We start from the raw sequence: 54,216 nt of genomic DNA, 5'->3' as shown, positions 1-54,216 counted from the left end.
GACACCCGCAACTATGAAGTGGACAACAAGGTCAACAAGTGCCTGGCCTGTCACAGCTTCAAGAATGCCAGCAAGATGAAGGCCCCCAAGATCAGCCCGACTCACTTCGAGACCCGTGACGGCATGACCTTGGGGGAGGTCTCGCCCCGTCGCTACTTCTGCCTGCAGTGCCACGTGCCGCAAACGGATGCCAAGCCGCTGGTGGAAAATACGTTTAAACCGGTTGAAGCGCTGAACTGAGGAACCCATAGATGAAATTACCTGGTTTTGTGCAACGACTGTGGACCACCTTCAAGTCTCCCTCCAAGGCCGCCCTCTGGGTGTTGCTGATGATGGGCTTCTTTGGCGGGGTCATCTTCTGGGGCGGTTTCAACACCGCCATGGAAGCCTCCAACACCGAGAAGTTTTGTACCGGTTGTCACGAGATGAAGGACAACGTGTTCGTGGAGTACCGCGACACCATCCACTACGCCAACCGTTCCGGCGTGCGCGCTAGCTGCCCGGATTGCCACGTGCCCCACGAATGGACCTACAAGATCATTCGCAAGGTGCAGGCGTCCAAGGAGCTGTGGGGCATGCTGACCGGCAAGGTGGATACCCGCGAGAAGTTCGAGAGCCACCGCCGCGAGATGGCCGAGCGGGAGTGGAAGCGCATGAAGGACACGGATTCGAGGGAGTGTCGCAACTGCCACAACTTCGAGTACATGGACTTCTCCCTGCAAGGCAAGCGTGGGGCCCAGATGCACTCCACCAGTCTGGCCAGTGGCGAGAGCACCTGCATCGACTGCCACAAGGGCATAGCTCACCAGCTGCCTGACATGACAGGGGTGAAGGGCTTCTAAGACAGCCAGATCCAGGCCGGGCTTGCCCGGCCTGTTCATATTGCAGCCAACCGCGCCAAAACGGCATTTGTGTGTCCTTTAAATCCCCCCTCTGGCACGAGTTTTGGTAGAATCGGGCCGCCGTGAGTCGCAGCGAGTGACCATGTGGTAAGGGTCATGCCTGCGCAGGTATGGATCCTCCCCGGATCAAGCGCTGCACACCAGGATCCTGGCTACTCTCTTCTTCTCTTTGCTCACGGTCCTTTGTTATCAGGAGCTGCCCATGGGACAGAACATGACCGCATTCATTCCCCTCAAGATCGCCGTGTTGACGGTCTCCGACAGTCGTACCAGCGCCAATGACAGCTCGGGCGACTATCTGGTCTCGGCCGTGACCGACGCCGGTCACCAGCTGGCCGATCGGGCCCTGCTCGCCGACAACCTCTATCAAGTTCGCTCCCGGGTCAGCCAGTGGATCGCCGATGAGGGCATCCAGGTGGTGCTGATCAATGGCGGCACGGGTTTCACTGATCAGAACTGGGTGCCGGAGGCGGTCGGCGTCTTGTTTGACCGCACCGTCAAGGGCTTTGGCGAGCTGTTCCGTCAGCTCTCGTTTGCCGAGATCGAAGGCTCTGCCATGCAGAGCCGTGCCCTGGCCGGGCTCGCCAACCGCACCCTGGTCTGCTGTCTGCCTGGTTCTCCCGGCGCCTGCCAGCTGGGCTGGGAGCAGCTCATCCGGGATCAGCTTGATGCCCGTACCCAGCCCTGCAACTTCGTGACCCATCTCTGAGCCACGAGCCATGGATCCCAGCACTCTTTCAGCCTTCAAGGGGAACCTGATGAACCTGACCCATCTCAACCAAAGCGGCGAAGCCCACATGGTGGACGTGACCGACAAGCAGGTCACCGAACGTGAGGCCCGCGCCGAGGCTTTCGTCGCCATGGCACCGGAAACCCTGGCGCTGATCCTGAGCGGTCAGCACCACAAGGGGGACGTGTTCGCCACCGCCCGCATCGCCGGCATCATGGCGGCCAAGAAAACGGCGGATCTCATCCCCCTCTGCCACCCCCTGGCCCTTACCCGGGTGGAGGTAGAGATCGAACCTCTGCCGGCGGACAATAGGGTCCATATTCGCACCCTCTGCAAGCTCTCCGGCAAGACAGGGGTGGAGATGGAGGCGCTGACCGCGGCCTCGGTGGCGGCGCTGACCATCTACGACATGTGCAAGGCGGTGCAAAAGGACATGGTGATCGAACAGGTGCGACTGGTGGAGAAAAAGGGCGGCAAGTCCGGCCACTTTCAGCTGGGCGCGAATGCAGGGGAGCAGGCATGATCAAGGTACTGTTTTTTGCGCAAGTAAGAGAGCTGGTGGCCTGTGACGAACTGAGCCTGCCCTGCGACTACGCTACCGCCGAGCAACTGCGGGCGGCCCTGTGTGAGCGCGGTGACAAGTGGGCACTGGCGCTGGAGGCGGGCAAGCTGCTGGTGGCGGTCAACCAGACCCTGGTGCCCCTCGATACCCCCATCAATGATGGCGATGAAGTGGCCTTCTTCCCCCCCGTGACCGGAGGCTGAGGATGAGCGAGATAACGACCGTGGATCGCACCACTGAGCTGTGGGACGGGGATGAGGCCGCCTTCTTCCCTCTCCTTCCAGTCACGACCGGAGGCTGAGCCATGTCTCAAGCAACCACGACGCCCATAGATCGCATCCTGGTGCAGCGGGAAGACTTCTCACTGGCCGATGAGTATGCCCGTCTCGCCACCCGCGCCGACAGTGGCGCCATCGTCACCTTCGTCGGCAAGGTGCGCGACTTCAATCAGGGGGAGGAGGTGAAGGGGCTGGCCCTCGAGCACTATCCCGGCATGACCGAGAAGGCGCTGGCCGACATAGTGCAGGAGGCACGCCGCCGCTGGCCGCTGCAGGAGTGCATCCTCATTCACCGCATCGGCGAGTTGCTGCTCGGCGATCAGATAGTGCTGGTGGCGGTGAGCAGTGCCCACCGCGATGCCGCGTTTGATGCCTGTCACTTCATCATGGATTTTCTGAAAACCCGGGCACCGTTCTGGAAAAAAGAGCTGACCGCCGAGGGGATTCAACGCTGGGTCGAGGCCAAGGAGAGCGACAGCGCTGCCGCCGCCCGCTGGAAAATTTGACCTGTTCATCGTAGGGGCTCAGGTTCAACGGGAACCTTGCCCCTGTTTTCGGGCCTGGTGAGACCAGGCCCACATCAGGAGGAAGGGAATGAAACCGTTGTTATCTGTTGTCATTGCAGGCGTCTGTGCTGCGGCGCTTAACCCCATTGCCGTACAAGCCGACGAGGTGAAGGTGGCCGTGGCCGCCAACTTCAAGGGCACCATAGAGCGCATCGGCAAGGAGTTCACCGCCAAGACCGGCCACAGCGTCATCATCAGCTCTGCCGCCACCGGCGTGCTCTATACCCAGATCAGTCACGGCGCGCCGTTCGACCTCTTCCTCTCCGCCGATGTGGCCACCCCCGAGAAGCTGGAGAAAGAGGGCAAGGGCAGCGATCGTTTCACCTATGCCATCGGCCAGCTGGGCTTGTGGAAGAAGGGCGGCCCGGCCCCCGACGAGGCGAGCCTGCGCAGCTGGAAAGGCAACCTGGCCATCGCCAATGCCCGTACCGCCCCCTATGGCGCCGCTGCCATGGCGACCCTGGAGAGCCTCAAGATCGATCCCAAACAGTACCGTCTGCTGACCGGCGCCAACATAGGTCAGACCTGGCAGTTCGTCGATACCGGCAACGCCGAGCTGGGCTTCGTCGCCTGGGCCAACCTGGTGGAGGCGGGCAAAACAGGCGAAGCCTGGGCTGTGCCGAACACGCTGTATCCGGCCATCGAACAGCAGGGGCTGGTGCTGAAGAAGGGCGCCGCCGTCGAGGCGCTGGTCGCCTGGCTCAAGGGACCGGGTCAGGCGCAGATCAAGGCCGCGGGCTATGCCCTGCCCCAATAAGGACATGAGCCTGATGCGCAACCATGAGTGGTCGGCCTTGGGGTCGACCACGCTTTGTCAGGAGGATGCACACCATGCCGTTGGCTGATCCCAACCGGGAGCTTGGCGATGAATAAAAGGGATCTGCTGGCGATGGCCTGCCTGACTCAGGATCAGGTCTATCGGGAGATCTACTCATTCGCGGTGTCTGGTGCTGAACTTGGCGTTGGGAGTGAGTCCTATGAGTGAAGGGGATCTGCAGGCCATCTGGCTCACCCTGAAGCTGGCGGCCAGCACCACCGGCATTCTATTGCTGCTGTCGCCGCCGCTGGCCTGGTGGCTGTCCCGCAGCCAGAACAAGTTGCGGCCCTTGGTGGAGGCGCTGGTGGCCCTGCCTCTGGTGCTGCCCCCCACGGTACTCGGCTTCTATCTGCTGCTCGCCTTCTCACCCTCATACGGCCTAGGTGCCTGGTGGCGTGACACCTTCGGCGCACCGCTTGCCTTCAGCTTTCTCGGTCTGCTGCTGGCCTCCATCCTCTACTCACTCCCCTTCGTGGTGCAGCCGCTCACCTCCGCCTTCGTCAACATGGGCAACAAGGAGCTGGAAGCCGCCGCCACCCTGGGGCTCGGGCCGCTGGAGCGTTTCTTTCACATCATTTTGCCGATGACGCTGCCCAGCTTCGTGATGGCGGCGGCGCTCGGCTTTGCCCACACCCTGGGGGAGTTTGGCGTTGTGCTGATGATCGGCGGCAACATCCCGGGGGAGACCCAGGTGCTCTCCATCGCCCTGTTTGATCATGTGGAGGCGATGGATTACCAAAACGCCCATATTCTGGCGGGCGGCCTGATGGGTTTCTCGCTGGTGATGCTGGTGCTGGTCTATGGCGTATTGCAGCGCCGGCAACGGAGGCTGTTCGGATGAAGCCGTCAGCCAATATTCCGCAGGGCCACGCCCTGCACCGCCAGTCCTTGCAACTTAATGCCAGGCGCGAGTTTGGCGCCTTCACCCTCGACTGCGAACTGGCCCTCGAGCCGGGGGGGATTCTCGGCCTGTTCGGCCCCTCCGGCTGCGGCAAGAGCACACTGCTGCGCATCATGGCCGGGCTGGATCGCCAGAGCGGCGATCGCCTGTGGTGGCGAGGGCGTGAACTGGCCGATCTGCTGCCCGAAGCGCGTCGCATCGGACTGGTGTTTCAGGATTCGCGGCTCTTCCCCCATCTGAGCGTGCTGGGTAATCTGCAGCTGGCGGCCCGCAAGGGGCGAGGGCGCTGGCAGCCCGAAGCGCTGGCGGCGCGACTCGGCTTTGCCGAGTTGCTGGCGCAGCCGGCCCATGGCCTCTCCGGCGGCCAGCGCCAGCGGGTGGCACTGGCTCGGGCCCTGCTGGCGGAGCCCGATCTGCTGCTGCTGGATGAGCCTTTTTCTGCGCTGGACAGGCACAGCCGCATCCATCAGGCCCACGTGCTCAAGGGGTTGCAGCAGGAGAGCGGCATCCCCATGATCTTCGTCAGCCACGCCATGGAGGAGGTGAGCCTCTTGTGTGATCAGCTGGTGTTGCTGGAGGGGGGCAGGGTGGAGGCGCAGGGGCGGCCGAGCGAGATCTTCGCCCGCACCGATCTCTCGCTCGCCAGTCGCGACGATGCCGGTGTGATGCTGGATGCCACCCTGGCCCACTACGATGAGGACGAGCAGATGGCGACCCTGCAGCTCGGCGAGCAGACATTGCGGGTCACCATGAACCATGTACCGGACGAGCGCGGCCCCTTGCAGATCAAGGTGGCGGGGCGGGACGTGGTGATCGCCACCGCCCCCATAGAGCACTCCAGCCTCTCCAACTGCCTTGTCACTCGCTTGCTGGCGGTGCGCGAGGTGCGCCCCGGCCAGACCCTGTTGCAGTTGGCGCTGGGTGAGCAGATACTGCTGGCCCGGATCACCAGCCGCTCCGCCACCCGGCTGGCGCTGGCGCCGGAGCAGCAGATCTACGCTTATATCAAGGCGGTGAGTCTGGTCAGCGAAGGCTGAGTCGGCGTCGTTCTGGTACATTATGGAGCGGCATCCCTGGCGGGTGCTGGGGTATGGCCGCACGCTGGCGGATGACTATCGGGATAAACAAGGCATGGTTCAGGCGATGAGTCGAGAGGCAATGAGCTGATGCGTCGCAATCAGGTGATGAAATCCAACGGTCTGGCCCTGCGCAGTGCGGGGGAGGGCCCCTTGCTGTTGCTGCTGCACGGGCTGGGTTCCTCCAGTCTCGACTGGCAGGCGCAGATAGAGCGCTTCTCCGAACACTATCGGGTGGTGGCCCTCGATCTGCGCGGCCATGGTCAGAGCATGCAGGAGGGGCCGTTCGACGTGGCCACCCTGGCTGCCGACGTGGTGCGCTGGCTCGACGAGCAACCTGAGCCCGCCTGGGTGGTGGGTCTCTCTCTGGGGGCCATGGTGGCACTGGAGCTGGTCTTGCAACTTCCTCACAAGGTACGAGGTCTGGTGCTGGTCAACGGTGTTAGCGAGTTTCTGCTGGAAACCCCCAAAGAGCAGGAGCGCTACGCCCAGCGCCTCAAGTGGCTGCGCTGGTTTGGCATGCGTCCGCTTGCCTGGTGGCTCGGGCGCGAGCTCTTCCCCGGCCCGGATCTCGCCCAGGTGCGCCACACCTTCCGGCTGCGCTTCGTGCGTAGCAACAAAAAGAAGACCTATCGGGCGCTGCTCGACGCCTTGCCCGGCTGGTCGGTGCGCGCCCGGCTCGGCGCCATCTGGCAGCCGGTGGCCATCATCTCCACCAGCCACGACTATTTGCCGCTCGCCAAGCGGGTGGAGCAGTTCGCCTCCCTGCCCAACGCCACCATCCACACCCCCAATGGCCACCACGCCTGGCCGGCAGAAGATCCCTCGGGGTTCAACCACCTGCTGCAGCGGATCCTCTCCACCCACTGAACGCGGGTCCGGGATACGAAAAAGCCGACCCCGTGGGGTCGGCTTTTTTGTGGGTATCGCTCGGGTTCAAGGATGGGAGCAAACCGGGCAATCGGGGCGTTTGGGCAGCTTCATCTCGCGGAAGGTGCCGGTGAGGCCATCGATCATCAAGAGGCGGCCGCTGTAGCTGCGCCCCGTGCCCGCCAGCAATTTTATCGCCTCCAGCGCCTGCAGGCTGCCCACCAGTCCTACCACGGGGGCGAGCACACCCGCCTCGACGCAGGTAAGGGCCTGCTCGCCAAACAGGGCGCTGAGGCAGGCGTAGCAGGGCTCACCCTCCTGCCAGGTGAAGCTGCATAGCTGCCCCTCCAGCCGGATGGCGGCGCCGCTGACCAGCGGTACCCTGTGCTTGCGCGCGTATTGGTTGAGCAGATTGCGGATGGTCAGGTTGTCGGTACAGTCGAGCACCAGCTGATGGCTGGGTAGCAGGGCATCGAGCAGCGCCTCGTCGGCAACAGAGGCGTGAGTCTCCACCTTGAGCCAGGGGTTGAGCGCGCGCAGGGACTGGGCGGCGGAGTCCACCTTGTAGTGGCCGATGCGCTCATCGGTGTGCAGTACCTGGCGTTGCAGATTGGATAGCTCCACCTTGTCAAAATCCACCAGGGTGAGCTGGCCGACCCCGGCCACCGCCAGATACTGGCTGGCGGCGCAGCCCAGGCCCCCCGCACCTATCACCAGCACGCTGGCCTGCTTGAGCGCCTCCTGCCCCTCGAAGTCGAAGGATTTGAGGATGATCTGGCGGTTGTAGCGCAAGAGCTCGGCGTCCGAGAGAATGTCGCTCACAGCAGCAAGCCCCCGAACGGTTCGACGGTGACGGTTTCACCCGCCGCCACCTTGCCCCGCTCACGCTCAAGCACTATGTAGCAGTTGGCCCGCGACAGTGAGCTGAACACGGCGGAATCCTGGGAGCCTGTGCTGCGCACCTCCAGGCCGTCTGGCCCCTGGCTCAGAATGCCGCGCTGGAAGTCGAGTCGGCCCGGCGCTTTTTTCAGAGGCTCGCTGGCGATGGCCTGCAGTTGCAGCGGACGCTCGAACTGCTGCCCGGCCAGCTTGGCCAGCGCAGGCTGCACCAGCTGATCGAAGGTGACCATGGCGGAAACCGGATTGCCCGGCAGACCGAAGAACCAGGCGTTGGGCAGGCGGCCGAAGGCGAATGGCTTGCCCGGCTTGATGGCCAGCTTCCAGAAGCCGATCTCGCCGAGCTCCTCGAGCAACTGCTTGGTGAAGTCTGCCTCACCGACCGAGACGCCTCCCGTGGTGATCAGGGCATCGGCCTCGCGGTCGGCCTGCAGGAAGGCGGCGCGCAGCTGCGCGGGATCGTCCGGTATGATGCCAAGGTCGAGGCACTCACAGCCCATGCGCGCCAGCATGGCCTTGACCCCGTAGCGGTTGGAGTCATAGATGTCGCCATGGGCGAGCGGGGTGCCGACCGGCTTGAGTTCGTCGCCTGTGCTGAAGATGGCCACTCGCAGCGGGCGGCGCACGCTGATGGTGGCTATGCCGAGGGAGGCCAGCAGCGGCAGCTCGCGGGGGGTGAGCCGGGTACCGGCGCAGAGCACGCTGGCTCCCTCGCGGATATCTTCGCCGCGGCGGCGGATATTCTGGCCCGGGGCGGGCGGCACCAGAAAAGCGATCTTGTCACCGTCAGCCTGGGTTTCTTCCTGCATCACCACCGCATCCGTCCCCTCTGGCACGGGCGCGCCCGTCATGATCCGCACGCAGTGACCCGCGGGCCATTCCCCCTGATAGGGCTGACCGGCGAAGGCCTTGCCCGCCATGATGAGCGGGGTGCCGGCAGCGAGATCGGCCAGCCGCACGGCGTAACCGTCCATGGCGGCGTTGTCGAACGGAGGCACTGACAAGGGGGAGGCGATATCTGCCGCGAGCACCCGGCCGAGGGCCTGGGGCAGGGGCACTTGCTCGGTGTCGCAGCAGCAGGCGAGTTGGTCCAGCATCCCTTGCAGGGCATAGCTCAGGGGGAGTAGTCCGCTGGTATCAAATCCCATCGTCATTACCTCTTTGGTGTGGTTGAGGGCGGATTATCCCAAAAATCAGGGTGGATGGGCAGGCTTATCAGGAGCCGACACCAGGCTGTCTGGCACAGGGGGGGCGGAAGAGGGATTGTTTGTTGCAACCCTCCCCGTATGGGGGGGCCATCAAGGGGTAAAAGTCGACGGATTGGCATAAAGTCAGGAGACGGACTTGAGTTAGCTTGAATTATGGCAATAATCGCCGTTTACTATTGCGCCATAACAAAGTGCCGTCACAGACAAGGCGGCCATCACAGTCCCTGAGCGTGGGAGAGGAACAAGATGACGAGCTTAAGCCAGGAAGCCCTGTTGGTCAGGGCAGCCCTCGAGGCCGAGGGCCTCGAGACACCTCTGGTGGCCAATGCACTGGATGGTCAGCAGAAGAGGGAGAAGATCGAAGGCCATATGCGCGCCATCATGGAGACGCTGGGGCTGGATCTGACCGATGACAGCCTGGCGGAGACGCCGCACCGCATCGCCAAGATGTACGTGAACGAGATCTTCTCCGGCCTCGATTACAGCACCTTCCCCAAGGTGACAGTGATCGAGAACAAGATGAAGGTGGACGAGATGATCATGGTGCGGGACATCAGTCTCACCAGCACCTGTGAACACCACTTCGTCACTATCGACGGGCTGGCCCACGTGGCCTACATCCCCCGTGGCAAGGTGATCGGGCTGTCGAAAATCAACCGCATAGTGCAGTTCTTCGCCCGTCGTCCCCAGGTGCAGGAGCGGCTCACCCAGCAGATCCTGCTGGCGTTGCAGACCCTGCTCGGCACCAAGGATGTGGCCATCAGCATCAAGGCGACCCACTTCTGCGTGAAGGCGCGCGGCGTGATGGACTCCACCTCCCATACCACCACCACCTCTCTTGGTGGTGTGTTCAAGACCCAGCCCGACACCCGTGCCGAGTTTCTGGGCGGCCTGAAAGGCTAGCAGACAGGGGCATGTCGCATCGACATGCCCCTGTTGTCTTCTATCCCCTTTTGCTGTGCCCGACACTTTCGTCAGAAAAGTGCTAAAGCCATGCGCGAATGGGCCGATACAGCTCACCATGCCGGTCTAACGCTGCCCTGGCCATTGCCCTTTCAGGGCAAGGGCGCTTCAGGGGACAGGCCACGGCTACCCCTGGAACTTGCCTCATCCCTGTCATCAGGATGTAGGCGGCTCGATGAACTGCTATGGATGGCAGGTATCCTGATCCGTGCCGGGAAGGCACAGTACAGACGAATACCACTCGCTCACCCATTGCAGGACATGCCATGAACACCATGACCATAGGTAAGAAACTCACCGCAGGCTTTGCGGTGCTCGGCCTGATGATGGCCTTTATCGGCGGCTTCTCGCTGCTGCAGTTTGGCAACATGAACCGGGCCGCTACCGGCTTCACCGACAGCATCCTGCCTGCCGTCGTTCGCACCAGCACCCTGGGTGAGACCATCAATGCCCTGCGCCGCTATGAGCTGGATGTGTTCCTGGTGGCGGACGACCCCCAGCAGAAAGCCCATTACCGCGATGCCAGCGAGCAGAGCCTGCGCGAAGCAGATCGCCAGGTAGCGGCCCACGATGCCACCATCTGGGCGGAGGATCTGGAAGAGCGACGGGCCTTCGACATCGTCAAGGCGGACTGGAGCAAGTACGTCGCCCTGCACCAGCGCATCAAACAGATGCAGGACAACGGCCAGATGGCGGAGGCCCAGCGCATCTTCATGGCGGAGGGGGTCACGCTGTACACCACCCTGTCCAAGTCGGTGGCCGAGCTCATTCGCATCAATCACGGCTATGCCGCCAACTCCCGCGCCCAGGTAGTGGGGGCGTTTGACAGCGCCAAGCTGAGCATCATCATTTCCCTGCTGCTGGGACTGGGGTTGGCGGCCGTGCTCTCCACCGTGCTGACCCGCCAGATCCGGGATCCCCTGGTGATGCTGGCCCGTCAGGCGCAGCGCATCGCGAGCGGTGATCTTGGCAAGGGTGAACTGCAGGAGTGGATCCGCGGCAGTCGCTTCAAGCGTGACGAGCTCGGTCAGCTCGGCGCCGCCATCGATCGCATGCAGGGCGCGCTCGCGGATCTGGTGAGCGAAATTGCCGGCTCGGTGAGCCAGCTCAGCAGCGCCGTGGAGGAGGTGAGTGCCATCTCCGAACAGTCCGCCACCGGCATGGCCCGCCAGCAGAGCGAGGTCTCCCAGGTGGCCACCGCCATGAACGAGATGCAGTCCACGGTCAATGAAGTGGCCCGCAATACCACGGATGCCATGAGTGCCGCCAAGGATGCCTCCCGCACCTCGTCCCAGGGCAACCAGGTGGTGCGCAGCGCCATCAGCAGCATCGAAGATGTGTCGGTCAAGATTGAACAGGCTGGCGCCGTGGTGCAGCAGCTGGAGACCGACAGCGCCAACATCAGCATGGTGCTGGATGTGATCCGTGACATCGCCGGTCAGACCAACCTGCTGGCGCTCAACGCCGCCATCGAGGCCGCCCGTGCCGGCGAACAGGGACGCGGTTTCGCCGTGGTGGCGGACGAGGTGCGCTCCCTGGCCCAGCGGACTCAGGACTCCACCGCCGAGATCAGCAAGATGATAGAGCTGCTGCAGAGCCGCGCCGCCGAGGCGGGCAGCGCCATGCAGCTGAGCCGTCAGCAGATGCAGGAGAGCGTCGGGCTGGCGCGGGATGCCGGCAGCAGCATAGATACCATCAATGGGGCCGTCACCCAGATCACCGACATGAACACCCTGATCGCCACCGCGACCGAGGAGCAGAATGCGGTGACCGAGGAGCTCAACCGCAGCATAGTCAACATCCACAATGCCGCCGACGAGAACGCCCAGGGGGCGCAGCAGACAGCCCAGGCCTGCGTCGAGCTGAGCAAGCTGGCGACCTCGCTGCACCATATGACCCAGCGCTTCACCCTCTAGGGGCAGGCTGGCGAGTTGTATGGCTACTAACAACAAGGCCCCGCCAATTGGCGGGGCCTTGTTGTTTCCGACGATCTTGAGCGTGGAGGCTGTCGGCTTAGCCTGCAGCTGCCACTCACCATCAGCTCAGTCCGACGATCTCGCCGTCATCATCGATGTCGATATGGCGATAGGCCGGCAGGCTGCCGAGCCCAGGCATTGTCATGATGGGGCCCGCCAGCGCATAGACGAAGCCGGCACCGGCGCACAGCTTCACCTCGTCGATGGGCACCTCGAAGTCCGTCGGCACTCCCTTGAGGGCGGGGTCATGGCTGATGGAGAGCGGCGTCTTGGCCACGCAGATGGGCAGGTGATCCCAGCCTGCGGCCGAGAGCGCCGCCAGCTGGCGGCGTGCCTTGTCAGAGAGCAGGACACCACGCCCGCCATAGCCGCACTCCACCAGGGTGGCGAGCTTGGCACACAGGCTCATCTCATCGGGATAGAGCAGCTGGATTTGGCTTGGCATCTCGCAGGCGGCGACCACGGCACGGGCCAGCTCGCTGGCACCCGCGCCTCCTTGAGTGAAGGCGCTGGAGATGGCCGTGCCGCAGGCGCCGGCTTGGCGCGCCTCGCGCATCAGCAGATCCAGCTCGGCCTGGCTGTCGGTGGGGAAGCGGTTGACCGCCACCACCACGGGCACGCCATAACGGCGGGCATTGTTGATATGCCAGGCGAGGTTGGCACAGCCTTTCTCAAGGGTGGGCAAGTCTTCCCCCAGCAGGCTCTCGGGCAGCGGCTGACCGGGACGGATATCGAGCAGGCCGCTGTTGGCCTTGAGGCCGCGCACCGTGGCCACCAGCACCACGCAGGCCGGCGCTATGCCGGACTGGCGGTGCTTGATGTTGAAGAACTTCTCCAGCCCCATGTCGGAGCCAAAACCCGCCTCTGTCACCACATAGTCGGTCAGTTGCAGCGCCATGCGATCGGCGATCACCGAGGAGTTGCCATGGGCTATGTTGGCGAAGGGGCCGGCGTGCACCAGTACCGGGGTTTGCTCCGTGGTCTGCATCAGGGTCGGCTGCAGCGCGTCTTTGAGCAGCACCGTCATGGCGCCCGCGACTTCCAGCTGCTCGGCTGTGATGGGGTTGCCCTGGCTATCGAGGGCCAGCTGGATGCGGCCGATGCGCTCGCGCAAGTCTTTCAGATCGCTGGCCAGCGCCAGAATGGCCATCAGCTCGGAGGCGGCTGTGATGACGAAGCGATCCTGGCGTTCAACGCCATCGGCGGCACCCCCCTGTCCAATTGTGAGGTGGCGCAGGGCGCGGTCATTCATGTCGAGGGTGCGCGGCCAGAGGATGTTGGCGGGATCGATATCGAGCCGTGCCAGCCCCGTCCTGGCGGTGAACTCGGCGCCGAGGCGGGTCTCGTGGAACAGGCGGGCATCCAGCGCGGCGGCCGCCAGGTTGTGGGCGGCGGTGAGGGCGTGAAAGTCACCGGTCAGGTGCAGGTTCATCTCCTCCATCGGCACCACCTGGGCGTGGCCGCCACCGGCGGCGCCCCCCTTGACCCCGAACACCGGGCCCAGGCTCGGCTGGCGAATGGTGGCCATGCTGGGCTGGCCTATGTGGTTGAGCCCCATGGAGAGACCCAGGGTGGTGACCGTCTTGCCCTCGCCGAGGGGCGTCGGCGTGATGGCGCTCACCAGCACCAGCTTGCCCGCCTTGCCAGCGGGTTGCCTGAGCAGATCCAGGCTGAGTTTGCCCTTGTAGTGACCGTGAGGGCTGAGCAGTTGAGCCGGTATGCACAAACGCTCGGCCAGCGCATGGATGGGAAGGCGGGGGGACTGGCGGGAGATCTCGATATCGCTTAGCATCAGCACCTCGTTGGCATGTCAGGTCAAATATGCGGCGCAGTCTAGTGGAATCAACAGGGTTATCCAATGAGTAATAACATTTTATCCGGCAGTCGTGAGCTGCATCTAACGCCCATACTGCTGGATCTCAACGCCCTCTACCACCCGCCCAAGCGGCCGCTCACCGCCCTTGGCATCGTCAGCGCCTTCATGCCGCTGTTCGGTTATGGCTGGCAGGCGATGACCCAGGATCCCGAGACCCACTTTCGCCAGGAGCTGGGCAAGCGCATCAACAAGCACAAGACGGATGAGGCCAATCTCATCCTGATGTTGCAGCTGGCCGGCATGCTCGATTGCCACTGCCTGCACATCACACTGCCCTATGCCTTGAGCGAGGAGCAGCTCACCACCTTGCGGCGCCGCCTGCCGCGCTGGCAACTGATGCAGACCGATCAACTGCTGGTGGCCGAGCTGCCGCTGCCCGCCGATCATACAGCGCCCCCCGAGACCCACTCCTGAACATCAGCCTCGCTTCCCGCCATGGGAGGCGAGGCCGCTTCCATCATCGAACCAATGCCACCGGTTAGACCTCCCGATCCCAGTAGTGGGGGGCGAGATAGCGCTCCTGCACGAATTCGATGAAACAGCGCACCTTGGCCGACACGAAACGGCGGTGCGGATAGAGGGCATAGAGCCCCACCTGCCCCTTCTCCCACTCCGGCAGCAGTGACACCAGCTCCCCCGAGCGCAGCGCATCGCCGACGATGAAGGTGGGCTGCAATATGATGCCCTGATGATCGCAGGCGGCCCGGGTCAGGGCCACGCCGTTGTTGGCGCGCAGCGGCCCCTGCGGGCGCACGCTCAGCTGCTCCCCATCCCGCTTGAAGACCCAGTCCGGCTGGGTCAGGGTGTAGATGAGGCAGTCGTGCTGCTTGAGATCCTCCGGGGTCTTGGGAGCGCCCTTGCGGGCCAGGTAGGCAGGGCTGGCACACACCTCCAGCCTCATCATGGCCAGCGGCTTGGCCACCAGGGAGGAGTCCGGCAGGTTGCCGATGCGCAGCGCCAGATCGAACCCCTCTTCCACCAGGGCCACCCGTCGGTCGCTGTACTCTATCTCCAGCTTCAGGTCCGGGAAGCGTTCACGAAACAGCGGCAGGGCGGGGGAGAGGTGCAGGTAGCCAAAGTCCATCGGCACCGACAGCTTGAGGGTGCCCTGGGGCTGCTGGTTGTTGCGGGTGAGCTGGCTGTGGGTCTCTTCGAGCTCCGCCAGCAGGGCCTGGGAGCGCTGGTAGTAGAACTGGCCGGCCTCTGTGGGGTTGACCTGACGGGTGGTGCGCGACAGCAAGCGGGTGGAGAGGGACTCCTCCAGCTGCTGCATCAGCTTGGAGGTCATGGCGACCGAGATGCCGAGCTGGTTGGCGGCCTTGGTAAAACTCTGACACTCCACCACCTTGATGAAGGTGCGCATGGCGGCTATCTGGTCCATCTTTTACTCTCAGTTGATAATTATTTTAATAAATCGCTGATTATCTATTCCGATATGGAGGTTAGCATCTTGGTTGTTGTTGTGAACCCCCAATATGAAGGAACGAACGGATGAAAATGACCAAGGCCCTGCTGGCCTCCTGCCTGTTTATGGCGGCCCCCCTGATGGCGGCCGATTACGATGTCGATGCGGCTCACACCACTGTCCAGTTCAAGGTGGGGCACCTCGGCTTCTCCGAGCTGGTCGGTCGTTTCAACACCTTCAGCGGCACCTTCAGCATGGACGATGCCAACCCGGCAGCGGCCAAGGCGAGCTTCGAAATCGACGCCGCCAGCGTGGACTCCAACCACGAGCCGCGCGACAAACATCTGCGCAGCCCCGATTTTCTGGATGTGAAACAGTACCCCAAGATGACCTTCGTCAGCACCGGCTATGAAGGGACCAAGGAGAAGGGCGTGTTGAAAGGCACCCTGACCCTGCACGGCATCAGCAAGCCGGTGGCATTCGAGCTGGTTCACATCGGTGAAGGCAAGGATCCCTGGGGCGGCTATCGCAGCGGCTTCAACGCCTCCACCACCATCAAGCGCAGTGACTTTGGCGTGAGCTACATGTTGCCCGGCATTCCGGACGAGATGAGCATCAACCTGTTCGTCGAAGGCGTGCGCAAGTAATGGGCGCCGCACTCCTGCTACAAACCCTGGCGGCTCCTTTGGGGGCCGCTTTGCTGTCATGGCGCTGGCCACGACTGGGGTATCTGTGGGGCGCCCTGGCGCTCTGGCTGGTGGGCTGCCTGCTGGGTGGCGCCTATGGGCTGCCGGTCAAGGCGTGGCAGTGGCTGCCGCTGACCCTGCTGGTGCCGGCGATGGCGGCGCAACTGGCGGACAAGCGGGCCGCGCTCTTGCTGTTCGCGGCGCTCGGTGCCCTGGTGTGGTGGCAGGGGCTCGCCTCTGTGCTGAGCAGTGAGCCGCGCATCTGGCTGGCGCTGCTGCCCGCCATTGCCTGGTTGGGGTGGAGTGAGCTGCGCGGTGACAGCCGCGAGGGGCTGGGCTTTGCGCTTGGCTTCATCTGGCTGGCGCTGGTGATCGGCATAGACGGCAGTTTGCTGATTGCCCAGCTGGCGGGGGCCCTGGCTGCCTTTGCCGGTTTCCGTGCCCTGCTTGGCGCTTTTGCCGGCGTCAAGGCGGCGCCTGCCGCGCTCGGGTTGGCACTGGCCTTCATGCAGATGCTCGCCTGGCAATACGTGGAAGTGCCGCTTGCGGTCTTGCTGCCGGTCTGGCTGCTGCCGCTGCTGGAGTGGGCCTTGCGCAACAAGCCCTGGATCCAGCGTTGGGCCCTGCTGATCCTGCTGGCGGGAGTCGGCACCGGATTGAGTCTGTGGAAGGTATGGCCCGAGGCCTCTTTGTACTGATTTTTAGCATAAAAAACAGGCAATTAACCCTAAAGTTGACGACTTCGTCATAGTCTGCACAGATAAAGATTGAGCCCCCTTGTGGATTCAGATAAAAAGGATTTTCAATTATCTGGACACACACAGAACCCGGTCATGCCGGGTTCTGTTTGCCTGCTTGTTTGCGGCGCGCTAAGGAGGCCACAGTTGCGCAGTCAAGGATCTGAGCATCTGTTTTTTCGCCATTTCACCGAGCAGGGACGCCTCGACGGCCTCTGCATCCTGCTGGTTACCCATCTGCTTCCCGATCGCCCCCAGTTTATCCAGGCTCTCGATCAAATCGGGCGGATCGGCGCCATCCTGCCCAAACCCAAGTCAGTGCACGGACCGACCCTGACCTGGGCCCAGCAGCACTACCCGGTGCTGCCGCTCAACCGCCAGTGGACCAACACGCCGCAGGGGGTGATAGAGCACATACCCCCCTTGGTGGCCCCCCATGAACGGTTGATCATTCTGGACATAGGCGGCTACTTTGCCAAGACCCAGGCGACCCTGAGTGAGTATTTCGGCCCCCGCTTCCTCGGGGTGGTGGAGATGACCGAAAACGGCCATCAGCGCTACGAGCAGGAGGTGCTGGCCACCCCTGTCATCTCGGTGGCGCGCAGCCCCCTCAAGCAGGCCGAGGATATCCAGATTGGCCTGAGCGTGGTCTACTCTGCCGAGTCCCTGGCCCGCACCCTCAACCGTACCTTCAACGTCTGTCAGGCCGCCCTGTTCGGCTATGGCAAGGTGGGGCGCAGCATCGCCCGCGAGCTCAGGTGCCGCAACCTGCACCTGGAGCTGGTGGAGACAGACGTGCTGCGCCAGGTGGAGGCGCTCTCCCACGGCTTCAAGCTGGTGGGCAAGGCCGAGGCGTTGAGCCGGGCCGAGCTGGTGATCTGCTCCACCGGCAACGGTGCGCTGGATCTGGCCGACCTGCAGCAGTTGCGCCCCGGCGCCATGCTGGCCTCGGTCACCTCGGCCGACGACGAGTTTGCATTTTGTCTCTCCCAGCTGCCCTGGCCGAGCGAGGAGGTGTGCCCCCATGTGCTGGCGCTGACCCGGCCCGATGGCAGCACCATCTTCCTGCTCAACCGGGGGGAGGCGGTCAATTTCGTCCACGGCGCCGTCATCGGCGAATACGTCTATCTGGTGCTGGCGGAGATCATCGAGGGGGTACGTCAGCTGGCGCAGCAGCCGCTGGCTCCCGGCCTGTTCGATCTGCCGCAGTCCACCATGCGCACCATAGCCCGCCACTGGTTGACCGATTTCCACGGGGTCAGCCAGTGAGCCAGGCGCTGCTTTTTGCTATTGCAGCCGGCATGGCGGGCCATCATTATCCCCATTTCCCGCTGGCCGATTTTTATGGAGTCACCCAATGACAGAGTCGTTAACCCCCATCAGCAAGCCCCGCATCGAGATCCGCTACTGCACCCTCTGTCGCTGGATGCTGCGCGCCGCCTGGCTGGCGCAGGAGCTGCTCTCCACCTTCGACAGCGATCTTGGCGAGGTGGCGCTGGTGCCCGCCAGCAAGGGGGAATTTCGCATCCTGGTCAATGGCGTGCTGGTGTGGGACAGGGTGGCCGACGAGGGCTTCCCCGAGGCGAAAGAGATCAAGCAGCGGGTGCGCGATGTCATCGCCCCCGAGCGGGATCTGGGTCACTCGGATCGCAAACCTGCCGCACAGTGATGGCGGTGGCTTGCACGACAAACAGGGAGGCTGCGGCCTCCCTGTTTGTTGTTGGTCAGTCCGCGGTTGAGCATGTTCCGCCGCGCTCGGTGCCGGTGGTCGGCGTGGCGCGCTGAGTGCGGCTCGGGTCATCCAGGGAGCTGCCGATATAGCGGGCCCGCTTGTGGGGTTTGAGGCGGCTTGTGTCCACCCACACCAGGCCGTCGATGCAGTGGTTGAAGTCGGGGTCTATGCCAAAGTCCATGAACTGCACGCCGCCCGGCTCGCACAGCTCGGAATACTGCTTGTAGAGGGTGGGGATGGCGCAGCCCAGATTGTCGAGCCGGGCCTTGAGCTCCCGCAGATCGGCGGCGTAATCCTGCCCCGCAAACAGCGGCGCTGTGGCGGGGTAGGGGCGGCGCGACGGGGCTAGTGCCAGCTCGGGGGCAAAGTGCTGGCGGTAGAAACTCACCAGCAGATCCTTGGCCGGCGGCGGCAGGCTGCCGGACAGCGACACAGGGCCGAACAGATAGCGGTAGTGGGGATAGCGGGCCAGGTAGGCACCTATGCCGAACCAGAGGTAATCCAGCCCCCGCTTGCCCCAGTAGGCGGGCTGGATGAAGCTGCGGCCCAGCTCGATGGCGAGCTCCAGCCGGGGCAGCAGCTTCTCCTCGAAACCGAACAGAGTATGGCTGTAGAGGCCGGCCAGTCCCTTGTTCGCCATCAGTTCGGCTACGGGGGCGAAGCGGTAGGCGCCTATGATCTCGAGCCGGGCCGGATCCCACAGGATCAGGTGGTGATAGTCATCGTCGAAGGCGTCGAGATCCCGCCGCTTGCCCGAGCCTTCTCCCACGGCGCGAAAGGCTATTTCCCTCAGCCGTCCCAGCTCGCGCAGGATCACCGAGTGGCTCAGCTCATGGCGCCGGTAGAGGTAGATCCCCTGGCCGTCCGGGGTGTGGCCGAGGGCCTCGCAAGCCTCGATGGCCTGCTTGAGCTGACGGCGTTCCTCCGGCAGGGCTATGGGGGCCTCGGTCGCGAGTTTGCCCCGCTTGCCCTTGCCGATCCGGTAGAGGTGACTGCGCACCAGTTGCGCCGCCGTCTTGGCGGGGAGTCCGGCCAGGCTGGCCGGCGGAATGCGCGCCCCTATGGTGACGGCAATGCGCCCGCCCTGCTGGCGAAACAGCTGCTTGACCAGCAAGAGACCCGCCCAGGCGTTGTTGAGCCAGGCGGCGAGATAGAAACCCAGACCGTTGCGCCCACCCAGGTGAATGGGCACCAGCGGGGTGCGGGTACGCTGGGCCAGTTTGACGAAGCCCCCCTGCCAGGGACCATCCTTCACCCCCCTGGGGCCGAGACGCGACACTTCGCCGGCGGGGAAGATCACCAGGGCCCCTTCGCTCGCCAGGTGTTCCCCCATCGCCAGGATGGCACGTCGGTCGGTCTTGCCCCCCAGGTTGTCCACCGGCAACAGCAAGGGGCGCAGCGGCGCCAGCTGGGCCAGCAGCTGGTTGGCCACTATCTTGACGTCCGGCCGGATGCGACCTAGCAGGCGCAGCAGCGCCAGCCCGTCCAGCGAGCCTATGGGGTGATTGGCGACGATAATGACCCGGCCAGAGGTCGGTATGTGCTCCAGCTGTGTCTCGCTCACCCGGTAGTCAAAATCGAGCTGTTGCAGCGCCTGCTCAACGAAATCGAGTCCGCGCAGATGGGGGTAGCGGCCGGCAAAGTGCTGGAAGGCCTCTTCGTGCAGCAGCCAGCGCAGGCCCCGGCCGAGCAGGGGGCGTAGCGGCGTCTTGTCCGGGAGGTGGGGCAGGTATTGTCGTAGCAGGGTATCGACGCTGAACATGGGCAAAGCTCCGGTGAACCTTTGCCCCAGCATGTGCGGTTTCTGTTCCCGCCATGTGGCAGCGGTATGACGGTTTGATGGCAGGGGCAGGGAATGGCCGTGTTCTGTTCCCTCCCTTGCTGGCAGCGGTATGACTGCTTGCTAGCAAAGAGGGGAGCCCGCTAACCGGCTCCCCTCTTTGTGGTCATGATAGCGCTGGTTACCCGATTAACTGCGCCAGGCCGAGGTCAGCCGCACCAGCTCGACCAGGGTGGCGACCGCTTTCTCCATGGATTGCAGCGGGATGAACTCGTGCTTGCCGTGGAAGTTGTGGCCACCGGTAAAAATGTTGGGGCAGGGCAGGCCCATGAAGGAGAGGCGGGCGCCATCTGTGCCACCGCGAATGGGTTTGATCTTGGGCACCACGTCGGCAGCCAGCATGGCGGCCCTGGCCAGCTCGATGATGTGCATGTGCGGCTCTATCTGGCTGCGCATGTTGCGATAGCTGTCGGTCAGGGTGAGCTCGATGCGTGCCTTGGGGGCATCCAGCTGCGAAGAGGCGACCCGCTCCTTGAGCTGGGCCTTGCGGGCGGCGAAGCTGTCGTCATCGAAGTCGCGGATGATGTAATGCAGGGTACTCTCCTCCACAGTGCCGCTCATCTGGGCCAGGTGGAAGAAGCCCTCGTAGCCGTCGGTCGCCTCCGGGGTCTGCTCGGGGGGCATGGCGGCGTGGAAGCGGGCGGCCAGGGTCTGGCTGTTGATCATGCTGCCCTTGGCGGTGCCCGGGTGCACGTTGTTGCCGACAAACCGCACAGTGGCGCTGGCGGCGTTGAAGTTTTCATACTCCAGCTCGCCCAGTTCACCGCCATCGACCGTGTAGGCCCATTTGGCCGGGAAGCGGTCCAGCGGGAACAGATCGGCGCCGCGGCCTATCTCCTCGTCCGGGGTGAGGCAGACCCAGACGTCGCCACGGGGGATCTCGGGGTGGGCCTGCAGATGGGCGATGGCGCTGAGGATCTCGGCGATGCCCGCCTTGTCATCGGCGCCCAGCAGGGTAGTGCCATCCGTGGTGATGAGATCCTGGCCCAGGTAGTTTTTCAGGCAGCGATACTGGCGAATGGCCAGCACCTCGTCCCCCTTGCCCAGGCAGATGTCCCCTCCCTGATAGTTCTCGATGATCTGGGGCACCACCTGCTCGGCCTCGTAGTCGGCGGTGTCCATGTGGGCAATCAGGCCGATGGCCGGCGCATCCGGCTGGTTGCCCGGCAGGCAGGCGGTGAGGTAGCCGTGCTCGTCCAGGGTGACCTGGGTCAGCCCCATCTGCTGCATCTCACCTTGCAGGGCGCGGGCGAAGATAAGCTGCCCCTCGCTGCTGGGACAGACGGGATTGGTCGCATCGGAGCGGGTATGAAAAGTCACGTAACGCAGAAAACGCTCAAGCAGGGTATCCATTGGCAAGCCTCAAACCTGTGGTGAAGGGCCATTGTGGCCAATCTTGCCGGGGCGCTTATTGCGTCAGCGCAGTTTTTGTCACATTTTTTGGCGAAGATGTGGCGTGAAGCGTGTAAGGTAGAGCAAGCGGTGGCTACTGATATTCCACGCAGAATAAAATAACGAGAAATCGGCATTTTTAAGCGTGTTGTCATTAAGCCCCATCCGGTGTGCGGCGTGGTGTCACAAGGGCTCTGCCCGAGGGGGCCAATCCCGCGCTATTTTCAGGGGCAAGAATGGCCTGCGGGCTAGCCTCGGCATCCCAGTGCCAGCCTCATCGGCAGCAAGATTTGATCGCCTTATTAAAAGCAGTTTTTGAACACTATTTTTTATTGTCACCGCTGGCGGTAAGTGTGTACACTCCGCGCCGATCCAAGGGTAACCCTGAAGCAGGCAGAGGCCGCCAGAAACCTGAAAGATCATACGCCTATAGGGCGAGGCACGCAGAAACGACAGACACTGCTGGGGTATGGTTTCTTTAATACCGGTTAGGCTCCGGTATCAGGGAGAACAACGGACACTCATTATCCATCTGACCGAGTGAGCCAATGGCTCATCATCTTCCCTTGTCATGGGCGGTCACTGGTGTTGAGTTGGGCTGTGGTCGTGGTCGTCCATCAACACGCTTGCGTGCTGGCGCCTTCGCTTTCTTCTTTGAAACCTCCCTTGTCGTCGTGATGCGGCCGAGTGATGAACTGACGGCGTGGCTGATGTCGTCTGTCATCAAAGTACCGCGGCGCTGTTTGCGCAGCACCGCATACCGTTGAGCTTGATGTAAAGCCACCAGCCCCACATCAAGACTCGTTACTTCCCAAAATCCACCAGGCAGCCACAGGCTTGCCGCGATGTGCAAAGAGATGGTCTGGATGTGACAGAGAGTCACGGTCGAGGTCAAGCGGCCCTGCGCCGCAGGCTCAGACAGATGACTTTCCAGACGCCAGCAGGCAGCCTTGGCTCGCCACGCTTTGCACTCGATGGTCTGGATGTGATTGAGGGTAACGAAGGCGGCCACTGGCCGCTCATTTGCGAGGCATAGCCCATGACTAACTGGTCCAGCAAGGACTCCTTGAAGGTCTACAACGTTCCCTACTGGGGTGCGGGTTTTTTCAACATCAATGACGCCGGTCATGTGACCGTCGCTCCCGACAAGTCACGCCCTGACGCACACATCGTCATCTCTGATGCCATCGAACAGTTGCGTCAGTCCGGGCTGACCACCCCAGTGTTGCTGCGCTTCCCCGACATCCTCAAGAGCCGGGTCGATGCGCTGTTCAACGCCTTTGGCCAGGCCATCGAGAAGTCAGGCTATGAAGGGGACTACCTGTGCGTTTACCCGATCAAGGTAAACCAGCAGCGTCGTGTCATCGAGACCATCAGCCAGTCCTACAGCGACAAGCCCCGGCTTGGCCTGGAAGCTGGTTCCAAACCGGAACTGCTGGCCGTGCTGTCCCATCACCATGAGCAAGGCTCGGTGATCGTCTGCAACGGTTACAAAGACCGCGAATATATCCGCCACGCCCTCCTGGGCAACCTGATGGGCCACAAGGTCTATATAGTGGTGGAAAAACCCTCCGAGCTGGAAATGGTGCTGGACGAGTCAGCTCGCCTCAACATCAAGCCCAACATAGGGGTGCGTGCCAAGCTTGCCTCCACCGGCTCCGGCATGTGGGAATCGAGCGGCGGCTCCATGTCCAAATTCGGCCTCTCCGCCTCCCAGATCCTGGCGCTGGTCGAGCGCCTGCGCAGCGTCGGCAAGCTGGATTGCCTGCAACTGCTGCACTTCCATCTGGGCTCCCAGATCGCCAATATCCGTGACATCCAGGGCGGTATCCGCGAGTGCGGCCGCTTCTATTCCGAGTTGCGTCGTTTGGGCGTGCCCATCGACGTGGTCGACGTGGGTGGTGGTCTGGGTGTGGACTATGAGGGCACCCGCTCCCAGAGTCACTGCTCCGCCAACTACAGCCTGTCCGAGTACGCCAACAACGTGGTGTGGGGCATAGGCGATGTGTGCCGCGAGTTCGACTTGCCGCACCCGACCATCATCAGCGAGTCCGGCCGTGCCCTGACCGCCCACCACGCCGTGCTGGTCACCAATCTGATTGGTGCCGAAGGGGTGGAGATGAGCGACATCAGCGCGCCTGATGACGACGCCCCCACCATTTTGCAGAACATGTGGAAAGGCTGGCTGGACCTGCGCAGCGAAGATCCCTCCCTGCTGGAGATCTTCCACGACTCGGTGGCGGATCTGGGCGACGTGAACACCCAGTACACCATGGGTCTGCTCAACCTGGAGCAACGCGCCTGGGCGGAGATGCTGCACCAGAACACCTGCCTGGCGCTCAAAGAGCTGCTCAACCCGGTCAACCGCAACCACCGCGCGCTGGCTGACGAGCTCTCCGAGAAACTGGCCGACAAGTGCTTTGCCAACTTCTCCCTGTTCCAGTCCCTGCCGGATGCCTGGGGTATCGGCCAGGTGTTCCCCGTGATGCCGCTGACCGGTCTTGAGCGTCCGCTCAGCCGCCGTGGCATCCTGATGGACATCACCTGCGACTCGGACGGTCAGGTGGAGCACTACGTCGACGGTCTGGGTGTCGAGAGCACGCTGCCGATGCCGGAGTACGCCGAGAACGAAGTGTGCCACGTCGGCTTCTTCCTGGTCGGTGCCTATCAGGAGATCCTGGGGGATCTGCACAACCTGTTCGGTGACACCCACTGCGCGGAAGTGTGGCTCGATGACGAAGGCAAGATGGACATTCGCAACGTGGTGCGCGGCGACACCGTCGATCAGCTGCTGCGTTACGTCAACATAGACCCCTCCGTCATTCGCGAGAACTATCAGCGCATCGTCTCCCACCCGGCGCTGGACGACGCGACCCGCAAGGCCCTGCTCGACGAGCTGGAGCTGGGTTTGCAAGGCTACGCCTATCTGGAAGACGAATAAGCCTCTGGCTTGTTCGCCCCGTCGGTGGAAACAAAAAGACGGGAATGAAAAACGGCGCCTTCGGGCGCCGTTTTTGTTGATGGCATCGCCATCCTCTTGCGGTGCGCGGGAGGCGGGGCGGCCATTGTCATTTGAGTAGTGGATGTTTGCAGTAGGGGGCTCAAGGCCCGGATCCGGCAGATATCGGCCTTAGTCCGCCTCTTCTCTTGATCTGCATCAAGCCTGCCGCGGGCGGGTTATTTTACGGTCAGGAGTGATGTTGGTGGTATGTAACAAAAGGATGTGAATATGGAACTTGAAAGGGACCCGAGATGCTATACCGACGTCTGTATCGACGGTAAGTGGTATCACTATGACCACTGCAGCACGCAAGTTTACATGCTGATGGGGGGCGCAGCACCGAGACTGGAGCTGGCCTGTGAGCCCAGCAGCGAGGAGGAGCTGATCGCCATGCTCCAGCAACTGGCCCGCTTCTGAGCCGGGCTGTCTGATGGTCATCGGGCAATGCGCCGCGATGGCCATCTTCTGTTTCTTTCCCGTCAGCCGTTCGTCTTGCGCTCAAACAGCTGCTTGCCCATCTCCATCAGGGCGCTCGCCGCGGCGTAGCTGCTGTCTGACTTGCCCACCTCATCGGCCACGTAGAGGAAGTTGGATCTGTACTTCTCCACCGCCTCTTCCCGGCTGTGCGCATCGATAAAATCCTCTTCCACCTCGAACCCCTGCGCCAGCAGCGCCTCTTTCTCAATCAGAAAGGTGGGGGAGGCCATGTCGACAAAGGTGTACTGCTGCCGGTTGGATGCCGGGACGGTAAAAAACTGGTATCTGGCCATCTGCGATTCCTCGCCTGAACGGGTGATAAATGATGTGACCTTCATCTTGTCGAACTGATCCCCGCACCTCTTGCAGGCAAAAAAGGTAACGTTCGAATCTTGTTGTGGCTGGAGATTACCCTGCTTTCACCGCATCGCACAATGGGTGGCCGATACTTTTTTCGCCAGACAAAACAATGGGCTCTGCCTGGCAGGGCAAACAAAAAAACCAGCCTCATCACGAGGCTGGCGGCAGGGTTGTCGAACGAGCCATCAACCGGCGTCAGAGCGTGAAGCTCTGCACCATGGTACGCATCTGCTCTGTGAGCTGGTGTATCTGGCGGGCGGCATCGCGGGCGGCGTTGGCCACCTGCAGCGCCTCGTCGCTGCCATCCGAGATGCGCACTACGTTGCGTTCTATCTCGTTGACCACGGCCCCTTGCTGCTCGATGGCGCTGGCGATGACGGAGTTGGTATCGACCATGCGATCCACCTTCTCGGTGATGGCGCCAAAGGCCTGTTTCGCCTCCCGGGCCAGACCGACCCCCTCCTGCGCCTCATGGCTGGCCGACGACATGGCGCTGACCGAGGCGCGGGCGCCGGACTGCAACTGCTCTATCATCTGCTGGATCTCGACGGTCGCCCCCTGGGTGCGGTTGGCAAGGGAGCGCACCTCGTCGGCCACCACCGCGAAGCCGCGTCCCTGCTCGCCGGCCCGCGCCGCCTCGATGGCGGCGTTGAGGGCCAGCAGGTTGGTCTGCTCGGCGATGCCGCGGATCACGCTGATGACGCCGCCTATCTGGCTGCATCTTTGTTCCAGCTGGCCGATGGCGTCGGCGGTGCGCAGCACCTCGCGGTTGATGTGGTCGATGGCCGCAATGGTACGCTCGACCACGGCCTCGCCCTGGCCAACCACGGTTTGCGCCTCCTGGGTCATGCGGGCGGCCTGCAGGGCGTTGCCCGCCATGTCGTGGGAGGTGGCGGACAGCTCCTTGATGGCGGTGGCGACCTGGTGGGTCTCCCCTTGCTGATCGGAAATCACCTCCTGGGAGCGGCAGGTGCGCGCCTCTATGTCGGTGGCACTCTCCACCACGGTGACGCCGTTTTCCCGCACCCGCAGCATCAGGGTGCGCAGCGTCTGCAGCGTCACGTTGTAATCCCGGCTGATGTCAGCCAGCTCATCCTGACCGACGATCTCGATCTGCTGGCTGAGATCCTGGGCATTGACCCGGGCGGCTATCTCCCGCACCTGGCCCACTGTGCCGCGCAGGGAGAGGTAGGCGCCGATCATCAGATAGAGATAGAGCAGCAGTATGGCGGTCAGCGGCGCCGTCACCCACCAGAAGTGGCGCTGGTTGGCGGCCAGCCGCTGGTGCAGATCCGCCTCCAGCCGCTGGCGCACCTGGCCAGCCAGTGCCGTGATGGCGGTGTCCATGCCATCCCCCAGCGCCAGCACCTCTTTGGTCGAGAGCTGTACCAGCTGATCCTTCATCATCTTGTTTTCCAGGGTATCGACTCCCTGGCGCAGCTGCTGCAACAGGGCGTCGGTCTGCTGGCCCAGCTCGGTGCGGTAGGCGGGAGCTATCTGGTAGAGCAGGGTCAGGTCGGCCTCCAGCTCCTGCAGGGTGGCGCTGATGAGATCGAGGCGAAAGCGCAGGCCGCTGTAGCCCTCTGCCTGAAACAGGCCGAAGTCGGCTATGGTGGCGGCCCTGTCCCGCACCTGGGCCAGCAGATCGCGCAATTGGGGCAGCCGCTCGCTGGCCAGGATCACCATGTAGTAGGTGCCGAGCGCAGGATCCTGGATCAGGCTGCTGGCGGCCGTGGTGCTCTTGTAGAGGTGGCGCACCTCGGTCAGCAGCTTGTCGTGGCGCAGGTTGCTCTGCTCCACCTCCAGGGTGAGCGCCTCGCTTTGCAGGCTTGACCAGCCTTGCGCCAGGGCGTCGAAGGCGGGGTTGCTCTGTTTGGTCTCGACGAAGGCGGCAAGGCTCGCCTCCACGGCCCGGGCCGCCGCCTTGACCTCCTCCTCGGTGGCCGGGGCCTGCTCATAGGCGTGGCGGGTGACCAGATTGCGATGGGTCAGCAGCGCCTGCTCGATGGCGGGGACAGGGGCCAGCTTGACCACGCCCGCCAGCTCCCTGCGGGCCAGGTTGTTGTCATCCTGCAATCGCCCCAGCAGGTTGGTCATGCTGTAGGCCAGCGGCAACAGCATCAGGCAGGACCAGAGCAGGAACTTGTATTTGAAGGAGAGCTGATTGCCCAGCCGGATGGCCGGGGTGAAAATCCATTTCATGTGAAGCCTCGATACCCGAAGTGGCGGGTGTGTACCGCGATGGCTGGATATTACCCTTAGCCGGCGAGGTCCGGTGAGACTGGGGTGCAAGTTGTGATCCCCTTGGCTTTTTCGGGGCAGGGCGGGGCTGTATGAGTCAGACAAACGGGCCACCCAGAGGGTGGCCCGTTATTGGTTGAACATTGGGCCGCGCGGCCCGGTTGGCGGTGGGTCAGTTGAACGCCAGGAAGGGCGAGACGCACAGCAGCAGGCCGGTGATTATGATGACGTAGAGGGAGGCGCCCTTGTACTTGTGCAGCGCCGGCACCTGATAGACCAGATAGGCCGGGATCAGGCACCCTACCATGCCGAAGATGGGGCTGCAGATGGAGGTGAAGCTCAGCACGGGGGCGTTGAGCACGATGGCGCCCCAGGAGAGCAGCACGGTGAACAGCATGATGCCGCGACCCACCAGCCCCTTGTTGATGCGATCTTCCGGCATGACGCGGCGCAGCAGGTTCATCGCCAGCCCCTGGCAGGCTTCACGAAAGCCCAGGTAGACGCCGAAGTAGGCGGTCATCACGGCGAAGATGTTGAGGGTCAGGCTCAAGAGCTTGAGGGTCTGGCCCGGCATGCCTTGCGCCACCATGGCCAGCGCGGAGATGTTCTCTTCGGAGGCCTTGACCGCCTGCTCGTGGCCCATGGCCAGGGTGAAGGAGACGGCGTAGAAGAAGACCACCACGAACAGGATGCCGAAGGCGATGTTCATGGCGCGCATCGCCTTGAAGCGGGCCACTTCCAGCGACTTCTCCCGCGAGCGGTAGGAGATCACCATGGGGCTCAGGCTCTGGATGAAGAGGATGGAGGTGAGGGTGAAGGGCAGCATTATGATGGCGTCCTTCATCCAGTCACCGGCCGCCGGCATGGCGGTGATGTTGGCCGCGTCCCACTTGTCGACCATCATGAGGCCGAGCACGGCCACCACACTTATCTTGGTCAGCACCATGAAGGTGGAGATCTTGAACAGCAGGTTCTCGCCGCGTGACGCCAGCGCCACCAGGCCGCAGATCAGCACCAGGCCGTAGAAGGGGTTCTCGGAGAGCAGCTGTTGGGTGACCCCGAAGCTCTGCAGGAAGGAGGCGCTGTCATTGGTGATGGCGGTGGAGTAGACGAACACCCAGATCACCAGCATCACGAAGTAGAGGGCGCCGAGCAGCATGCCCCAGTTCTTGCCGAGGTAGCCGGTGATGACGCTGGGGTAATCCTTGCATTCGGGCGAGGTGGCCAGGGTATTGATGAAGAGGCGCTGGAACATGTACATGGCCGGGTAGCCGATCACCGCCGACAGCAGGAAGACCCACAGGCCCATCAGCCCCACCTGCACCGGCAAAAAGACGATCCCTGCGCCTATGGCCATGCCGATGCTCATGATGATCCAGCCCCAGTCGGTGCTGTCAAAACGAACTGCTTCTTTCCATTCCAGCGTGCCCATGGCGGGCCGGGTGAGTGTCGTGCTGTGAGCGTCCATGGTTGACCTTGTTGTTATGTGAGTGATTGTTTGCGCAAATATAGTTGAATAAAAAACCCTAAACAATGGCGGGTTTCTCTCATCGGCTCAAATCGGAATGGCGCTCACAGTTTGTGTTAATGCGGCGTTATCGCGCTAATCTGGTTTTAAATTTATAAAATAGTTGAACGGATGGCTTTAAAAGCAAATAATGTTGCATGAAACAAATTGCACAAGTGCAACATTATTTGAATGTAAGTGGAGGCCATATGAAAACCATCATCACATCAGCCGCAGCACCCGATGCCATCGGTCCCTACAGCCATGGCACCGCCTATGGCGACCTCATCTTTACCTCAGGCCAGCTGCCGGTGTGCAAGCAGCAGGGCGGCGTGGTGGAGGGGGGGATCGCAGCCCAGACCCGCCAATCGCTGGAAAACCTGAGATCCGTGCTGGAAGCGGCCGGTGGCAGCCTGGATACGGTGCTCAAGACCACCTGTTATCTGGCGGAGATCGGCGATTTTGCCCAGTTCAACGCCGTCTACAAAGACTACTTCCAGCAAGATTGCCCGGCCCGCAGCTGCTTTGCAGTGAAGGATCTGCCGATGGGCGTCAAGGTTGAAATCGAAGCGATCGCCCACATCGCCCGTTAATGCTGATAAAAAGGTCCCCGCAATGAAGCAAGCATGGCAGCAGTATCTGCAGATTATTCAACAGGTTGTCAAACCGGCGCTGGGCTGTACCGAGCCCATCGCCGCGGCTTATGCCGCCGCCGTCGCCGCTCGGCAACTGGGCTGTGAAGTCCGGCGCATCGAGGTCGCGGTGTCGGATAATCTCTACAAGAACTCCATGGGGGTCTATGTGCCCGGCACCGGCAAGATAGGGCTGGCCATAGCCGCGGCCGCCGGTGCCATCGGCGGCGATGCCGATGCCGGACTGGAGGTGCTGGCCGCCATCACCCCGGCGCAGGTTGCCCGTGCCCAGACCCTGATCGATGCCGGTGGCGTCCAGGTCAGCCGCACCGAGGCGCCCGAGTTCATCTACTGCCGCGTGAGTGTGTTCGGCGCTGATGAGAAGGGGGAGGAGCACAGCGCCGACGTGACCCTGTGCGGCGGCCATACCCGCATCGTCGAGCAGCGCCGCGACGGCGAGGTGACCTTCACCGCCGATCAGAGCCAGCGTGGGGCCACAGGCGCCATCTGTGACGGCGTCGACATCAGCATCGCCGCCATCCATGAGTTCGCTACCCAGGTGGAATTTGAGCAGATCCGCTTCATCCTCCAGGCCTCCGAGCTCAACGGCAAGCTCTCCGACGAGGGGATGAATCACCCCTATGGCCTGGAGATAGGTCGCACCATGCAAAAGAGCATCAGCGCCGGTTTCATCGGTGAGGATGTGATGAACCGCATAGTGATGCGTACCGCCGCCGCCTCCGACGCCCGCATGGGGGGCGCCAGCCTGCCGGCCATGAGCAACTTCGGCAGCGGCAACCAGGGCATAGCCGCCACCATCCCCGTGGTGGTGATCGCCGAGCGTTACGGCGCCAGCGAGGAGCAGTTGGCGCGGGCCCTCATCATGAGCCACCTGGGGGCCATCTACATCAAGTCCCACTATCCGCCCTTGTCGGCGTTCTGTGGCAACACTGTCACCAGCGCGGCCGCCGCCATGGCCATGGTCTATCTGGCGGGCGGCAGCCTGGCGCAATCCTGTCACGCCATCCAGAACGTGCTGAGCGACAGCGCCGGCATGGTGTGTGACGGGGCGAAAGCCTCCTGCGCCATGAAGGTGAGCACCTCCTCCGGCGCGGCCGTGCGCGGCTTCCTGATGGCCATCAACAGCCATTCGGTGTCGGGGCAGGGGATCGTCTCGCACGATGTCGAGCAAACTATCAAAAATATCGGGCAGATGGTAAAAGACGGCATGTCTGCCACAGACACCACCATTATCGACATCATGTCTGCTTGATCACGCGACCTGGCTGCTGCCGGTGACGGGCAGCAGCACTACCATGAAGGCCCCCATGAAACTGCAAGAGTTGACCCCGACTGACTTCGAGATCCTCAAGGCGATGGAGATCATAGTGGACGGCATAGCCGCCATGTATGGCCAGCACACCGAGGTGCTGCTGCACAGCCTGGATGTGCGCAATCCTGCCATCATCAAGATTGCCAACGGCCATATCACGGGCCGCAGTGTCGGGGCCCCCATCACCAACCTGGCGATGATGAAGCTCAAGAGCGGGCAGGATATCTCCAGCCCCTACATGACCAAGTGCGCCACCGGCAAGACGTTGCGCTCCCTCACCACCGTCATTCGCAACGGCGAGGGGCAGGCCATAGGGCTGCTCTGCATCAACACCGACATGGACGCCCCGCTGCAATCCGTGCTGCGCACCATGATGCCAGAGTGCATGCAGCACCATGAGCCGAGCGGCACGCCGGAAGTGTTCGCCCGCAACATAGACGAGGCCCTCAACAGCACCATAGACACAGTCAGTGCCGAGGTGCGTGGCAACGACGCAGTGCCGCCATCCCAGAAGACCCGGGTCATGGTCAACCAGCTGCATGATCTGGGGATCTTCGAGCTCAAAGACAGTGCCCAGATAGCCGCCCGCCAGCTCGACATCTCGGTGCACTCCATCTACCGCTATCTGCGTGAAATCAAGAAAGGCTGAGCCCGTCCAGCCTGAACGTCGTGGCAGGAACCGGGTCAGCCCTGACCCGTTTGCCCGCCCCTTGCTGCCAGCTGAGTCTCCATCGCCCCGCTCATCTGTTATCATCTGCCCTTTCGTCTATCTCAACTTGCTGGAGAAACCATGCCTCGCACCCTCTATCTGCTGCGCCACGGCCAAACCCGCTATAACGCCGAGCTGAGGCTGCAGGGGCGCTGCAACTCGGATCTGACCGCCAAGGGGGAGGCGCAAGCCGCCGCCATGGGCGCTCGCCTGCACGACCTGCTGGATGACGCCGCACGCTGGACCCTCTATGCCAGCCCGCTCGGTCGGGCGCGGCAGACGGCGCAACTGGTGTGCCAACAGCTTGGGTTCGATAGCGAGCGCATCGTCTGGGACGAGCGGCTGGTGGAGCTGGACATGGGGGAGTGGGAGAGTCGTCGGGTGCCCGAGCTGCTGGCGGCCCACCCCGAGCTAGACCTCGATCAACCCGACTGGTATCTGCAGGCTCCCGAGGGCGAGAGTTTTGAGAGCATACAGCGCCGGGCCCGGAGCTGGCTGCAGGATGAGCGCATTGCCGAGCGCGCCATCGTGGTTTCCCACGGCCTGTTCGGCGCCATGCTGCGGGGCGCCTATGCCGATCTCGACTACACCACCACCTGGTCACAAGAGCTGCCGCAGGATGCCTTCTTCAAACTCAGCGGCGGCCGCATCGAGCGGATCGCCTGCTAACCCCGACAAAAACGGCTCGCCACTGGCGAGCCGTTTTTTTTGAGTGCTGGAAGGGGCTTTATTCTCGCACCAGCCGGGACAGCTGTTGGTAGAGGGCTTCACGTTTCTGCGCCTTATTGGCGCCATAGTGCAGCTCGCGGTGGCAATTGGGGCAGAGCGCTACCGTGTTGCTGACCCTATCCGAGCCCCCTTCCGCCAAGGTTCGCAGATGATGCACCTCCAGAAAGGGTTCCCCGGTGGCCGTGATAAAGGGCGCCAGGTTACCGCAGCCTTCGCACTTCTGTGCCGCCATCATGAGTACCCAGGCTTTTACCTGCGGATCCCTCACATAACTGGTTGTGGTGGCGTAGCTCTGGGTCGGCTCCTGGATCCCCTCAGGCATGGGCAGCGCTGGTTTGGCCTTGTAACGGATGACCCTGTGTTCAAACTCGGCCCGCCCCGTATAAGGCTGGCCGTCGAGTTCACAGATTAAGCGCTCTATGATAGGCGCATTATGCGGGCCCACGTTTTTGGCAGGCTTTAAGCCTGAGATCCAGGCTAGGCCCATCAAGGAGCAGATGTAGGAGATATTCTGCATTCGATACTCGAATGCCTTCTCGGTGCGGCCGAACTGATTGGCGAGTTCGGCGTAATGATGCTTTTTAACGAAGGGGATACCGTTTAACTCTTTCGAGCGCATCTCCATGTAAGCCGCTACCGTCGCTCTTAACTCTTCTTCCGTCCAATTGCCGCTCAAGACCGACTCCTATCATTCAGGACGCAATGCCGATGGCGCCACCCTTAACCGTTTTACACGATAGGGTTGGTTTCATCCGGATTGCATTATATCGGTCTGCATCTTAATCCAAACGACACCATTATTCAGTTGGCATCTCACTATAATGTGCGCGCAATCAATGGATTTTTGTAAATAAATCAGTAGGCTAGTTTTTGCTCTTTCGTCTTAGGCGGTGAATGTATGTGGTGAAGGGATCGCCATATCGTGGAGCATGCCATAACAACCACAGGGAGGTGGTGATGGATCCGGTTTCTTATCTTTTTTCGGCCTATCTCAATCTGGTGCAGCAGCAGGTATCGGATATTTATGGCGCTGAGCCCAAGTCGCTGGTGGTGGAGTATGAGGGGGAGCAGATCCCCTTTGTCTTCCAGTTCTGGCAGCTTCAGCCCAAAAGCGTCTGTCGCAGCTACGAGCAGGATGCGCGACGCTTCAGCCAATGCACCGTCAAGGCGTCCGCCCTGTTTGGCAAGCTGTGTGACGAGTTGTCTCGCCAGGAGAGTAACTGGCAGCAACCTCAGTATCGCGCCATGTACTGCGCGGCGTCAGTCAGCTATCGCCCCATGATCGCCGACATTCGCGAGAGCAAACAGGATCCTGCCCGGCAGGCTGAACGCGCCTGTAATCAGGCCATTCTGGCGGCCATGGACAGTGATGATGAAACCCTGCTGGCTCAGCGAGACAAAGCGTGCGCCGCGGTGCAGTGAGGCGGATTTATCTGACAACATACTCACTTGGCCTGTCTGTGCGTGCCACGACACACATCTGCTCCTCCTTGCCGGGTTGCCCACGGTTGTGGAAAGCGTCGAGCATTCATGGGCATATGCCGGTCACATCAGCCACATCCACAACCAGGAGATAACCATGATCAGCCACATCGACCATCTGGTATTGACGGTGAGCGACATAGAGCGGGCCGTCGCGTTTTACAGTTCGGTGCTCAATATGGAGGCCATCACCTTTGGTGCGGGGCGCCGGGCGCTGCGCTTTGGCAACCAGAAGATCAATCTGCAACTGCCGGGGCAGGAGCCGCGCAACCGGGCGCAGGTGGGGGCGGGGGATCTTTGCCTCATCACCCATTGGCCGCTGGCACAGGTCATCGCCCAGCTTGCCAGCCACGGGGTGGCGATAGTCGAAGGGCCCGTCACCAAGAGCGGCGCCTGCGGGCCCATCGAATCCGTCTACTGCCTGGATCCGGATCAGAACCTGGTCGAGATCAGCCGCTATCCCTGATGGCGCGGTCTTATCCCTGCCGGCGAATGTTGTGGGCCCTGCCATGGCTTGGACCCGCCAGCCCCTATCGCAATCAGCTGCCTCTGGAGGGGGGATGACGCCCCTCCGCTGACGGCTCGCGCTTGACTGTCTGCCGACCGCCCTAAAAGGGCGAGTCCGGCGTATCCGCTTCATCCAAAAACGCGTCTATGTCGGCCCGATAGTCGGCATCGCTGCGCTCGTTGCCGACCTGTGCCGGCTGCCCCATGGCCGCTGACGGGAGCTGGGTTGGCGCCGCCAGCGTCTCCATCACCCGCGCCTGCAGATAGGGGTAGAAGGGGTTGGAAGAGGTGCGGGTGAGGGTGCCGGGATTGACGATCAGCACCCCGCGCTCGCCGCGCAGGGCCAGGCCACCCAGGTTGATGCCGTACTGGTTCATCTGCTCGGGGCGTGGCGCCATGCCATAGAGGGGATCGTCCATGGGGAAGGGCAGGGCCACGTGGGAGAGGGAGTAGATCTCCTTGGGATAGTCGATGCCAAGGGGCAGGATCTGCTGCGGCCCGCCGCCCGCGGCCAGGGTGCTGGCCTGGGTCTGTGGACGGGACGTCGCCTCGTTGCCCACTACCGTCAGCCGATAGGGCTGGGGCTGGCTCGGCAGCAGGTGACTCAGGGCCAGCTCGGAGGCGCTGTTCATCAGGGGGCCGAAGACAGAGCCGCGATTGATGTCGAACAGCACCAGCTCGCTGCCGTTGGCCGGCAGGAAGTGGTAGAGATCGGCGATGATGGAGCGGGTGCTGACCGTGTAGTCCATCACCGACTGGAAGGTGAGGGCCGGGGGAAATGCCGCCAGCTCGCCACTGGTTGCCAGCTGGCGCACCTGCTGCTGGATGGCGTGGGTCAGCCGGTAGGATTGGCGCGCCCCGTTGACCGGGAAGGAGTTGTATTTGAACGGATTGAACTCCGGCATGATGCCGAGCCAGGCCGCGTTGGCAAAGGCGGGCAGCAGGGCGGGCACCGCCTTCAGGCCGGCGAAGCGGGCAAAGCGGGTCACTCCTATCATGGGGGAGATGAGCACCAGCCGATCCGGCCTTGCCAAGGTGCCCGTCTTGTCTTCCAGCGCATCCAGCGCGTATTTCACCGCCAGCGCGCCGCCGTTGGAAAAGCCCACCAGATGCAGCGGCAACTTGCCCGGGGCCAGCACCCTGGCCTCGCGTACCGCCAGTCGGGTGGCCGCCAGCCAGGTTTCCCACTCCATCTTGACCAGCCCGGCGGGCACTGTGCCGTGGCCGGGAATACGCAGGCCCAGGGCGATGAAGCCCTGCTCGCGATAGCGCTGGGCCAGGTGACGCAGACTGTAGGGGGAGTCTGTCAGGCCGTGCAGGAACACGGCCACCCCCTTCACCTCGCCATCCGGGCGCAGCAGGTAGGATCGGTTCCAGTTATCGCGAAAGTGGGCGGGATTGATGGGCGCATCCTGAAAGTAGCGATTGCCCGCCAGCTGTTGCTCCGGCGGCGTCTTGGCGACCACCTCCCGCTCCACCAGACTGAACAACTGCTGCTCGCGGGTTAGATAGGCTTGCCAGTCGCTGCTATCGAGCTCCTCGGCACTGAGTTCGGGTGGCACAAAGGTGTGCCACAGTTGTAGCGGCGCCGCCTGCCAGGCGAGGTAGGCGATCACCCCCCAGCCGAGCAACAGCGCCAGCAACAGGGTCAGCAGAGAGAGGCGAAGGAGGCGACGGGTACGAGCCAGCATGAAACTGTCCTTGGCGATGAAGAGGGGGCCGGCACAGGTTGGGCCGGGCTGCCGGGATGAGCGCTGCGATTTGAATGCAGAAATATGGTCTAAAGCCTAATGGAAACAAGGTGATAAGTACAGGCGATGGCAGGTGGCAAGGCCATGAAAAACGCGGCAGCCCCTGGGCTGCCGCGCTGTGTGTTGAGCCTGGTCAGCCGAGCTGAACTAGCAGACCCCCTGCGCCAGCATGGCATCGGCCACCTTGACGAAGCCGGCGATGTTGGCGCCGCTCTCGTAGTTCACATGGCCCTCGCCATCCTGTCCGAAGCGGACACAGGTGGCGTGTATGCTGGTCATGATCTCCCTGAGGCGGGCATCCACCTCTTCCCGGCTCCAGGAGAGGCGCTGGGCATTTTGGCTCATCTCGAGGCCCGAGGTGGCCACGCCCCCCGCATTGGCCGCCTTGCCCGGGGCAAATAGCACCCGGGCCTCGTGGAATAGCTTGATGGCGGCGGCGCTGCTCGGCATGTTGGCCCCCTCGGCCACCAGCTGCACGCCGTTCGCGATGAGGGTGACGGCGTCCTCTTCCCCCAATTCGTTCTGGGTGGCGCAGGGCAGGGCAATCTGGGTGGGCAGATGCCAGGGCGTGCGGCCGCTCAAAAACTCCAGCCCCAGCTCGTGGGCATAATCGGCAACCCGCTTGCGCTGCTCGTTCTTGAGCGCCATCAGGCGAGCCAGCTTGTCGGGGGTGAAACCATCCGGATCGTACACTGTGCCACCGGAGTCGGAAGCGGTGATCACCCGGGCGCCGAGCGCCATCGCTTTCTCGATGGCGTATTGGGCCACGTTGCCCGAGCCCGACACTGACACCGTCATGCCCGCCAGTGACTGATCGCGATGGGCCAGCATGGCCTGGGCGAAATAGAGCAGGCCGTAGCCGGTGGCCTCGGGGCGAATGAGGCTGCCGCCAAAGGAGAGTCCCTTGCCGGTGAAGACGCACTCGGCGCTGTTGGTGAGCTTCTTCATCATGCCCGCCATGTAGCTCACCTCGCGCCCGCCCACCCCGATATCGCCGGCCGGCACGTCTGTGTTGGCCCCCAGGTGGCGATAGAGCTCCAGCATCAGCGCCTGGCAGAAGCGCATCACCTCTCCCTCGCTCTTGCCCTTGGGGTCAAAATCGCTGCCGCCCTTGCCGCCGCCCATGGGCAAGGTGGTGAGGGCGTTCTTGAAGGTCTGCTCGAAGGCGAGGAATTTCAGTACCGAGAGATCCACCGAGGGGTGAAAGCGCATGCCGCCCTTGAAGGGACCTATGGCCGAGCTGTGCTGGATGCGATAGCCGCGATTGACCTGTACCCGGCCCTGGTCGTCGACCCAGCTCACCCGAAACTGGATCAGCCGCTCCGGCTCCACCAGCCGCTCCAGCAGGCCGTGCTGCAAATAGCGGGGGTGGCGTTCCACATAGGGCCAGATGGAGGCGACCACCTCGCTCACCGCCTGAATGAACTCGGGCTGGTGGGGGTTGCGGCTGGCCACCTGGGCCAGAAAATCCGTCTGGGATAGGGAATGACTCATCTGTAACTCCTGTAGTGAATGATGAAATTGGCCTCTTGCCAGAGAAAAGCGCATGCCGTGCATCCAAATTTATGATTTGTGTTGGGGATGAATGCGGACAAAGATTTGGTTTTGTGTCTGCTTTGCCAACGATTGTTATGTTGGCCGCCGAAAGTCACAGAAAACCGGGATGGCTGCAGCAAGATAATTCGCGACAACGAAAATCTTTTTATGCATTTTAAGTTAATAAATAGCAAGTGGTTATTGGTGGCGCAGGGCACGGGGGCAAGCCGGTTGCATATGGCGTGAATGTTTTCAGGGTGAAAATGGGAGGCTCTTCTGCCTCGCCCTGGTCGCCATTTTTTAACCTTTCTCTTGGCCGCATCCCGGCCTTGCCGTGTTGGGCGCGGAGCAAGGCGCCAGCGGTGCGGCTTCATAATGGCATGACGCCACGCACATTTTGCTGCGGCGCGTCGCCGTGGATGGCAAGTATCCGGCGTGCTGGACGGGGCAATATGCTACTGTAGCGGCGTTTTTTGATGGTTAAGCTGGCCTTGGCCTTTTTGAAGATGGAATGGTATGCAGAACTTTGACGTAGTGAATCGGCTGATGCAGCAGACAGCCTCCCCGGCCTGGCCGGAACCGGCAACCGCGCAACTGGATGGGGCTATCGGCCTGTGGCAGGTGACTCATGCTGGCTGATGAATCCATGCGCCTGAACAAATACATCAGCGAGAGCGGCATCTGCTCGCGCCGTGAGGCCGATCGCTTCATCGAGCAGGGCCAGGTCTTTATCAATGGCAAGCGGGCCGGGATCGGTGATCAGGTGTTTGCCGGGGATCTGGTCAAGGTCAATGGTCAGGTGATCGAGGCGCGGGAAGCCGACAGCCTGGTCTTCATCGTGCTCAACAAGCCGGTGGGCATAGTCTCCACCACGGAGGCGGGCGAGAAGGACAATATCGTCGACTTCGTCAACCACAGCACCCGCGTTTTCCCCATAGGGCGGCTCGACAAGGACTCTCAGGGGCTCATCTTCCTGACCAACCACGGCGATCTGGTCAACAAGATACTGAGGGCGGGCAACGATCACGAGAAAGAGTACCTGGTGACCGTCGACAAGCCGGTGACCGACGAGTTTGTGCGCGGGATGGCGGCTGGGGTGCCTATCCTCGGCGCCGTCACCAAGAAGTGCAAGGTGAAGAAAGAGGCGCCCTTCGTGTTTCGCATCACCCTGGTGCAGGGGCTCAATCGCCAGATCCGCCGCATGTGCGAACACTTCGGCTTCGAGGTGACCAAGCTCGAGCGCATCCGCATCATGAACGTCAGCCTCAAGGGGTTGCCGGTGGGCGAGTGGCGGGATCTGACCGATGATGAGCTGATCGAGCTGTTCAAGCTGATCGAGGACTCCTCCTCCGAGGTGAAACCAGCCAAAGGCGACAAGCCCAAGGTGGCCAAAGCCGCTGTTGCTCAAACCGGCAAAGCGGCGCAAGGCAAGAAGCCGCGCCGGGATGATGACCACGAGATAGGCGGCCGCCCCAATGTGCCGGGCCCGGAAGCCTTCGAGAAGAAGAGCCCGGTGGGCAAGGTCGGATCCGGTAAAGGGGCTGCCAACAAAGGCGGCGCTGGAAAAGCCGCCGCAGGCAAAGGGGCCCCCAACAAGGGCGGCAAACCGGCCGCAGCCAAACCACGCGCCGGCCAGGGTGGGCGGCAGAAGAAGGGGCGCTAAGCGCCCTCTCATTCCCCGCGTTGACAGCGAAAAACACCGGCTACAGGCCGGTGTTTTTGTATTGATGAACCGCGATTCAGAGTTCGTCGCGAGGCTGGGTGACGTAATCAGTCAAGGTGCTGATAGCACTCTCTTCCTGAGGCACGCTGGCAGGATCCAGATCGCCGCCGACGTTGCGCGGATCCGTTGGTATGGTGGAGGGGATCACCACTGCCTGCTCCGCCAGGCGCCATCCCAATATGGTTTCGAGGCGCCCGCCTTCTTCTTCCTGTCCTGTGATGGCGTCCAGTTGCAGTGGCAAGGGGTGACCAATCAGGCGACTGACCTCATCAACGGCGCCGGGATCGGCCAGTGTCTGCTGGGTCGCATAGAGGCGGGGCAGCGCGGCGCGCGGCACATACACCCGCAGCAGCACGCCATTGCGGATGCGGCCACGGGCATCCGCTTCCTGATCCTGGGCGTAACCATAGGCGAGGGCCGGATCGCCAGCGACATAGAAGCCTTGCCAGGGGGCGATCGAGGATTGATCCCGTTCATGAACCCCCTCAAACACTATGCTGTGGGCGGCTTCAAGGAAGGTGCCGTGATAGCCGACGAAGAGGTAACCGCGCGCCAGCAGCTGGCGATGGGCCTGATCCAGGCGGGGCACCGACCAGTTGCGAGTACCGGCCGTGCTGAAGCTGACCTCGTCCCCTTCACCCAGGAAGCTGGCACCATTCGGATAATCCCGCTCCTGCAGGGCATCGGCACTGTCGGCCGGCGCCAGGCAGTTAAGATCGGCGGCGGGGCAGGTGAGATTGACCACGTCGGCGCTGGCTGCCTGCTGTTGGGTATTGCCCGCACGCTGGTGGGTGAAGGCATCGCTCTGGGCGGCCGCCATGCTCAGGGCCAGCCGTGCCTGGGCCGGGTTTTCCCGAATGGCTTGCGCCAGCTGCCCCTGGGGCGTTTCGCCATCTTCGGGTGTGGTGTTGGCCAGCGCCTGGGTGATCACAGTATCAAGCTGGGACCATGGCAGGCGGGTCAGCAGATAGAGGGTGATGAGATTGTGGACCGGATAGCCGCACTGGCTGAGCTCTTCCCAGCCTCTGGGTTGACGGCTTCTGGCCAGGGATTCAAGCGGTATGGCGCAAACCTGATGAGTGGTGAGGGCCGCCAGACCGTCTCCCTTGGCAAAGTGCAGACGATGACTGATGGCGGTCGGCACGATATGGGTGTCGTGAGAGGCGGGCGCACCGGCCAATACCCGGTAGACCTTGCCTTCCCATGTATCGCCCAGGTTGCAGGTGCGCTGAGACAGGTAGTTGTAGACCGCATCCAGCGGATCCAGCAGGCACAACACCTTGCCGGTGTGCCACTCGCTCCAGCGCTTCTGACGACTGTGCTGGGTGGGCGCCGCCACGAAGCCGACACCGGCTGCACTGAGGGTGAGGGTGCGATTGATCTGATTGTTTTCCACGTGCCTGACGAAGAGCGTAGAGTTGCTGGCCATGCTGCGCAGCAGGTCGTCGCTCACTTCAATGCTGTAGATGGGGGAGATATGGCTCACCTCGGATCCTGCATCCAGCTCGTGGAAGAAGACCTTGATGCTGGCGGGGGCATCGTCGCCGACGGGGACCAGCCAATGCAGCGACCAGTTGCCGCGTCCCTGGCGGGTATAGCTGTATGTGCGCGGGCCCTTGCCTGCGGTGGGACTGGTCAGGGTGATGGTGGTGCCATCCGTGCGCAGGGTCAGCGCATTGCCGATGGCCAGCTTGAGGCTGTCTCCCCCTTCCTCCAATACCATGGAGTAGTGCAGTACCCCGGATTCTGCCTGTTCACCCAGCAGGCCGGTGAGATCGAGCTGGCTGGCGCGAACCCCCTGAGCCAGATCCAGAGTGCAACGGGTGGCGCACTCCTGCCACAGGTTGAATTACTCTTCGGCCATGACCGGTGAGATGGCACCACCTAGCATGGCCAAGCCACCGAGTAGAGAAGCCCATTTTGTGTTTGTCTGCATGTGATTTCCTTTGAGTGATATCAAAGCCACTGGCTCGTGGCGTTCTCCTCCTTGATGAATACAGCCTCTTCCCTGTCAGAAGAAACGAGATTAATTCTCGTCTGAGTGCCTTACCTTAATGGGCTCAGACGGCAGCACAACCCTCCATATGGGAAGGCTTAATGTGTTATAAATCAAATGGATATGTAGCTTGTTGCTGATGATTTTCTCAGCTGGCCCGATACAGGAAAGCGAGCAAGGGATGGGTAGGGGCTGGAGGGCGGTGAGTTTGCCTCCTCATCCGGGAAAGAGGAGGCGAGTGCAGATCAGTTGATGGAGGTGGGTGCGGGAGACGGTGTGGCCAGCTTCATGGCGCTGGGGTAGCCGCGCGGATCGAGGCGCAGCACCAGCAGGCTCATCAGCAGCAGGCCTCCCAGCTGCCACTGCCAGGCAGCGGCGAAGTCGCCACTCAGGTGATGGAGGCGGGCGGCCACCCAGGGGCCGGTCGCTGCCAGCATGAAGCCAAATCCCTGCATCAGGGCGCTGAGGGTGCCGGCGCGGCGCGGGTCGGGCAGGTGATCCAGCGCTATCACCATGATGAGGGAGAAGCTGCCGCCGAGCCCTGCGCCGCACAGCATGCACCAGAGGATGGGGGCGGCTTGTGGGGCGAGCCAGAGGCCGCCAAATCCCGCCAGTTGCATGACAATCGCCAACCCCATCCAGGGACGCCGGTCTGTGTTGCGGGCCGCCAGCAGTGGCAGGCCGAGACCGCTGGCGGTCTGGGCCAGTGCCAGCCAGGCCACCAGCTCGCCTCCCTGCTGGGCGCTCCACCCTTGCGCCATGTAGGCGGGTGCCAGCCAGGCGACGACTATGCCGTAGCCGCTGTTGATGATGCCAAAGCAGCCGATCAGCAGCCAGCTGCGGGGCAGGGCAATAAGCCGCTGCTCGCCGTGGGGAATTGCGATCGCGGCGGCGCCTGGCAGCCGTACCCGCCAGATGAGCCAGACCATGGCCAGCAGCACCGGCAGGCTCCACAGCGCCAGCGCCCGCGACCAGTCGAGGCTCGCCGCCAGCTGCGGGGTGAGGCTGGCTCCCAGCGCCCCGCCTCCCATCATGCAGGCGGAGAAGATCCCCATCACCAGCGGCACCTTGTGGGCGAAGCGCTGCTTGATAAGGCCGGGCAGCACCCCTTGCACCAGCGCCGAACCCAGGCCACAGAGCGCCGCGCTGGCGATCAGCAGGGCGCCGCTCTGGGCATCGAAGCGCATGGCATTGCCCATCCCCAGCAGCAAGAGGGCGGCCCCCAGCAGCTGGCGCGGGCCTGTGAGACGACGCAGGCCAGGGGTGATCAGCACGCCGACCCCGATAAGCCAGAGTGGCAGCAGGGTCAGCCAGGCCAGGGTATCCATGCCCAGCGCCAGCGCGTCGGCAATGTCGCGGCTCAGGGGGCCAATGGCGGTGAGAAAGGGGCGCAGGTTGAGGCCAATCAGGATCACCAGCACCAGCAGGGCCAGTGCCTGCTTGCCATCGGAGGCGGCACCGGCGGGCAGGCCCTTACTCATGAGTCGGCTCCGCCTGCGGCCTGGGAGCCTCATCGCCATAGAGGCAGGCGGCGCTGATGGAGCTCGGCAGCTTGATGAGGGGCAGGGGGGGCGGCTTGAGGGGCAGTCGCAGCTTGTCATAGCTCGATGTGCTGTCAAAGCCGAAGGGGGCCGCATCCTGATTGTCGAAGGCGTAATAGACGGCGGCAATGCCGTTCATCACCAGGGCGCTCAGGCACATGGGGCAGGGGTGACCGCTGGCATAGACGATGGCCCCCGCCAGCGGCCCCGCCTGGCTGGCCTGGCGCAGGGCCTCCAGCTCCGCATGGCGGGTGGGATCGCCGTCCAGATGCATGGCGTTGACGGCGCTCGCTACCAGCCGCTCATCGTGCACCAGCAGGGCGGCGAAGGGGCGACCACCCTGCCGGCGGTTGCAAAGGGCCAGCTGCAACGCCTGCTCCAGCCACCCTTGATGGGCGGGATCCGTGAGGGCGGTCAGCGAAGGGGCAAGGCGAGTGCCTGTGGGGTCGACAGGGGTATGGGACATGAGAGAGACCTTGAGCCAATGAGGGGAGCAGACCAGCCTAGCGGGGGATCCAGTCATGGGGAAATTAAATGATAGAATGGCATTCAGTGGTTTTGTAAATGGAGTGCCCCATGCTGGATCCCCTGTTGCTACGCAGCTTCGTCGCCATCGTCGACACCGGCAGCTTCACCCGCGCCGGTGAGCGGGTGCACCTGACCCAGTCCACCATCAGCCAGCAGATGCGACGCCTCGAGCAGCAGCTCGGCTGCCCGCTGCTTGACCGCTCCGGCCGCCAGGTGGTGACCACGACGGAGGGTGAAAAGCTGTTGGGGCTGGCTCGCCGCATCCTGGCGCTGCTGATGCAGGCCGAGGAGCAGGTGACCGAAGGGAGCCTGCAACTGAGCCTGGGGGTGCCGGAGGATTTTGCCGCCGGCGCCATGGCCCCTGTGCTGGCGGCCTTTGCCCGCGACCATCCGCAGGTACGGCTGGAGGTGCACAGCGGCCTCAGCCACGAGATCTGGCAGCGGTTCGAGGCTGGCGAGCTGGACTTGGCGCTGGTCAAGCAGGCGCGGGGGCAGGGGGCGCCGCGCGCCAGCTGGCGTGAACCCCTGGCCTGGGTCGACAGTCGCGACTGGCCCGCCAGCGAGCGGGATCCCCTGCCGCTGGTGGTGTTCCCGAGCGAGGGGCTCTATCGGCGGCAGATCACCGAGGCGCTCGATGGACAGGGGCTGCGCTGGCGCATCGCCTATGTCAGCGCCAGCCTCGCCAGTTTGCAGGGGGCCGTGAGTGCGGGGATCGGGGTCAGTCTGTTGCCAAGACGGCTGCTGCAACCGGATCAGCGGGAGCTGAGCCACTGGCCGGCGGTGGCGCCGGTGGAGCTGGCACTGCATTTGGGGGCGGAGCGCGGCGAGCCGCTGACTCGCCTCGGCGAGGCCCTCATCAGCCTGTGCGACCAAGTTATGGGGCCTGCCTGAATGGTTGGGCTAGCTGTCGAGGGACCAGCCTCAGGCCATGGCCTGGCGCGGCAGCACGGCGAGCCAGAGCTCGACCTCGCCGCTGCCGGTGTGCGGGTCAAAGGCCGCGCCATAGCGTTCGAAATCGGGCTTGTGGGCAGACTGGTAACCGGACTGCGCCAGCCAGTCCAGCGCCTGCTGCCAGGTATTCGGCATGGTCGAGACATGCCCCTGATGCAGGAAGACGGCATAGGTCTGGGGTTCGATGCGCATTCGCCCCAGGGTCTTGGGCAGCACCTCCAGCGCGGCGACTTCCACCGCGCACATGTATTCGCATTGGGTGGCGGTCACGCCGCAGATGACGCCATAGGCATGCTCGCCCAGCTGGCCCGGCAACGGGCCCAGGGCGCTGAAGTCACGCCATTGGCCACCGAAGTCGGCGTGGGCGAAGGCATGATGACGGCGCAGGCCGCCAAACAGCATGGGGCGGCCGGTTTCGAAACGGATAGGGCCTGTCATGGTACCTCCTGTGCGGGGTGGGGCGGCAGCGCTGCCGCGCTCAGCAATCCTTGCCTTCTTTCAGCTTGCGTTGATAGTCCTCGGATACGATGGCCAGTGCCGCCAGGGCCAGCGCTGGATCGATCCGGTTGGTCTCCAGCAGCTCGATGAGATCCACCGCGAGCTTGACCTCGGGTGGGGCATTTTCCAGTGACATGACAGACTCCGTAATGGGCAAAACGCCATTATACAGAGCCGCACCCGGATAGGGATCGGCCCCGTGTCACGGGCGATCCGGCTCAGAGGTGCTGGCGCATCTCTTTGTCTATCTCCTCGCGCAGGGCCATCAGCTTTTTGGCGTACTGCTGCAACTGCCGATCGGCGGCCGAGACAGGTTGCCACTGGGGCACTGGGGTCGGTGTGCCCGTCTCGTCCATGGCCACGAAGATGATGATGCAGTGGGTGGTCTTGTGGCGCTCCCGGCTGGCCGGGTGGCGGCTGTAGACATCCACCGCCAGGTGCATGCTGGTGGTGCCTGTGTGGATCACCTGGGCGTGTACCTCCACCAGCTGGCCTATCTGGATGGGGCGCAGGAAGCGGATCCCCCCCACGTAGACGGTGACCGCATAGCCGCCGCACCAGCCGGCTGCGCAGGCGTAACCTGCCTGATCGATCCACTTCATCACCATGCCGCCGTGTACCTTGCCGCCAAAGTTGACGTCGGCGGGCTCGGCCAGAAACTGCAGGGTCAGCTCGCGGGGTGGGGTCAGGTTCTCTCCAGGGGCCGGGTTCATTGACGGTAACTCTTGCGATAGGCATCGGCCTGCTGGCAGGGGGGCAGGCTGTTGAGATCGGGCCGCTTGTTGCCCTCCCGCTGGCCGAAGCTGGCGAACTCCTGCTCGCATTTTGCGGCCTTGCCACCCGCCTTGATGCAGGCGTCGATCCGCTGTTGCTTGCCCTGTTCGACCAGCTGTTGCTGGGCTTGCTGGCAGGCGGCATCCAGTTTGGCCTGCTGGGCTTCCCTGTCTTCTACCGCGGCCAGCAGGCTGGCCGAGAGGCTGCAACCGAGCAGCAGTATGGCAATTTTCATGGCTTGTCTCCTGAAGGGGGGCGTCCCGCTATGACCAGGGCTATGCCCCCCAGAATGCCCAGTGATGACAATAACAACCGCAGTGACCAGGACTCATCCAACCAGATGAGACCGGCCAGCGCCGCGAGCAGGGGCACCAGCAACTGCACGCTGGCGGCCAGGGTGCGCCCCAGCTGGGGCAGCACCTTGTACCAGAGTGAATAGCCCAGGCCGGAGGCGAGAGCCCCCGAGGCCAGGGCATAGCCGATGGCGGCCGGGCTGGCCTCAAGCTGACCCAGCAGCAGATAAAGGAGGCTGGCCGGCAGGCTGGCGCGCAGGAAGTGGCCGGCATTGGCGGCGACCGGATCGGCAAAACGCGATGCCCGCAGGGTATAGCAGGCCCAGGCGATGCCGGCCGCGATCATCAGGGCCGCGCCCAGGGGATCTGGCGCCCGGATACCGGGCAACAGCAGCAGTACCAGCCCCGCCATGGCGAGCAGCAGACCGGCCCACTGGCGCCGTGGCAGAGACTCCCCGCGCAGCAGAGGGGGCGCCAGCATGCTGAGCTGAACGGCGGCAAACAGCAGCAGGGCGCCAGTGCCCGTGGTCAGGGTGAGATAGGCAAAGGAGAAGGCGGCAGCGTAGACGAGGAGGGCCAGGGCGCCGCCCCAGTCTCCCTGGCGAGGCGACGGTTGACGGGCCCGGCACAGCAGGAGCAGCACCAGGGCGCCACTGGTCAGCCGCAGCAGGGTGAACAGGGCCGGATCCATCCGTTCTTCAAACAGGGCAAGACGGCAGAGCACAGAGTTGGCGGCGAACGCCGTCAGGGTCAGCAGGGTCAGCAGAAACAGGCGTGGCAGTGGCATCCATTCACCTTGAGTTCAGTGGGCGCGGCCCAGCATGGAAAATCATGCAAAGCGGAGGTCTTATGAAACAGATGCTGGAGCAATTAATGGGCGCTGGCAAGGGCTGGCTCAACGAAGGCGGCGACAGCCGCAAGTCGCAGATGAAGGGCATGGCGCAGGGCGGCCTGGCTGCCGGCGCCATGGCCTTGCTGCTTGGCAACAAGAAGGTGCGCAAGTATGGCGGCAAGGTGGCGGCGGTAGGCGGCGCGGCGGCCCTCGGCGGCCTCGCCTACAAGCTCTATCAGGATTGGCAGGCCCAGCAGAGCGGGGCCGCCCAACCTGCCCAGTCCCTCGATACCCTGCAGGGTCAGGCGCTGGATGCGCGTGCCACCCTGCTGGTGCGCGCCATGGTGGCGGCGGCCCGGGCCGACGGCCATATCGACGCCGCCGAGCGCCAGAAGATCCAGGACTACCTGACCGAGCAGGGCCAAAGCGATGCGGCGCGCTGGATTGACGCCGAGCTGGCCCGTCCCCTGGATCCGCAGGCGTTGGCCCGGGATGTGACCGACATGGAGCAGGCCACCGAGGTCTACCTCGCCTCCCTGCTCGCCATCGACGTGGACCATTTCATGGAACGCGGCTATCTGGATGAGCTGGCGCGGGCCTTGAAACTCGATGACAACCTCAAGGGAAGTATCGAGCGGCAGGTGGCCCAGCTGGGATCCCCGAGCTGACGCCTTAGCGGGAATAGCCATAACGCCCCGTCACGGGGCGTTGTTGTTGCCAGCAGCGAGACCGGCCATCGGCCATGACAGGATACGATTGACCCTTTTTGTTGCCGCTGACTCCCACTATGATGGGTCTCTCGCCCATCTCAAAGAGGATGGACGACCCCACCTGTAAGCCAACACCAGAGCAAGGAGCACATGTTGGAGATACGCAAGGCAACCGAGCAGGATATCGACGCCATTCTCGAGCTGAATCGGCAGATAGGCTTGATCCACTTTGAACATGCCCCCGAGGTGTTCTGTCCGCCATCACCGCAGGAGCGGGATTTTCTGCTCAATGCCATCGGCAGCGAAGGGCGACTGTTTTGCGTTGCCGAGCAGGAGGGCGCCGTGGTGGGCTTTTTGACTGCGCGCATCGACATCAACGAAACCATCCCGTTTCTCAGCAAGCAGCCCATCTGCCGCATCGGCTCAGTGGTGGTTGACGAAAACCACAGATCCCGAGGCATAGGCAAGGCGCTGATCGCCCATTGCGATGACTGGGGCAAGGCGCACGGTGCCCACCAGATCCGGCTGGAGGTGATGTCGTTCAACGAACGAGCCAAGGCACTCTACGAATCCCTGGGGTTCACGCGCCAGTCGGAAATTTATGCCAGATAGCCTGCTCAAGCCGGGCAAGCCAGTCGGGCCCCGTTACGGGGCCTTGTTGTTTTTGGCTGGGACGACGGCCAGTTGCTGATGGATAAGCTCGACCAGCCGGGCGAGGGCGGCTTCCTGTTGCGGGCTCCAGGGATGTGAGCTGTTGAGGCGCAGGCAGTGGTTGTGCATCCCCTGGCTGGAGAAGAGGGCGCCGGGCGCCAGCGAGAAGCCGCAACTGAGCGCCTGGGCGTGCAGTGAACGACTGTCCATGCGAGGGTCAAACTCCAGCCAGAGGAAGTGACCGCCATCGGGTGCGCTGATGCGCACCTCATCCGGGAAGAGGCGCAGCAGGGCCGCCCGCATCTGCTGCTGGCGCTGGGCCAGGGTGTGGCGCAGGCGACGAAAGTGGGCATCGACGCCGCCGTTGAGCAGCATGTCGGCGAGCGCCAGCTGACTCGGCACATTGGTGGAGAGGGTCGACATCAGCTGCAGTCGCTGCACCCGCTCGGCGTGGCGGCCGGCCACCACCCAGCCGACCCGAAAGCCCGGTGCCAGGCACTTTGAAAACGAGCTGCAGAGCAGGCTCTCGCCACGCGCATCCCAATACTTGATGGGGCGAGGCCGCTCGCGGCCAAAATAGAGCTCGGCGTAGACGTCGTCCTCCACCAGCGGCACTTCATGCGCGTTGAGCAGCGCCATCAGCGCCTGCTTGTGTCCATCCGGCATCGTATGGCCGAGCGGGTGCTGCACGTTGCCCATCAGCCAGCACGCCTTGATAGGGCGCTGGGCCAGCGCCTCGGCCAGCAGCGCCAGATCGATACCGACCCCCGGGATCACCGGGATCTCCACCGCGTTCAGTTTCAGCCGCTCCATGGCCTGCAGGGCGCCGTAGAAGGTGGGGGTCTCCACCACCACCCAGTCCCCCGGCTCGGTCAGCACCTGCAGGCCGAGGGAGAGCGCCTCCATGGCGCCTGTGGTGATGATGATCTGCTGGGGGTCGACCGCCAGCCCGTCACCGGCATAACGCTGGGCGATGGCGCGGCGCAGCGCCTCGTTGCCGGGGGGAAGGTCTGCCACCGTGCTGAAGGGGTCGAGCCGACGCATGCAGCTGGCCAGGGCCCGGCCGAGCTGGGGGTGGGGGAAGAGGGCGGGATCCGCCACCGCCATGCCGAGCGGCACCAGTTCGCGGGACTTGCTCGCCTGCAACACCTCGAACACCAGATCGTTGATGTCCACCGAGCCGCTGTAGTGGGCCTGTTGCGGCGCGCTGGCCCGCAGCGGGGAGGGGGCGGCCTTGACGTAGTAGCCGGACTGGGGCCGCGCCAGTATCAGGCCGCGGCTCTCCAGCAGCTGATAGGCCTGCAGCACCGTCATGGGGCTGAGGGCGTGGGTCTTGCAGCTCTGGCGGATGGAGGGAATGCGCTCGCCGGGTTGCCATACCCCGGCTTCAATCTGCTGTTGCAGGCGGTCGGCCAGCTGACGGTAAAGGGACATGCGATAAGACAACTGTTATAGGTGTAATTCAATATAACTGCATCTGTTATAGGTGTCATGACTCATGTTGTACTTGGCAGGCGAAAACCTGTCTGTTAAATGCAACATAGAGAGTCCTGCATGATTAGCCTGGATGATGTGGTAAGCCTGTCCCGATTGCAGTTCGGGGCCACGGCCATGTTTCACTTCCTGTTTGTGCCCCTCACCCTGGGGCTGTCCTGGATCCTGGTGATCGCCGAATCCGCCTACGTGATGACCGGCAAGGTGATCTACAAGGACATCACCCGTTTCTGGGGCAAGCTGTTTGGTATCAACTTCGTGATGGGGGTGACCACGGGGATCACCCTGGAGTTTCAGTTCGGCACCAACTGGGCCTACTACTCCCACTATGTCGGCGACATCTTCGGCGCCCCCCTGGCGGTGGAAGGGCTGATGGCCTTCTTCCTCGAATCCACCCTGGTGGGCCTGTTCTTCTTTGGCTGGGACAGGCTCTCCCGTGGTCAGCACCTGCTGGTGACCATGCTGGTGGCGCTGGGCTCCAACCTCTCCGCGCTCTGGATCCTGATCGCCAACGGCTGGATGCAGAACCCGGTCGGCGCCGAGTTCAATCCCATGACGATGCGCATGGAGCTGACCGACGTCACCGCCGTGCTGTTCAACCCTGTGGCCCAGGTCAAGTTTGTGCACACTGTGGCGGCGGGTTACGTGGCCGCCTCCCTGTTCGTGATGGGGGTGAGCAGCTGGTATCTGCTGCGCCGCATGGAGGTGCGCTTCGCCTTGCGCTCCTTCGCCATCGCCTCCGGCTTCGGCCTGGCCGCCATCCTCTCGGTCATCGTCCTCGGCGACGAGTCAGGTTATCGCACCGGTGAGGTTCAGAAGGTCAAGCTCGCCGCCATCGAGGCGGAGTGGGAGACAGAGCCCGCCCCGGCGGCCTTCACCCTGTTCGGCTGGCCCGATCAGCACGCCGAGACCACCCATGCGGCCGTCAAGATCCCCTATCTGATGGGCATCATAGCCACCCGCTCCCTCGATGAGGCGGTGACCGGCATCAAGGATCTCAAGGCCGAGCACGAGGTGCGCATCCGCAGCGGCATGCTGGCCTATGGCGCCCTGGAGGCGCTGCGCCAGGACGGTGGCAACGGCGCCGCCCGCGCCACCTTCGAGCAGCACCGCCAGGATCTCGGCTACGGCCTGTTGCTGACTCCCCATGCCAAGGACATAGCCCAGGCCGACGAGGCGGCCATCGCCCTGGCGGTGGAGGATTCAGTGCCCCAGGTGGCGCCGCTGTTCTGGAGCTTCCGGCTGATGGTGGGCATAGGGGTTGTGTTGCTCGTGCTCTTTGCCGCCTCCTTCCTGCAACTGTGCCGGGGCCGGCTGGTGCAATCGCCGCGCTTGCTGAGGGTGCTGTTCTGGAGCATACCGCTGCCCTGGATCGCCATCGAGGCGGGCTGGTTCGTGGCCGAGTTTGGCCGCCAGCCCTGGACCATCAGTGAGGTGCTGCCGGTCTCGGCCTCGGTCTCCTTGCTGCAGCCGGGCCAGATCTGGTTCAGCCTCATCTCCATCAGCCTCATCTACACCAGCCTGCTGGTGGTGGAGCTGTTCTTGTTGCGTCATGTGATCCGCAAAGGGCCCGCCAGCCTGAAGACGGGTCGTTATCAAGGTGAAGTCTTGGCAAGCGGGAGTGCGCTCTGATGGATTACGAAACCCTGAAATTGATCTGGTGGGGCCTGGTGCTGTTCATGCTCATCGGCTTCGTGGTGATGGACGGCTTCGATCTGGGGGTGGGCCTGTTGCTGCCCATCGTCGGCAAGACAGATGAGGAACGGCGGGTGTTGCTCAACAGCGTGGGCCCGGTGTGGGAGGGCAACCAGGTGTGGCTCATCGCCGGTGCCGGCGCCCTGTTCGCCGCCTGGCCGCTGGTCTATGCCGCCGCCTTCTCGGCGCTCTACGTGCCCTTCATGTTCCTGCTGTTCGGCCTCTTCCTGCGCCCGGTGGGCTTTGACTATCGCAGCAAGCTGGAATCGGCCCAGTGGCGCCGCTGGTGGGATAGGGCCCTGGTGACGGGGGCCCTGCTGCCGACCTTGGTGTTCGGCGCGACCCTCGGCTTCCTGCTGCAAGGCCTGCCGTTTCGCTTCGATTCGCACCTGCGCATCCACTACGGCGCTTTCGAGTTCAACTGGCCGCTGCTCTTGACCTGCATGGGCACGGCGCTGGCCCTGCTGATGCTGCACGGCGCCAGTTTCCTGCAGTGCAAGACCCAAGGGGTGATCGCCGAGCGCTGTGCCCGCCAGAGCCTCTGGCTCGGCCCCCTGGCGAGCGGCCTGTTCGCCCTCGGCGGCGTCTGGCTCAGCCAGATGGAAGGCTACCGCTTGCAGGAGATCGGCGATCTCAACGGCGCCCTCACCCCGCTGATGAAGCAGGTGGCGCTGGCACCGGACGGCTGGTTCAGCAACTTCGCGGCGCAGCCCTGGCTCTGGTGCGTGCCGGCCCTGGGCCTGCTGCTGCCCATGGTGAGCAGCCTGGCCAGTGCCCGCGGCCTGCCGCGTCTGGCGATCATGGCCAGTGGTGGCGCCTGCGCCACCATGATGCTGACCATCGCCATCGCCCTGTTCCCCTTCGTGCTGCCCTCGTCCCTGGATCCGTCGAGCAGCCTGACCCTGTGGGACGGCACCTCCAGTGAGGGCACCCTGCTGATCATGCTGGGGATAGTGGGGGTGCTGATGCCCATCAACATCGGTTACACCCTCTGGGTCTACCGGGTGGTGCGCGGCAAGGTCAGCACGGATCAGGTGCGCCAGCACGGTCACAGCCTCTACTAACCGTCTTCTACTCAAGGGAGTTTCGACTATGTGGTATTTCACCTGGATTCTGGGGCTGGGCTTTGCCCTGCTCTGCGGCCTGGTCAACCTGCTCTGGCTGGAGGCGCGCTGGGCTGCGGACGAGGATCTCAAGGAGTCTTGAGCCCCGCCGGAAATGAAAAAGGCCGACACCCAGTGTCGGCCTTTTCGTTTGAGGGGGGTTACACCGCCAGCGCCAATCTGGCCTCGCGCTTCTCGCTGACGTGGGTCAGGCCGTAGGCCAGCAGCACGATCAGCGCACCTATCCAGGGGGTGTGCATCAGCCCAAGGTGCTCCACCACGAAACCACCGACAACCGAGCCCAGCGCGATGCCGACGTTGAAGGCGGCGATGTTGAGGCCGGAGGCCACGTCCACGGCGTTGGGGGTATGGATCTCGGCCTGCTTGACCACCAGTACCTGCAGCCCAGGCACGTTGCCAAAGGCGAAGGCACCCCATACCAGCACGGTCAGTACCGCCAGCACCGGATGGGGCGCGGTGAAGGTGAGCAGCAGCAAGATGACAGCCAATCCGGCAAACATCAGCTTCAGGGCGGGCAATGGGCCCATCTTGTCCGCCAGCTTGCCGCCCCAGATGTTGCCGAACGCCACCGATACCCCGTACACCAGCAGGATCAGGCTGACCGCGTTGGCCCCGAAGCCGCTCACCTGTTGCAGTATGGGAGCGAGGAAGGTAAACGCCGTGAAGGCGCCGCCGTAACCGAGCGCTGTCTTGGCGTAGACCAGCAGCAGCGGCTTCTTGGTCAGCACCAGCAGTTGTTCACGGATACTGGAGGCCGCTCCCTTGGGCAGGTTGCTCGGGATCAGCAGCAGGCTGCCCACCATGGCGATGAGGCCGAGCAGGCTGACCACCAGGAAGGTCTCGCGCCAGCCAAACTGTTGGCCAATCCAGGTGCCGAGCGGCACGCCGGTCACCAGGGCGACGGTCAGGCCGCTGAACATGATGGCGATGGCGCTGGCCGCCTTCTCCTTGGCCACGAGGCCGGTGGCTATGGTAGAGCCCACCGAGAAGAAGACCCCGTGGGCCAGACCGGTCAGCACCCGGGCGACGATCAGACTCTCGTAGCCGGGGGCCTGCCAGGCGAGCAGGTTGCCGGCGGTGAACAGCGCCATCAAGCCGACCAGCAGCCACTTGCGCGGCAGCTTGCCGGTCAGCGCCGTCAACAGCGGCGCGCCTATGGCGACGCCGAGGGCGTAGAGGCTGACCAGCAGGCCCGCCGAGGGCAGGGAGACATGAAGTTGCTCGGCGATGGTGGGAATGAGCCCCACTATCACAAATTCGGTGGTGCCGATCGCAAAGGCACTCAGGGTGAGGGCAAATAACGCCAGTGGCATACAAACTCCTTGGATGGGGACTCCCGACGGGAGAATGGCGCCAGTATGCCGATGACCTTTGTTGGCAAAAATGACGATGACATCAAATTACTTTTGCTTAATTAGCAGCAATGGCACCGTGGCATGGGGTGATGGAAACAAGAGGGGTCATGCAGGGGAGTAGATAGTAGCGAGAATAAATAGCGTGCGAAGCGCGCGCAACCAGACAATGGACAACAGAAGGTGGCGGGAAGATGCCAGCTGCACAGGCGGCAGTGGCGTGTGGCATTGGAGACAAAAAAAGCGGGAGGCATGGTGCCTCCCGCTTGGGGTCGAAGAGATGTCCCGAACTGTTGTTCTCCCTTCTCCCCTGGCGGGAGAAGGGCCGGGGATGAGGGGGATCAGTCCCAGGCCGGTGCGAAGTCCGGGTTGGCG

Annotated in this window: 56 protein-coding genes (2 of these 56 running past the window's edge); 32 read left to right on the top strand and 24 right to left on the bottom strand. The window is 63.2% G+C overall.

The genetic code is table 11. The features are described from left to right. The 10 genes from ACM3N8_RS03795 to ACM3N8_RS03750 all read left to right on the top strand — a co-directional run. On the top strand, positions 1-240 hold the 3' portion of the coding sequence (locus ACM3N8_RS03795; RefSeq protein ID WP_043138461.1) for a nitrate reductase cytochrome c-type subunit. 219 nt of this gene lie to the left of the window's left edge; 240 of the gene's 459 nt are visible here — the last part of the coding sequence; its start codon lies beyond the left edge, outside the window; it ends in the stop codon at positions 238-240. Positions 241-251: 11 nt separating this feature from the next. Next, positions 252-842, top strand: coding sequence for a cytochrome c3 family protein (locus ACM3N8_RS03790; RefSeq protein ID WP_043138459.1), 591 nt, complete (start codon positions 252-254; stop codon positions 840-842). Positions 843-1,104: 262 nt separating this feature from the next. Further along, a complete protein-coding gene (gene moaB / locus ACM3N8_RS03785) occupies positions 1,105-1,611 on the top strand; it encodes a molybdenum cofactor biosynthesis protein B (RefSeq protein ID WP_043138457.1) in 507 nt (168 codons plus the stop codon). Positions 1,612-1,660: 49 nt separating this feature from the next. Next, positions 1,661-2,155 carry a cyclic pyranopterin monophosphate synthase MoaC gene (gene moaC, locus ACM3N8_RS03780; RefSeq protein ID WP_416015473.1) on the top strand — a complete coding sequence of 165 codons (495 nt, stop codon included), beginning with the start codon at positions 1,661-1,663 and terminating at the stop codon, positions 2,153-2,155. Beyond that, positions 2,152-2,397 carry a molybdopterin synthase sulfur carrier subunit gene (gene moaD, locus ACM3N8_RS03775; protein ID WP_005353453.1) on the top strand — a complete coding sequence of 82 codons (246 nt, stop codon included), beginning with the start codon at positions 2,152-2,154 and terminating at the stop codon, positions 2,395-2,397. The genes moaC and moaD overlap by 4 nt, the downstream gene beginning before the upstream one ends. Before the next feature lie 101 nt (positions 2,398-2,498). Then, positions 2,499-2,978 (top strand): molybdopterin synthase catalytic subunit MoaE, encoded by a 480-nt coding sequence (moaE, locus tag ACM3N8_RS03770; protein WP_416015472.1) that lies wholly within the window; start codon positions 2,499-2,501, stop codon positions 2,976-2,978. 88 nt (positions 2,979-3,066) lie between these two features. After that, a complete protein-coding gene (modA, locus tag ACM3N8_RS03765; protein WP_290017017.1) occupies positions 3,067-3,795 on the top strand; it encodes a molybdate ABC transporter substrate-binding protein in 729 nt (242 codons plus the stop codon). 220 nt (positions 3,796-4,015) lie between these two features. Next, entirely contained in the window at positions 4,016-4,696 is a 681-nt protein-coding gene (gene modB, locus ACM3N8_RS03760) for a molybdate ABC transporter permease subunit (RefSeq protein ID WP_043138440.1), read from the top strand. Continuing rightward, a complete protein-coding gene (modC, locus tag ACM3N8_RS03755; protein ID WP_416015471.1) occupies positions 4,693-5,793 on the top strand; it encodes a molybdenum ABC transporter ATP-binding protein in 1,101 nt (366 codons plus the stop codon). Before modB ends, modC begins: the two co-directional genes overlap by 4 nt. Positions 5,794-5,922: 129 nt before the next feature. After that, positions 5,923-6,702 (top strand): alpha/beta fold hydrolase, encoded by a 780-nt coding sequence (locus tag ACM3N8_RS03750; RefSeq protein WP_416015470.1) that lies wholly within the window; start codon positions 5,923-5,925, stop codon positions 6,700-6,702. 66 nt (positions 6,703-6,768) lie between these two features. On the opposite strand, the gene moeB is transcribed toward ACM3N8_RS03750, so the two are convergent. Both moeB and moeA read right to left on the bottom strand, forming a co-directional pair. Further along, positions 6,769-7,524, bottom strand: coding sequence for a molybdopterin-synthase adenylyltransferase MoeB (gene moeB, locus ACM3N8_RS03745; RefSeq protein WP_274452218.1), 756 nt, complete (start codon positions 7,522-7,524; stop codon positions 6,769-6,771). Further along, positions 7,521-8,747: a molybdopterin molybdotransferase MoeA gene (moeA, locus tag ACM3N8_RS03740; RefSeq protein ID WP_098984464.1), complete on the bottom strand. Its 1,227-nt coding sequence runs from the start codon at positions 8,745-8,747 to the stop codon at positions 7,521-7,523. Before moeA ends, moeB begins: the two co-directional genes overlap by 4 nt. Positions 8,748-9,053: 306 nt before the next feature. On the opposite strand from moeA, the gene folE reads away from it, so the two are divergent. Beyond that, a complete protein-coding gene (folE, locus tag ACM3N8_RS03735; protein ID WP_290017008.1) occupies positions 9,054-9,710 on the top strand; it encodes a GTP cyclohydrolase I FolE in 657 nt (218 codons plus the stop codon). Between the two features lie 326 nt (positions 9,711-10,036). After that, the gene (locus tag ACM3N8_RS03730; RefSeq protein ID WP_098984463.1) at positions 10,037-11,686 is read left to right on the top strand and encodes a methyl-accepting chemotaxis protein; all 1,650 of its coding nucleotides are present in this window, start codon (positions 10,037-10,039) and stop codon (positions 11,684-11,686) included. Positions 11,687-11,807: 121 nt separating this feature from the next. Here the strand turns inward: ACM3N8_RS03730 and ACM3N8_RS03725 are convergent, their stop codons facing one another. Further along, on the bottom strand, positions 11,808-13,538 hold the full coding sequence (locus tag ACM3N8_RS03725; protein WP_290017006.1) for a formate--tetrahydrofolate ligase: 1,731 nt from the start codon (positions 13,536-13,538) through the stop codon (positions 11,808-11,810). A 66-nt stretch (positions 13,539-13,604) separates the two neighbouring features. On the opposite strand from ACM3N8_RS03725, the gene ACM3N8_RS03720 reads away from it, so the two are divergent. Further along, positions 13,605-14,036, top strand: a complete 432-nt coding sequence (locus ACM3N8_RS03720; protein WP_290017004.1) for a hypothetical protein — start codon at positions 13,605-13,607, stop codon at positions 14,034-14,036. 64 nt (positions 14,037-14,100) lie between these two features. Here the strand turns inward: ACM3N8_RS03720 and ACM3N8_RS03715 are convergent, their stop codons facing one another. Then, positions 14,101-15,003, bottom strand: coding sequence for a LysR family transcriptional regulator (locus ACM3N8_RS03715; protein WP_043135190.1), 903 nt, complete (start codon positions 15,001-15,003; stop codon positions 14,101-14,103). Positions 15,004-15,113: 110 nt separating this feature from the next. Between ACM3N8_RS03715 and ACM3N8_RS03710 the strand changes: the two genes are divergently transcribed. The 4 genes from ACM3N8_RS03710 (at position 15,114) to ACM3N8_RS03695 (ending at position 18,119) form a co-directional block, all read left to right on the top strand. Then, positions 15,114-15,674, top strand: coding sequence for a YceI family protein (locus tag ACM3N8_RS03710; protein WP_098984460.1), 561 nt, complete (start codon positions 15,114-15,116; stop codon positions 15,672-15,674). Next, positions 15,674-16,411, top strand: coding sequence for a hypothetical protein (locus tag ACM3N8_RS03705; protein WP_290017003.1), 738 nt, complete (start codon positions 15,674-15,676; stop codon positions 16,409-16,411). Before ACM3N8_RS03710 ends, ACM3N8_RS03705 begins: the two co-directional genes overlap by 1 nt. Before the next feature lie 186 nt (positions 16,412-16,597). Further along, the gene (locus ACM3N8_RS03700) at positions 16,598-17,719 is read left to right on the top strand and encodes an adenosylhomocysteinase (RefSeq protein ID WP_290017002.1); all 1,122 of its coding nucleotides are present in this window, start codon (positions 16,598-16,600) and stop codon (positions 17,717-17,719) included. A gap of 88 nt (positions 17,720-17,807) precedes the next feature. Beyond that, on the top strand, positions 17,808-18,119 hold the full coding sequence (locus tag ACM3N8_RS03695) for a SelT/SelW/SelH family protein (RefSeq protein WP_042872344.1): 312 nt from the start codon (positions 17,808-17,810) through the stop codon (positions 18,117-18,119). A gap of 55 nt (positions 18,120-18,174) precedes the next feature. On the opposite strand, the gene ACM3N8_RS03690 is transcribed toward ACM3N8_RS03695, so the two are convergent. The 3 genes from ACM3N8_RS03690 to ACM3N8_RS03680 form a co-directional block, all read right to left on the bottom strand. Then, a complete protein-coding gene (locus tag ACM3N8_RS03690; RefSeq protein ID WP_290016998.1) occupies positions 18,175-19,944 on the bottom strand; it encodes a lysophospholipid acyltransferase family protein in 1,770 nt (589 codons plus the stop codon). A gap of 207 nt (positions 19,945-20,151) precedes the next feature. Then, a complete protein-coding gene (gene pepT / locus ACM3N8_RS03685) occupies positions 20,152-21,375 on the bottom strand; it encodes a peptidase T (protein WP_290016997.1) in 1,224 nt (407 codons plus the stop codon). 595 nt (positions 21,376-21,970) lie between these two features. Further along, positions 21,971-22,426: a hypothetical protein gene (locus tag ACM3N8_RS03680; protein ID WP_416015469.1), complete on the bottom strand. Its 456-nt coding sequence runs from the start codon at positions 22,424-22,426 to the stop codon at positions 21,971-21,973. A 27-nt stretch (positions 22,427-22,453) separates the two neighbouring features. On the opposite strand from ACM3N8_RS03680, the gene speA reads away from it, so the two are divergent. Further along, positions 22,454-24,355, top strand: a complete 1,902-nt coding sequence (gene speA / locus ACM3N8_RS03675) for a biosynthetic arginine decarboxylase (RefSeq protein WP_043135196.1) — start codon at positions 22,454-22,456, stop codon at positions 24,353-24,355. Between the two features lie 288 nt (positions 24,356-24,643). Next, on the top strand, positions 24,644-24,832 hold the full coding sequence (locus ACM3N8_RS03670) for a hypothetical protein (protein WP_043557171.1): 189 nt from the start codon (positions 24,644-24,646) through the stop codon (positions 24,830-24,832). Between the two features lie 62 nt (positions 24,833-24,894). Here the strand turns inward: ACM3N8_RS03670 and ACM3N8_RS03665 are convergent, their stop codons facing one another. The 3 genes from ACM3N8_RS03665 to ACM3N8_RS03655 form a co-directional block, all read right to left on the bottom strand. Then, positions 24,895-25,185, bottom strand: coding sequence for a hypothetical protein (locus ACM3N8_RS03665; protein WP_290016992.1), 291 nt, complete (start codon positions 25,183-25,185; stop codon positions 24,895-24,897). Positions 25,186-25,447: 262 nt separating this feature from the next. Then, positions 25,448-27,454: a methyl-accepting chemotaxis protein gene (locus ACM3N8_RS03660; protein ID WP_416015468.1), complete on the bottom strand. Its 2,007-nt coding sequence runs from the start codon at positions 27,452-27,454 to the stop codon at positions 25,448-25,450. A gap of 211 nt (positions 27,455-27,665) precedes the next feature. Then, entirely contained in the window at positions 27,666-28,961 is a 1,296-nt protein-coding gene (locus tag ACM3N8_RS03655) for an amino acid permease (RefSeq protein ID WP_043135199.1), read from the bottom strand. Positions 28,962-29,209: 248 nt separating this feature from the next. Here ACM3N8_RS03655 and ACM3N8_RS03650 point away from each other — a divergent pair, with 248 nt between their 5' ends. From ACM3N8_RS03650 to ACM3N8_RS03635, 4 genes are all read left to right on the top strand, one after another. Then, entirely contained in the window at positions 29,210-29,593 is a 384-nt protein-coding gene (locus ACM3N8_RS03650) for a RidA family protein (protein WP_043135200.1), read from the top strand. Between the two features lie 22 nt (positions 29,594-29,615). Further along, complete coding sequence (locus ACM3N8_RS03645) at positions 29,616-30,905, top strand: serine dehydratase subunit alpha family protein (protein WP_290016990.1); 1,290 nt, start codon at positions 29,616-29,618, stop codon at positions 30,903-30,905. A gap of 55 nt (positions 30,906-30,960) precedes the next feature. Further along, positions 30,961-31,614, top strand: coding sequence for a helix-turn-helix transcriptional regulator (locus ACM3N8_RS03640; protein WP_043557263.1), 654 nt, complete (start codon positions 30,961-30,963; stop codon positions 31,612-31,614). 141 nt (positions 31,615-31,755) lie between these two features. Continuing rightward, entirely contained in the window at positions 31,756-32,343 is a 588-nt protein-coding gene (locus ACM3N8_RS03635; protein ID WP_290016987.1) for a histidine phosphatase family protein, read from the top strand. Between the two features lie 58 nt (positions 32,344-32,401). On the opposite strand, the gene ACM3N8_RS03630 is transcribed toward ACM3N8_RS03635, so the two are convergent. Then, positions 32,402-33,079: an HNH endonuclease gene (locus tag ACM3N8_RS03630; protein ID WP_290016986.1), complete on the bottom strand. Its 678-nt coding sequence runs from the start codon at positions 33,077-33,079 to the stop codon at positions 32,402-32,404. Positions 33,080-33,360: 281 nt separating this feature from the next. Between ACM3N8_RS03630 and ACM3N8_RS03625 the strand changes: the two genes are divergently transcribed. Beyond that, positions 33,361-33,825 (top strand): hypothetical protein, encoded by a 465-nt coding sequence (locus tag ACM3N8_RS03625; RefSeq protein WP_416015467.1) that lies wholly within the window; start codon positions 33,361-33,363, stop codon positions 33,823-33,825. A 157-nt stretch (positions 33,826-33,982) separates the two neighbouring features. Further along, a complete protein-coding gene (locus ACM3N8_RS03620; RefSeq protein ID WP_416015466.1) occupies positions 33,983-34,351 on the top strand; it encodes a VOC family protein in 369 nt (122 codons plus the stop codon). Positions 34,352-34,493: 142 nt separating this feature from the next. Here the strand turns inward: ACM3N8_RS03620 and ACM3N8_RS03615 are convergent, their stop codons facing one another. Both ACM3N8_RS03615 and gdhA read right to left on the bottom strand, forming a co-directional pair. Further along, positions 34,494-36,083: an alpha/beta fold hydrolase gene (locus tag ACM3N8_RS03615; protein WP_416015465.1), complete on the bottom strand. Its 1,590-nt coding sequence runs from the start codon at positions 36,081-36,083 to the stop codon at positions 34,494-34,496. Between the two features lie 207 nt (positions 36,084-36,290). Then, positions 36,291-37,637, bottom strand: coding sequence for an NADP-specific glutamate dehydrogenase (gene gdhA, locus ACM3N8_RS03610; protein ID WP_043135209.1), 1,347 nt, complete (start codon positions 37,635-37,637; stop codon positions 36,291-36,293). A 670-nt stretch (positions 37,638-38,307) separates the two neighbouring features. Here gdhA and rluF point away from each other — a divergent pair. Next, positions 38,308-39,342, top strand: coding sequence for a 23S rRNA pseudouridine(2604) synthase RluF (gene rluF, locus ACM3N8_RS03605; RefSeq protein ID WP_290016980.1), 1,035 nt, complete (start codon positions 38,308-38,310; stop codon positions 39,340-39,342). 76 nt (positions 39,343-39,418) lie between these two features. Here the strand turns inward: rluF and ACM3N8_RS03600 are convergent, their stop codons facing one another. The 3 genes from ACM3N8_RS03600 to ACM3N8_RS03590 all read right to left on the bottom strand — a co-directional run bounded on the left by ACM3N8_RS03600 (position 39,419) and on the right by ACM3N8_RS03590 (position 43,405). Then, a complete protein-coding gene (locus ACM3N8_RS03600; RefSeq protein WP_416015885.1) occupies positions 39,419-41,245 on the bottom strand; it encodes an exotoxin A binding domain-containing protein in 1,827 nt (608 codons plus the stop codon). Between the two features lie 398 nt (positions 41,246-41,643). Further along, the gene (locus tag ACM3N8_RS03595) at positions 41,644-42,879 is read right to left on the bottom strand and encodes a cyanate transporter (RefSeq protein ID WP_290016979.1); all 1,236 of its coding nucleotides are present in this window, start codon (positions 42,877-42,879) and stop codon (positions 41,644-41,646) included. Then, on the bottom strand, positions 42,872-43,405 hold the full coding sequence (locus ACM3N8_RS03590; protein ID WP_290016978.1) for a nucleoside deaminase: 534 nt from the start codon (positions 43,403-43,405) through the stop codon (positions 42,872-42,874). The genes ACM3N8_RS03595 and ACM3N8_RS03590 overlap by 8 nt, the downstream gene beginning before the upstream one ends. Before the next feature lie 110 nt (positions 43,406-43,515). Between ACM3N8_RS03590 and ACM3N8_RS03585 the strand changes: the two genes are divergently transcribed. Beyond that, positions 43,516-44,358, top strand: coding sequence for a LysR family transcriptional regulator (locus ACM3N8_RS03585; RefSeq protein ID WP_290016977.1), 843 nt, complete (start codon positions 43,516-43,518; stop codon positions 44,356-44,358). A gap of 30 nt (positions 44,359-44,388) precedes the next feature. Here ACM3N8_RS03585 and ACM3N8_RS03580 read toward each other — a convergent pair whose 3' ends face one another. The 5 genes from ACM3N8_RS03580 to ACM3N8_RS03560 form a co-directional block, all read right to left on the bottom strand. Further along, positions 44,389-44,856 carry a GyrI-like domain-containing protein gene (locus ACM3N8_RS03580; protein ID WP_290016975.1) on the bottom strand — a complete coding sequence of 156 codons (468 nt, stop codon included), beginning with the start codon at positions 44,854-44,856 and terminating at the stop codon, positions 44,389-44,391. Positions 44,857-44,896: 40 nt separating this feature from the next. Next, entirely contained in the window at positions 44,897-45,052 is a 156-nt protein-coding gene (gene rsmS / locus ACM3N8_RS03575; protein WP_080741068.1) for a pleiotropic regulatory protein RsmS, read from the bottom strand. Between the two features lie 82 nt (positions 45,053-45,134). Then, a complete protein-coding gene (locus ACM3N8_RS03570; protein WP_043135262.1) occupies positions 45,135-45,605 on the bottom strand; it encodes an acyl-CoA thioesterase in 471 nt (156 codons plus the stop codon). 20 nt (positions 45,606-45,625) lie between these two features. Further along, a complete protein-coding gene (locus tag ACM3N8_RS03565) occupies positions 45,626-45,925 on the bottom strand; it encodes a hypothetical protein (protein ID WP_290016972.1) in 300 nt (99 codons plus the stop codon). Then, entirely contained in the window at positions 45,922-46,770 is an 849-nt protein-coding gene (locus ACM3N8_RS03560; RefSeq protein ID WP_290016970.1) for a DMT family transporter, read from the bottom strand. Before ACM3N8_RS03560 ends, ACM3N8_RS03565 begins: the two co-directional genes overlap by 4 nt. A gap of 62 nt (positions 46,771-46,832) precedes the next feature. Between ACM3N8_RS03560 and ACM3N8_RS03555 the strand changes: the two genes are divergently transcribed. Further along, positions 46,833-47,483 carry a tellurite resistance TerB family protein gene (locus ACM3N8_RS03555; protein WP_241278239.1) on the top strand — a complete coding sequence of 217 codons (651 nt, stop codon included), beginning with the start codon at positions 46,833-46,835 and terminating at the stop codon, positions 47,481-47,483. A 195-nt stretch (positions 47,484-47,678) separates the two neighbouring features. Beyond that, a complete protein-coding gene (locus tag ACM3N8_RS03550; RefSeq protein WP_274454387.1) occupies positions 47,679-48,137 on the top strand; it encodes a GNAT family N-acetyltransferase in 459 nt (152 codons plus the stop codon). Positions 48,138-48,170: 33 nt separating this feature from the next. Here the strand turns inward: ACM3N8_RS03550 and ACM3N8_RS03545 are convergent, their stop codons facing one another. After that, the gene (locus ACM3N8_RS03545) at positions 48,171-49,610 is read right to left on the bottom strand and encodes a PLP-dependent aminotransferase family protein (protein ID WP_274452192.1); all 1,440 of its coding nucleotides are present in this window, start codon (positions 49,608-49,610) and stop codon (positions 48,171-48,173) included. Positions 49,611-49,730: 120 nt separating this feature from the next. Here ACM3N8_RS03545 and ACM3N8_RS03540 point away from each other — a divergent pair, with 120 nt between their 5' ends. Genes ACM3N8_RS03540 through cydX form a run of 3 tightly spaced genes read left to right on the top strand, consistent with a single transcriptional unit; the run spans position 49,731 to position 52,571 of the window. Next, entirely contained in the window at positions 49,731-51,302 is a 1,572-nt protein-coding gene (locus ACM3N8_RS03540; RefSeq protein WP_290016969.1) for a cytochrome ubiquinol oxidase subunit I, read from the top strand. Further along, on the top strand, positions 51,302-52,429 hold the full coding sequence (cydB, locus tag ACM3N8_RS03535; protein WP_042641813.1) for a cytochrome d ubiquinol oxidase subunit II: 1,128 nt from the start codon (positions 51,302-51,304) through the stop codon (positions 52,427-52,429). Before ACM3N8_RS03540 ends, cydB begins: the two co-directional genes overlap by 1 nt. A gap of 28 nt (positions 52,430-52,457) precedes the next feature. Continuing rightward, on the top strand, positions 52,458-52,571 hold the full coding sequence (cydX, locus tag ACM3N8_RS03530; protein ID WP_005310033.1) for a cytochrome bd-I oxidase subunit CydX: 114 nt from the start codon (positions 52,458-52,460) through the stop codon (positions 52,569-52,571). A 58-nt stretch (positions 52,572-52,629) separates the two neighbouring features. Here the strand turns inward: cydX and ACM3N8_RS03525 are convergent, their stop codons facing one another. After that, a complete protein-coding gene (locus ACM3N8_RS03525) occupies positions 52,630-53,802 on the bottom strand; it encodes an MFS transporter (protein WP_290016966.1) in 1,173 nt (390 codons plus the stop codon). Positions 53,803-54,182: 380 nt separating this feature from the next. Next, positions 54,183-54,216 carry the end of a 2,5-didehydrogluconate reductase DkgB gene (dkgB, locus tag ACM3N8_RS03520; protein ID WP_416015464.1) on the bottom strand. The gene runs 770 nt beyond the window's last position, so 34 of the gene's 804 nt are visible here — the last part of the coding sequence; the start codon falls outside the window, past its right edge; its stop codon occupies positions 54,183-54,185.

Origin of the sequence: Aeromonas sp. A04, assembly GCF_047780465.1 — a bacterium.
Lineage (GTDB): Bacteria > Pseudomonadota > Gammaproteobacteria > Enterobacterales > Aeromonadaceae > Aeromonas > Aeromonas bestiarum.
Note: the sequence above shows the minus strand (reverse complement) of the source record. Positions and strands in the feature narration are given on the sequence as shown.

What these genes read in the sequence shown, in the direction of transcription:
- ACM3N8_RS03790 (WP_043138459.1), top strand. Translation starts at nt 252, where the DNA reads ATGAAATTACCTGGTTTTGTGCAACGACTGTGGACCACCTTCAAGTCT.
- moaB (WP_043138457.1), top strand. Translation starts at nt 1,105, where the DNA reads ATGGGACAGAACATGACCGCATTCATTCCCCTCAAGATCGCCGTGTTG.
- moaC (WP_416015473.1), top strand. Translation starts at nt 1,661, where the DNA reads ATGAACCTGACCCATCTCAACCAAAGCGGCGAAGCCCACATGGTGGAC.
- moaD (WP_005353453.1), top strand. Translation starts at nt 2,152, where the DNA reads ATGATCAAGGTACTGTTTTTTGCGCAAGTAAGAGAGCTGGTGGCCTGT.
- moaE (WP_416015472.1), top strand. Translation starts at nt 2,499, where the DNA reads ATGTCTCAAGCAACCACGACGCCCATAGATCGCATCCTGGTGCAGCGG.
- modA (WP_290017017.1), top strand. Translation starts at nt 3,067, where the DNA reads ATGAAACCGTTGTTATCTGTTGTCATTGCAGGCGTCTGTGCTGCGGCG.
- modB (WP_043138440.1), top strand. Translation starts at nt 4,016, where the DNA reads ATGAGTGAAGGGGATCTGCAGGCCATCTGGCTCACCCTGAAGCTGGCG.
- modC (WP_416015471.1), top strand. Translation starts at nt 4,693, where the DNA reads ATGAAGCCGTCAGCCAATATTCCGCAGGGCCACGCCCTGCACCGCCAG.
- ACM3N8_RS03750 (WP_416015470.1), top strand. Translation starts at nt 5,923, where the DNA reads ATGCGTCGCAATCAGGTGATGAAATCCAACGGTCTGGCCCTGCGCAGT.
- moeA (WP_098984464.1), bottom strand. Translation starts at nt 8,747, where the DNA reads ATGGGATTTGATACCAGCGGACTACTCCCCCTGAGCTATGCCCTGCAA.
- folE (WP_290017008.1), top strand. Translation starts at nt 9,054, where the DNA reads ATGACGAGCTTAAGCCAGGAAGCCCTGTTGGTCAGGGCAGCCCTCGAG.
- ACM3N8_RS03730 (WP_098984463.1), top strand. Translation starts at nt 10,037, where the DNA reads ATGAACACCATGACCATAGGTAAGAAACTCACCGCAGGCTTTGCGGTG.
- ACM3N8_RS03725 (WP_290017006.1), bottom strand. Translation starts at nt 13,538, where the DNA reads ATGCTAAGCGATATCGAGATCTCCCGCCAGTCCCCCCGCCTTCCCATC.
- ACM3N8_RS03720 (WP_290017004.1), top strand. Translation starts at nt 13,605, where the DNA reads ATGAGTAATAACATTTTATCCGGCAGTCGTGAGCTGCATCTAACGCCC.
- ACM3N8_RS03715 (WP_043135190.1), bottom strand. Translation starts at nt 15,003, where the DNA reads ATGGACCAGATAGCCGCCATGCGCACCTTCATCAAGGTGGTGGAGTGT.
- ACM3N8_RS03710 (WP_098984460.1), top strand. Translation starts at nt 15,114, where the DNA reads ATGAAAATGACCAAGGCCCTGCTGGCCTCCTGCCTGTTTATGGCGGCC.
- ACM3N8_RS03705 (WP_290017003.1), top strand. Translation starts at nt 15,674, where the DNA reads ATGGGCGCCGCACTCCTGCTACAAACCCTGGCGGCTCCTTTGGGGGCC.
- ACM3N8_RS03695 (WP_042872344.1), top strand. Translation starts at nt 17,808, where the DNA reads ATGACAGAGTCGTTAACCCCCATCAGCAAGCCCCGCATCGAGATCCGC.
- ACM3N8_RS03690 (WP_290016998.1), bottom strand. Translation starts at nt 19,944, where the DNA reads ATGTTCAGCGTCGATACCCTGCTACGACAATACCTGCCCCACCTCCCG.
- pepT (WP_290016997.1), bottom strand. Translation starts at nt 21,375, where the DNA reads ATGGATACCCTGCTTGAGCGTTTTCTGCGTTACGTGACTTTTCATACC.
- speA (WP_043135196.1), top strand. Translation starts at nt 22,454, where the DNA reads ATGACTAACTGGTCCAGCAAGGACTCCTTGAAGGTCTACAACGTTCCC.
- ACM3N8_RS03670 (WP_043557171.1), top strand. Translation starts at nt 24,644, where the DNA reads ATGGAACTTGAAAGGGACCCGAGATGCTATACCGACGTCTGTATCGAC.
- ACM3N8_RS03665 (WP_290016992.1), bottom strand. Translation starts at nt 25,185, where the DNA reads ATGGCCAGATACCAGTTTTTTACCGTCCCGGCATCCAACCGGCAGCAG.
- ACM3N8_RS03660 (WP_416015468.1), bottom strand. Translation starts at nt 27,454, where the DNA reads ATGAAATGGATTTTCACCCCGGCCATCCGGCTGGGCAATCAGCTCTCC.
- ACM3N8_RS03655 (WP_043135199.1), bottom strand. Translation starts at nt 28,961, where the DNA reads ATGGACGCTCACAGCACGACACTCACCCGGCCCGCCATGGGCACGCTG.
- ACM3N8_RS03650 (WP_043135200.1), top strand. Translation starts at nt 29,210, where the DNA reads ATGAAAACCATCATCACATCAGCCGCAGCACCCGATGCCATCGGTCCC.
- ACM3N8_RS03645 (WP_290016990.1), top strand. Translation starts at nt 29,616, where the DNA reads ATGAAGCAAGCATGGCAGCAGTATCTGCAGATTATTCAACAGGTTGTC.
- ACM3N8_RS03640 (WP_043557263.1), top strand. Translation starts at nt 30,961, where the DNA reads ATGAAACTGCAAGAGTTGACCCCGACTGACTTCGAGATCCTCAAGGCG.
- ACM3N8_RS03635 (WP_290016987.1), top strand. Translation starts at nt 31,756, where the DNA reads ATGCCTCGCACCCTCTATCTGCTGCGCCACGGCCAAACCCGCTATAAC.
- ACM3N8_RS03625 (WP_416015467.1), top strand. Translation starts at nt 33,361, where the DNA reads ATGGATCCGGTTTCTTATCTTTTTTCGGCCTATCTCAATCTGGTGCAG.
- ACM3N8_RS03620 (WP_416015466.1), top strand. Translation starts at nt 33,983, where the DNA reads ATGATCAGCCACATCGACCATCTGGTATTGACGGTGAGCGACATAGAG.
- ACM3N8_RS03615 (WP_416015465.1), bottom strand. Translation starts at nt 36,083, where the DNA reads ATGCTGGCTCGTACCCGTCGCCTCCTTCGCCTCTCTCTGCTGACCCTG.
- gdhA (WP_043135209.1), bottom strand. Translation starts at nt 37,637, where the DNA reads ATGAGTCATTCCCTATCCCAGACGGATTTTCTGGCCCAGGTGGCCAGC.
- rluF (WP_290016980.1), top strand. Translation starts at nt 38,308, where the DNA reads ATGCTGGCTGATGAATCCATGCGCCTGAACAAATACATCAGCGAGAGC.
- ACM3N8_RS03595 (WP_290016979.1), bottom strand. Translation starts at nt 42,879, where the DNA reads ATGAGTAAGGGCCTGCCCGCCGGTGCCGCCTCCGATGGCAAGCAGGCA.
- ACM3N8_RS03590 (WP_290016978.1), bottom strand. Translation starts at nt 43,405, where the DNA reads ATGTCCCATACCCCTGTCGACCCCACAGGCACTCGCCTTGCCCCTTCG.
- ACM3N8_RS03585 (WP_290016977.1), top strand. Translation starts at nt 43,516, where the DNA reads ATGCTGGATCCCCTGTTGCTACGCAGCTTCGTCGCCATCGTCGACACC.
- ACM3N8_RS03580 (WP_290016975.1), bottom strand. Translation starts at nt 44,856, where the DNA reads ATGACAGGCCCTATCCGTTTCGAAACCGGCCGCCCCATGCTGTTTGGC.
- rsmS (WP_080741068.1), bottom strand. Translation starts at nt 45,052, where the DNA reads ATGTCACTGGAAAATGCCCCACCCGAGGTCAAGCTCGCGGTGGATCTC.
- ACM3N8_RS03565 (WP_290016972.1), bottom strand. Translation starts at nt 45,925, where the DNA reads ATGAAAATTGCCATACTGCTGCTCGGTTGCAGCCTCTCGGCCAGCCTG.
- ACM3N8_RS03560 (WP_290016970.1), bottom strand. Translation starts at nt 46,770, where the DNA reads ATGCCACTGCCACGCCTGTTTCTGCTGACCCTGCTGACCCTGACGGCG.
- ACM3N8_RS03555 (WP_241278239.1), top strand. Translation starts at nt 46,833, where the DNA reads ATGAAACAGATGCTGGAGCAATTAATGGGCGCTGGCAAGGGCTGGCTC.
- ACM3N8_RS03545 (WP_274452192.1), bottom strand. Translation starts at nt 49,610, where the DNA reads ATGTCCCTTTACCGTCAGCTGGCCGACCGCCTGCAACAGCAGATTGAA.
- ACM3N8_RS03540 (WP_290016969.1), top strand. Translation starts at nt 49,731, where the DNA reads ATGATTAGCCTGGATGATGTGGTAAGCCTGTCCCGATTGCAGTTCGGG.
- cydB (WP_042641813.1), top strand. Translation starts at nt 51,302, where the DNA reads ATGGATTACGAAACCCTGAAATTGATCTGGTGGGGCCTGGTGCTGTTC.
- cydX (WP_005310033.1), top strand. Translation starts at nt 52,458, where the DNA reads ATGTGGTATTTCACCTGGATTCTGGGGCTGGGCTTTGCCCTGCTCTGC.
- ACM3N8_RS03525 (WP_290016966.1), bottom strand. Translation starts at nt 53,802, where the DNA reads ATGCCACTGGCGTTATTTGCCCTCACCCTGAGTGCCTTTGCGATCGGC.